At 62.5% G+C, this 55,391-nt stretch carries 58 protein-coding genes and 1 riboswitch (2 of these 59 cut by a window edge); of the genes, 16 read left to right on the plus strand and 42 right to left on the minus strand.

Annotated features, from left to right (window positions below; translation table 11 throughout):
• From dapD to ACFSM5_RS14870, 10 genes are all read right to left on the minus strand, one after another.
• A protein-coding gene (gene dapD, locus ACFSM5_RS14825) for a 2,3,4,5-tetrahydropyridine-2,6-dicarboxylate N-succinyltransferase (protein WP_379877221.1) crosses the window boundary here: on the minus strand, positions 1-554 show its 5' portion. 289 nt of this gene lie to the left of the window's left edge; 554 of the gene's 843 nt are visible here — the first part of the coding sequence; the start codon lies at positions 552-554; the stop codon falls past the left edge of the window.
• Positions 555-577: 23 nt separating this feature from the next.
• On the minus strand, positions 578-1,489 hold the full coding sequence (argB, locus tag ACFSM5_RS14830; protein WP_379877222.1) for an acetylglutamate kinase: 912 nt from the start codon (positions 1,487-1,489) through the stop codon (positions 578-580).
• Between the two features lie 95 nt (positions 1,490-1,584).
• Positions 1,585-2,508 carry a dienelactone hydrolase family protein gene (locus ACFSM5_RS14835; RefSeq protein ID WP_379877223.1) on the minus strand — a complete coding sequence of 308 codons (924 nt, stop codon included), beginning with the start codon at positions 2,506-2,508 and terminating at the stop codon, positions 1,585-1,587.
• Between the two features lie 92 nt (positions 2,509-2,600).
• Positions 2,601-3,344, minus strand: a complete 744-nt coding sequence (locus tag ACFSM5_RS14840; RefSeq protein WP_379877224.1) for a substrate-binding periplasmic protein — start codon at positions 3,342-3,344, stop codon at positions 2,601-2,603.
• Between the two features lie 4 nt (positions 3,345-3,348).
• Positions 3,349-4,011, minus strand: coding sequence for a ribosome biogenesis GTP-binding protein YihA/YsxC (yihA, locus tag ACFSM5_RS14845; protein WP_379877225.1), 663 nt, complete (start codon positions 4,009-4,011; stop codon positions 3,349-3,351).
• A 10-nt stretch (positions 4,012-4,021) separates the two neighbouring features.
• Positions 4,022-5,713 carry a membrane protein insertase YidC gene (yidC, locus tag ACFSM5_RS14850; protein WP_379877226.1) on the minus strand — a complete coding sequence of 564 codons (1,692 nt, stop codon included), beginning with the start codon at positions 5,711-5,713 and terminating at the stop codon, positions 4,022-4,024.
• 84 nt (positions 5,714-5,797) lie between these two features.
• A complete protein-coding gene (gene yidD, locus ACFSM5_RS14855; protein ID WP_379877227.1) occupies positions 5,798-6,058 on the minus strand; it encodes a membrane protein insertion efficiency factor YidD in 261 nt (86 codons plus the stop codon).
• Positions 6,055-6,462 carry a ribonuclease P protein component gene (gene rnpA, locus ACFSM5_RS14860; protein WP_379877229.1) on the minus strand — a complete coding sequence of 136 codons (408 nt, stop codon included), beginning with the start codon at positions 6,460-6,462 and terminating at the stop codon, positions 6,055-6,057. Before rnpA ends, yidD begins: the two co-directional genes overlap by 4 nt.
• A gap of 33 nt (positions 6,463-6,495) precedes the next feature.
• The gene (gene rpmH, locus ACFSM5_RS14865; RefSeq protein WP_379877230.1) at positions 6,496-6,630 is read right to left on the minus strand and encodes a 50S ribosomal protein L34; all 135 of its coding nucleotides are present in this window, start codon (positions 6,628-6,630) and stop codon (positions 6,496-6,498) included.
• Positions 6,631-6,758: 128 nt separating this feature from the next.
• On the minus strand, positions 6,759-7,805 hold the full coding sequence (locus tag ACFSM5_RS14870) for a GlxA family transcriptional regulator (RefSeq protein WP_379877231.1): 1,047 nt from the start codon (positions 7,803-7,805) through the stop codon (positions 6,759-6,761).
• 81 nt (positions 7,806-7,886) lie between these two features.
• Between ACFSM5_RS14870 and ACFSM5_RS14875 the strand changes: the two genes are divergently transcribed.
• A complete protein-coding gene (locus ACFSM5_RS14875; protein WP_379877232.1) occupies positions 7,887-8,936 on the plus strand; it encodes a class I SAM-dependent methyltransferase in 1,050 nt (349 codons plus the stop codon).
• 169 nt (positions 8,937-9,105) lie between these two features.
• On the opposite strand, the gene ACFSM5_RS14880 is transcribed toward ACFSM5_RS14875, so the two are convergent.
• The 6 genes from ACFSM5_RS14880 to ACFSM5_RS14905 all read right to left on the minus strand — a co-directional run bounded on the left by ACFSM5_RS14880 (position 9,106) and on the right by ACFSM5_RS14905 (position 16,550).
• Positions 9,106-12,579, minus strand: a complete 3,474-nt coding sequence (locus ACFSM5_RS14880) for an indolepyruvate ferredoxin oxidoreductase family protein (protein ID WP_379877233.1) — start codon at positions 12,577-12,579, stop codon at positions 9,106-9,108.
• A gap of 269 nt (positions 12,580-12,848) precedes the next feature.
• Positions 12,849-14,237, minus strand: coding sequence for an NAD(P)-binding domain-containing protein (locus ACFSM5_RS14885; protein ID WP_379877234.1), 1,389 nt, complete (start codon positions 14,235-14,237; stop codon positions 12,849-12,851).
• 59 nt (positions 14,238-14,296) lie between these two features.
• Positions 14,297-14,614: an ArsR/SmtB family transcription factor gene (locus ACFSM5_RS14890; RefSeq protein ID WP_379877235.1), complete on the minus strand. Its 318-nt coding sequence runs from the start codon at positions 14,612-14,614 to the stop codon at positions 14,297-14,299.
• Between the two features lie 52 nt (positions 14,615-14,666).
• Positions 14,667-15,704, minus strand: coding sequence for an ACR3 family arsenite efflux transporter (gene arsB, locus ACFSM5_RS14895; protein ID WP_379877236.1), 1,038 nt, complete (start codon positions 15,702-15,704; stop codon positions 14,667-14,669).
• Positions 15,697-16,200 carry an arsenate reductase ArsC gene (locus ACFSM5_RS14900; RefSeq protein ID WP_379877237.1) on the minus strand — a complete coding sequence of 168 codons (504 nt, stop codon included), beginning with the start codon at positions 16,198-16,200 and terminating at the stop codon, positions 15,697-15,699. The genes arsB and ACFSM5_RS14900 overlap by 8 nt, the downstream gene beginning before the upstream one ends.
• Entirely contained in the window at positions 16,197-16,550 is a 354-nt protein-coding gene (locus ACFSM5_RS14905) for an ArsR/SmtB family transcription factor (RefSeq protein ID WP_379877238.1), read from the minus strand. Before ACFSM5_RS14905 ends, ACFSM5_RS14900 begins: the two co-directional genes overlap by 4 nt.
• A gap of 216 nt (positions 16,551-16,766) precedes the next feature.
• On the opposite strand from ACFSM5_RS14905, the gene ACFSM5_RS14910 reads away from it, so the two are divergent.
• From ACFSM5_RS14910 to ACFSM5_RS14950, 9 genes are all read left to right on the plus strand, one after another.
• Entirely contained in the window at positions 16,767-17,708 is a 942-nt protein-coding gene (locus tag ACFSM5_RS14910; protein WP_379877239.1) for a TAXI family TRAP transporter solute-binding subunit, read from the plus strand.
• 79 nt (positions 17,709-17,787) lie between these two features.
• Positions 17,788-19,884, plus strand: a complete 2,097-nt coding sequence (locus ACFSM5_RS14915; RefSeq protein ID WP_379877242.1) for a TRAP transporter permease — start codon at positions 17,788-17,790, stop codon at positions 19,882-19,884.
• Entirely contained in the window at positions 19,857-20,231 is a 375-nt protein-coding gene (locus tag ACFSM5_RS14920; protein WP_379877243.1) for a DUF1850 domain-containing protein, read from the plus strand. Before ACFSM5_RS14915 ends, ACFSM5_RS14920 begins: the two co-directional genes overlap by 28 nt.
• Positions 20,232-20,310: 79 nt before the next feature.
• The gene (locus ACFSM5_RS14925) at positions 20,311-22,089 is read left to right on the plus strand and encodes a M3 family oligoendopeptidase (RefSeq protein ID WP_379877244.1); all 1,779 of its coding nucleotides are present in this window, start codon (positions 20,311-20,313) and stop codon (positions 22,087-22,089) included.
• Positions 22,086-23,420 carry an ABC1 kinase family protein gene (locus ACFSM5_RS14930; RefSeq protein ID WP_379877245.1) on the plus strand — a complete coding sequence of 445 codons (1,335 nt, stop codon included), beginning with the start codon at positions 22,086-22,088 and terminating at the stop codon, positions 23,418-23,420. Before ACFSM5_RS14925 ends, ACFSM5_RS14930 begins: the two co-directional genes overlap by 4 nt.
• Complete coding sequence (locus tag ACFSM5_RS14935) at positions 23,417-23,707, plus strand: hypothetical protein (RefSeq protein ID WP_379877246.1); 291 nt, start codon at positions 23,417-23,419, stop codon at positions 23,705-23,707. Before ACFSM5_RS14930 ends, ACFSM5_RS14935 begins: the two co-directional genes overlap by 4 nt.
• Positions 23,708-23,891: 184 nt before the next feature.
• Positions 23,892-26,426, plus strand: coding sequence for a penicillin-binding protein 1A (locus ACFSM5_RS14940; protein WP_379877247.1), 2,535 nt, complete (start codon positions 23,892-23,894; stop codon positions 26,424-26,426).
• A gap of 97 nt (positions 26,427-26,523) precedes the next feature.
• Positions 26,524-27,643 (plus strand): peptide chain release factor 2 gene (gene prfB, locus ACFSM5_RS14945; protein ID WP_379877248.1). Its coding sequence is split into 2 segments (ribosomal slippage): positions 26,524-26,592 and positions 26,594-27,643, totalling 1,119 coding nucleotides; the frame shifts between segments, so codons are not numbered across the junction.
• A gap of 256 nt (positions 27,644-27,899) precedes the next feature.
• Entirely contained in the window at positions 27,900-28,355 is a 456-nt protein-coding gene (locus ACFSM5_RS14950) for a phytanoyl-CoA dioxygenase family protein (protein ID WP_379877249.1), read from the plus strand.
• 90 nt (positions 28,356-28,445) lie between these two features.
• Here the strand turns inward: ACFSM5_RS14950 and ACFSM5_RS14955 are convergent, their stop codons facing one another.
• The 19 genes from ACFSM5_RS14955 to ACFSM5_RS15045 all read right to left on the minus strand — a co-directional run bounded on the left by ACFSM5_RS14955 (position 28,446) and on the right by ACFSM5_RS15045 (position 44,679).
• On the minus strand, positions 28,446-28,904 hold the full coding sequence (locus ACFSM5_RS14955) for a hypothetical protein (protein ID WP_379877250.1): 459 nt from the start codon (positions 28,902-28,904) through the stop codon (positions 28,446-28,448).
• 325 nt (positions 28,905-29,229) lie between these two features.
• On the minus strand, positions 29,230-29,889 hold the full coding sequence (locus tag ACFSM5_RS14960; RefSeq protein WP_379877251.1) for a hypothetical protein: 660 nt from the start codon (positions 29,887-29,889) through the stop codon (positions 29,230-29,232).
• Between the two features lie 5 nt (positions 29,890-29,894).
• A complete protein-coding gene (locus ACFSM5_RS14965) occupies positions 29,895-30,242 on the minus strand; it encodes an ArsC family reductase (RefSeq protein WP_379877252.1) in 348 nt (115 codons plus the stop codon).
• Positions 30,243-30,317: 75 nt separating this feature from the next.
• Entirely contained in the window at positions 30,318-30,527 is a 210-nt protein-coding gene (locus ACFSM5_RS14970) for a cold-shock protein (protein ID WP_379877253.1), read from the minus strand.
• Between the two features lie 190 nt (positions 30,528-30,717).
• Entirely contained in the window at positions 30,718-31,230 is a 513-nt protein-coding gene (locus ACFSM5_RS14975) for an OsmC family protein (RefSeq protein WP_379877254.1), read from the minus strand.
• Positions 31,231-31,289: 59 nt separating this feature from the next.
• A complete protein-coding gene (locus ACFSM5_RS14980; protein WP_379877256.1) occupies positions 31,290-32,063 on the minus strand; it encodes an ABC transporter ATP-binding protein in 774 nt (257 codons plus the stop codon).
• Positions 32,064-32,066: 3 nt separating this feature from the next.
• A complete protein-coding gene (locus ACFSM5_RS14985; RefSeq protein WP_379877257.1) occupies positions 32,067-32,882 on the minus strand; it encodes an ABC transporter permease in 816 nt (271 codons plus the stop codon).
• Positions 32,879-33,865 (minus strand): aliphatic sulfonate ABC transporter substrate-binding protein, encoded by a 987-nt coding sequence (locus tag ACFSM5_RS14990; RefSeq protein WP_379877258.1) that lies wholly within the window; start codon positions 33,863-33,865, stop codon positions 32,879-32,881. The genes ACFSM5_RS14985 and ACFSM5_RS14990 overlap by 4 nt, the downstream gene beginning before the upstream one ends.
• Before the next feature lie 140 nt (positions 33,866-34,005).
• Positions 34,006-34,680: an energy-coupling factor transporter transmembrane component T family protein gene (locus ACFSM5_RS14995; RefSeq protein ID WP_379877259.1), complete on the minus strand. Its 675-nt coding sequence runs from the start codon at positions 34,678-34,680 to the stop codon at positions 34,006-34,008.
• Positions 34,670-35,878: an ATP-binding cassette domain-containing protein gene (locus ACFSM5_RS15000; RefSeq protein WP_379877260.1), complete on the minus strand. Its 1,209-nt coding sequence runs from the start codon at positions 35,876-35,878 to the stop codon at positions 34,670-34,672. The genes ACFSM5_RS14995 and ACFSM5_RS15000 overlap by 11 nt, the downstream gene beginning before the upstream one ends.
• Entirely contained in the window at positions 35,871-36,443 is a 573-nt protein-coding gene (locus tag ACFSM5_RS15005; RefSeq protein ID WP_379877261.1) for an ECF transporter S component, read from the minus strand. The genes ACFSM5_RS15000 and ACFSM5_RS15005 overlap by 8 nt, the downstream gene beginning before the upstream one ends.
• Positions 36,444-36,505: 62 nt before the next feature.
• Entirely contained in the window at positions 36,506-37,126 is a 621-nt protein-coding gene (locus ACFSM5_RS15010) for a YkoF family thiamine/hydroxymethylpyrimidine-binding protein (protein ID WP_379877262.1), read from the minus strand.
• A riboswitch (TPP riboswitch) is annotated at positions 37,118-37,218 on the minus strand. It overlaps the preceding gene by 9 nt.
• A 168-nt stretch (positions 37,219-37,386) precedes the next feature.
• Positions 37,387-37,929 carry an MOSC domain-containing protein gene (locus tag ACFSM5_RS15015; protein ID WP_379877263.1) on the minus strand — a complete coding sequence of 181 codons (543 nt, stop codon included), beginning with the start codon at positions 37,927-37,929 and terminating at the stop codon, positions 37,387-37,389.
• Between the two features lie 31 nt (positions 37,930-37,960).
• Entirely contained in the window at positions 37,961-38,632 is a 672-nt protein-coding gene (locus ACFSM5_RS15020) for an endonuclease/exonuclease/phosphatase family protein (protein ID WP_379877264.1), read from the minus strand.
• A gap of 2 nt (positions 38,633-38,634) precedes the next feature.
• Entirely contained in the window at positions 38,635-40,794 is a 2,160-nt protein-coding gene (locus ACFSM5_RS15025) for a VTT domain-containing protein (protein WP_379877265.1), read from the minus strand.
• A 79-nt stretch (positions 40,795-40,873) separates the two neighbouring features.
• On the minus strand, positions 40,874-41,770 hold the full coding sequence (locus tag ACFSM5_RS15030; protein WP_379877267.1) for a LysR family transcriptional regulator: 897 nt from the start codon (positions 41,768-41,770) through the stop codon (positions 40,874-40,876).
• Positions 41,767-42,363, minus strand: coding sequence for an NUDIX domain-containing protein (locus tag ACFSM5_RS15035; protein ID WP_379877269.1), 597 nt, complete (start codon positions 42,361-42,363; stop codon positions 41,767-41,769). The genes ACFSM5_RS15030 and ACFSM5_RS15035 overlap by 4 nt, the downstream gene beginning before the upstream one ends.
• Positions 42,360-42,749 (minus strand): hypothetical protein, encoded by a 390-nt coding sequence (locus ACFSM5_RS15040; RefSeq protein ID WP_379877270.1) that lies wholly within the window; start codon positions 42,747-42,749, stop codon positions 42,360-42,362. Before ACFSM5_RS15040 ends, ACFSM5_RS15035 begins: the two co-directional genes overlap by 4 nt.
• A gap of 121 nt (positions 42,750-42,870) precedes the next feature.
• On the minus strand, positions 42,871-44,679 hold the full coding sequence (locus ACFSM5_RS15045; protein WP_379877271.1) for an AsmA family protein: 1,809 nt from the start codon (positions 44,677-44,679) through the stop codon (positions 42,871-42,873).
• A gap of 84 nt (positions 44,680-44,763) precedes the next feature.
• Between ACFSM5_RS15045 and ACFSM5_RS15050 the strand changes: the two genes are divergently transcribed.
• Positions 44,764-45,066, plus strand: a complete 303-nt coding sequence (locus ACFSM5_RS15050; protein ID WP_379877272.1) for a hypothetical protein — start codon at positions 44,764-44,766, stop codon at positions 45,064-45,066.
• 3 nt (positions 45,067-45,069) lie between these two features.
• On the opposite strand, the gene ACFSM5_RS15055 is transcribed toward ACFSM5_RS15050, so the two are convergent.
• Entirely contained in the window at positions 45,070-46,122 is a 1,053-nt protein-coding gene (locus ACFSM5_RS15055; protein WP_379877273.1) for a lipid A deacylase LpxR family protein, read from the minus strand.
• Positions 46,123-46,244: 122 nt separating this feature from the next.
• Here ACFSM5_RS15055 and ACFSM5_RS15060 point away from each other — a divergent pair, with 122 nt between their 5' ends.
• Positions 46,245-48,227: an AsmA family protein gene (locus ACFSM5_RS15060; RefSeq protein ID WP_379877274.1), complete on the plus strand. Its 1,983-nt coding sequence runs from the start codon at positions 46,245-46,247 to the stop codon at positions 48,225-48,227.
• Between the two features lie 178 nt (positions 48,228-48,405).
• Here ACFSM5_RS15060 and ACFSM5_RS15065 read toward each other — a convergent pair whose 3' ends face one another.
• From ACFSM5_RS15065 to ACFSM5_RS15075, 3 genes are all read right to left on the minus strand, one after another.
• A complete protein-coding gene (locus ACFSM5_RS15065; protein ID WP_379877276.1) occupies positions 48,406-49,254 on the minus strand; it encodes an SDR family oxidoreductase in 849 nt (282 codons plus the stop codon).
• A gap of 114 nt (positions 49,255-49,368) precedes the next feature.
• A complete protein-coding gene (locus tag ACFSM5_RS15070) occupies positions 49,369-49,674 on the minus strand; it encodes a hypothetical protein (protein ID WP_379877279.1) in 306 nt (101 codons plus the stop codon).
• Positions 49,675-49,746: 72 nt separating this feature from the next.
• On the minus strand, positions 49,747-49,917 hold the full coding sequence (locus ACFSM5_RS15075; RefSeq protein ID WP_379877280.1) for a DUF3309 family protein: 171 nt from the start codon (positions 49,915-49,917) through the stop codon (positions 49,747-49,749).
• A gap of 157 nt (positions 49,918-50,074) precedes the next feature.
• On the opposite strand from ACFSM5_RS15075, the gene ACFSM5_RS15080 reads away from it, so the two are divergent.
• Positions 50,075-50,200, plus strand: coding sequence for a hypothetical protein (locus ACFSM5_RS15080; protein ID WP_379877281.1), 126 nt, complete (start codon positions 50,075-50,077; stop codon positions 50,198-50,200).
• Between the two features lie 13 nt (positions 50,201-50,213).
• Positions 50,214-50,567 carry a DUF2934 domain-containing protein gene (locus tag ACFSM5_RS15085; RefSeq protein ID WP_379877282.1) on the plus strand — a complete coding sequence of 118 codons (354 nt, stop codon included), beginning with the start codon at positions 50,214-50,216 and terminating at the stop codon, positions 50,565-50,567.
• On the opposite strand, the gene ACFSM5_RS15090 is transcribed toward ACFSM5_RS15085, so the two are convergent.
• A complete protein-coding gene (locus ACFSM5_RS15090; RefSeq protein WP_379877283.1) occupies positions 50,564-51,946 on the minus strand; it encodes an aminotransferase-like domain-containing protein in 1,383 nt (460 codons plus the stop codon). The two genes, ACFSM5_RS15085 and ACFSM5_RS15090, sit on opposite strands and share 4 nt — an antisense overlap.
• Positions 51,947-52,055: 109 nt before the next feature.
• Here ACFSM5_RS15090 and ACFSM5_RS15095 point away from each other — a divergent pair, with 109 nt between their 5' ends.
• On the plus strand, positions 52,056-52,916 hold the full coding sequence (locus ACFSM5_RS15095; RefSeq protein ID WP_379877284.1) for a DMT family transporter: 861 nt from the start codon (positions 52,056-52,058) through the stop codon (positions 52,914-52,916).
• A 138-nt stretch (positions 52,917-53,054) separates the two neighbouring features.
• Positions 53,055-53,831, plus strand: a complete 777-nt coding sequence (locus ACFSM5_RS15100; RefSeq protein WP_379877285.1) for a substrate-binding periplasmic protein — start codon at positions 53,055-53,057, stop codon at positions 53,829-53,831.
• A 58-nt stretch (positions 53,832-53,889) separates the two neighbouring features.
• On the opposite strand, the gene ACFSM5_RS15105 is transcribed toward ACFSM5_RS15100, so the two are convergent.
• Both ACFSM5_RS15105 and ACFSM5_RS15110 read right to left on the minus strand, forming a co-directional pair.
• Positions 53,890-54,834, minus strand: a complete 945-nt coding sequence (locus ACFSM5_RS15105) for a UDP-glucuronic acid decarboxylase family protein (RefSeq protein WP_379877286.1) — start codon at positions 54,832-54,834, stop codon at positions 53,890-53,892.
• 98 nt (positions 54,835-54,932) lie between these two features.
• Positions 54,933-55,391, minus strand: partial view of a hypothetical protein gene (locus ACFSM5_RS15110; RefSeq protein WP_379877287.1) — the 3' portion only. 3 nt of this gene lie beyond the right edge of the window; 459 of the gene's 462 nt are visible here — the last part of the coding sequence; its start codon lies off the right edge, out of view — the gene reads right to left on this strand; it ends in the stop codon at positions 54,933-54,935.

The raw sequence follows: 55,391 nt of genomic DNA on the forward strand, positions 1-55,391 counted from the left end.
ACATTGTCCTCGATGATCACGGGACCAGCCTGGAGGGGCTCCAGCACGCCGCCGATGCCGACACCGCCCGACAGATGGACGTTCTTGCCGATCTGGGCGCAGGAGGCGACGGTCACCCAGGTATCGACCATCGTGCCGCTATCGACATAGGCGCCGAGGTTGATGAAGGACGGCATCAGGATGACACCCGGCGCGACATAGGCGCTGCGGCGCACGATGCTGCCCGGCACGGCGCGGAAACCGGCCGCGCGGAAATCGTCATCGCCCCAGCCCTGGAACTTCGACGGCACCTTGTCCCACCAGGACGACCCGCCGGGGCCGCCGGGGATCTGGGTCATGTCGTTGAGGCGGAAGGACAGCAGCACCGCCTTCTTCAGCCACTGGTGAACAACCCAGGAACCGCCTTCCTTGGAGGCGACGCGGGCAGCACCACTGTCGAGGGCGTCGAGGGCGGCATCGACCGCCACGCGAACTTCACCGACGGTCGAATGGGTAACATCGTTGCGGGCGTCCCAGACGCCGTCGATGATGGCTTGAGCTTGATCGAGATTCATGGATTGGAAGCCCTTCAGTGCGCTTACGACGCGCGGCGGACGAGCGTACCCGCGCCACCCGAGGTGAAAAGTTCGAGCAGCAGCGCATGCGGCACGCGCCCGTCGAGGATGACCGAGGCCTCGACCCCCTGCATGACAGCGGACATGCAGGTTTCGATCTTCGGGATCATGCCGCCCTGGATGGTGCCATCGGCGATCAGGCGGCGGGCCTGTTCGATGGTCAGATCCGGCAGCAGGTTCTTTTCCTTGTCCAGCACGCCCTTGACATCGGTCAGCAGCAGCAGACGGGTCGCACCCAGGGCACCGGCGATGGCACCGGCGGCGGTATCGGCATTGATATTGAAAGTCTCGCAGTCCTTACCCTGACCGATAGGGGCGATGACCGGAATAATGTCCGAACGTGCGAAGACCGACAGCACATGGGCATTCACATGCTCGGGCTCGCCGACAAAACCGAGGTCGATGACCTTTTCGATATTGCTGTCGGGATCGACCTTGGTGCGGGTCAGGCGGCGGGCGGTGATGAGGTTGCCATCCTTGCCCGACAGGCCGATGGCGGTGCCACCCGCGCGGTTGATCGAACCAACGATCTGCTTGTTGATCGACCCGGCCAGAACCATTTCGGCAATCTCGACCGTCGCGGCGTCGGTGACGCGCAGACCGTCGACGAAACTCGACTGGATCTTCAGGCGTTCCAGCATCTTGCCGATCTGCGGCCCGCCACCATGGACGACCACCGGATTGATGCCAATCTGCTTCAGAAGCACGACATCGCGGGCGAAGATATCGCCCAGCGCATCGTCGCCCATGGCATGGCCGCCGTATTTGATCACGAAGGTTTTACCGGCGAAGCGACGCATGAACGGCAGGGCATCGGAAAGAATGCCAGCCTTGGTCGGCCAATCGACAGCGGAGGTGTCGGGAAAAGTGCTCATCGGCGGGTCGGTTCCCTAGGAAAAACGACGGTGAAGGAACGACAGAAGTTAAACGGGCCGCATACTGAGGCAAGGCTTCCTGTCACGCAAACAGCTTATTGCATTGCGGGCATTAAAAACGTCGCGACCGCACTGCCGACCCGCGTGATGGCAGCGTCCAGCGCCTGCCGATTACCCCCGACAGTGCCGCCCCGCCCCATGCAGGATCGCAGATAGCCATCGATGCCATCGGCCGGTATCGCCGCGCCCGTATCCATCATGCGCCCTGCCACCACCGGCTCAAGCTCGATTTCCAGGCGACAGTCGCGGGCGCTTTGCAGAATCGACAGACGACGCGGCGCCTGGGGCAGGTCGAAACCATGAAACGCGCCAGGAAACACCTCCATCGCCACCGGCGCACCCTTGGACCGGAACCAGTCGGCATAGGGCACACACGCCGCAGCAGGAGTGAGATCGTCAGCCCCCGCCAGCAGCATCAGGATCGGCGCCGGACTGACCGAAGTCGCCTTATAGGGGATCGAGCAGGAGGTATAGAAGGCGATATGGAGCGCAAACATCAGATCCTGATGTGGCAACACCGCCCGCCTGAAAGGGTCGAGCGCACTGTAAAGCGCCACCTGCCCACCTTTGGAGAACCCCATGATGCCGATTCGTTTGGCATCGATCCCGGGATGCGTCGCCAGCAGGGCCAAGGCCGACAGCGCATCGGCGGTGGAGGCCGCCAGCGACAGGCGGCTCTGATCCGCCCCGGTCGCGCCTAAGCCGCGCGGACCAAAACTGTCGATCACGAAGGTCGCGACCCCAAGGGCGCGTAGCCGCTCCGCCCAGGTCTCCTCCCGCCCGGCCATCATGCCGCCGCTGCCATGCGCCAGCACCATGGCCGGATAGACGCCGGTCGGTCCCGGCAGCGTCAACGTTCCGCGGATGGGCGACACAGGCGCCTGACCGGCCAGCAACGCGCTTGGGCCGGAGGGCGTGAGGGAGAGAAACTCCAATGCACCCGTCGCCCCATCGCTCAAGTCCGCTCTTGGCGAAGCGCGCATCGGTCCGGTGAGGGCAAATAGGAAAAAGACGACGCAACAGGCGCGGACCAGGACTTGCCCTGTCCAGTTCACGGCGCGACGGCCTCGCGCTCGATAGCGGCAACAGCCCCCTTGGCGGCCAGGCGCTCCAGCGCTTCATCGATCCGCTCGACCAGGGGCTTCCCCTTGGAGCCCCAGAGGATGAAGTGGGGATGAATACGTGATGGGATCGGCGTCTGCACGACAGCCGGTAACCCCGGCGCCCTGGTCCGCCGCCAGGCCGCAATCAGCGGCGCATTCGCGACGACAAGTTGGGTCGTCCCGTCATTCAGTGCCCGCAGGCAATCCGACATGGTTTGCGGCTGGGACAGGACGACATCCCCGGCGAGCTGAGCCAGGACCAACCTCTCGGGCAAGGCGAACCCTCGGGGGACGCAGACGATATCGCCATAGAGCGTCGACAGATCACTGACCAGGGAGATCGGCCGGTCGGCAAGCGCCCAATAGGCCTCCACAACGGTGAAGAAGGGGCGCGAAAAGGTGAAACGGCCTTCCCGCTCGGGCGTACGGATATAGGGGAAGATGCCATGAACGTCCCCACGGTCGGCCATGATTTCGGCCCGCGCCCAGGGGACGTAATGGATCTCGATGGGGATGCCTGCCTCGCGCTCAATCTGGCGGACCAGCTTGATGGCAAGGCCGCCATCGGCCCGCATGCTATCGACCCAGGGGGTATAATCTTCGCCGGTGGCAAGGCGCAGGGGTTCCTGCCCGACGGCGCTCGTCGCGATCAGGGTGCCAAAAACCGCAAGCAAGGCACCGACGCTCCGCATCGATTTATCCGAGGCTTGCCAACAGATGGAGCGAGGCTCTGAGGTCTTCGATGCCCTGGCCCGTTTCGGAACTTGTCACCATCACCTCCGGATGAGATGCCGGACGTTTGGCCAATTTCGCCTTCGTCTCTTCCCACACGCGGGTGAGAGCACCGGGCTTCACCTTATCAGCCTTCGTCAGGACTACCTGATACGATACAGCACGATGATCGAAAATCGTTAATTCTTCGAGATCATTCTCTTTAAGCCCGTGGCGCGAGTCGATCAGGACCAGCACCCGGCGCAGCGTCACGCGGCCGCTGAGGTACTGATCCATCACCCGCTTCCAGCGCGCGATCTCGGTCTTGGGCACCGCCGCATAGCCGTAACCCGGCATATCGACCAGCAGCAGCGTTTTATTCAGCTCGAAGAAATTGAGCTGCTGGGTGCGACCGGGGGTGTTCGAGGTGCGGGCCAGCGTATTGCGGCCGGTCAGGGCATTCACAAGGCTGGATTTGCCGACGTTCGAGCGCCCGGCGAAGGCAACTTCGGGCAGCGAGAAGGGCGGCAGCCGGTCGATGGTCGGCACCGCCGCGACGAAGTCGCACGGACCCGCGAAGAGCTTGCGCCCTTCTTCCCTGGCCGCTGCCCATTCGGCAGCGTTTAGACCTTCGCGCCCCTCGCTCATCGGACCCTGCTTACGCGACGCCCTGGCGCTTCATGATCACCCACTGCTGGGCAATCGAAAGCAGGTTGTTCCACGACCAGTAGATCACCAGACCGGCCGGGAAGCTGGCCAGCATGAAGGTGAAGACGACCGGCATGATCATGAACATCTTGGCCTGGATCGGATCCGTCGGCTGCGGGTTCAGGCGCTGCTGCAGGAACATCGTCACGCCCATGATCAGCGGCCAGGCGCCGAGCATCAGGAAGGCGGGCGGGTTCCAGGGGATCAGGCCAAAGAGGTTGGCGATGGTGGTGGGATCGGGCGCGGTCAGATCGTGGATCCAGCCGAAGAAGGGCTGGTGGCGCATTTCGATCGTGACGAACAGCACCTTATAGAGCGAGAAGAAGACCGGGATCTGCAGCAGGATCGGCAGGCAGCCCGAGACAGGATTGACCTTCTCGCGCTTGTAGAGGCCCATCAGCTCCTGGTTCATCTTTTCACGGTTGTCGCCGTATTTTTCCTTCAGCTCCTGCATCTTCGGCGTGAGCTTCTTCATCTTGCTCATCATCACGTAGGAGCGATTGGCGAGCGGGAAGAAGATAGCCTTGATGATGACGGTCAGCAGCAGGATGACGACGCCGAAGTTACCGACGAGGCCATGCAGCAGGTTCATCAGGGCGAAGATCGGCTTGGTCAGGAACCAGAAATATCCCCAATCGACCGCCTTATCGAAGTCGGTGATCTTCAGCTCGTCCTGATAGCGCTGCAGAAGCTTCACTTCCTTGGCGCCGGCGAAGATGCGATGCGCACTTTCGACAGATCCGCCAGGCGCCAGCGCGCGGGCCGATCCAAGGTAATCGACCTGCCATTTATCGCCATTGGAAAGCGTATGCCGGAAAGTCGTCTTTACCTGTTCGCTTTGATCGGGAGCAAGAGCGACCAGCCAGTATTTGTCCGTAATGCCAAGCCAACCACCGGTCGTCGTGTCGGTCTTGGTCGCCTCTTCCTTCAGCTTGGAATATTTATATTCCTGCAGCGTGCCGTTCAGCACCCCGATCAGACCCTCGTGAAGGATGAAGAAATCCTGGGTGTGCGGCGTGCCTGTGCGCGAGATGAAAGCATAGGGATAAAGCGTCACTGTCGCCGAGCCGGTGTTCTCCACCCGTTGCGACACGGTGATCATGAAATCCTTGTCGACCGAATATTGGCGCAGGAACTTCAGGCCCTGACCATTATCCCACGACAGGGTCACCGGCTGTTCCGGGGTCAGCTTGTCGCGATCTGCGGTCCAGCGGGTCGCGTTGCCCGGCAGCTGATCGGCGGGAAGACCCTCGGCCGACCAGCCGGTTTCAGCGAAATAGGCGTCAGACATACCCACCGGCTGCAGCAGCGACACGGGCGCGCTGTCGGCGTGGGTCGTTTCCTTGTAGGTCGACAGGATGATGTCGTCGAGGCGGCCGCCGACCAGATTGATCGAGCCCTTCATGCGCGGGTTCTCGATGGTGACGCGCGGGCTATCGGCGATCAGCTCGGGCCGCGACTTCATCGTGAGCGGAGCCGCTGCCGGAGCACCCGGGATCACGCCGCCGGGAGCAGGCGTCGTTGCGCTTGTCTGGGCCGGGGTGGTCACCGGCGCCTTGGGCGACGGGAACAGGAATTGGAACCCGAACAGGATGGCCACCGAAATCACAATGGCCAAGATCAGATTACGCTGCTGCTCCATGCGGAAAACCGCCTTTCGACATCTTTTAAAACAGACAAGACAGATAAGACCGCACCCGTCAGGGACAAGAGCGGCCGGAAGGTTCTAGCGGCGGACACGCGTCGCCCGCAACCTCCGTTGTGTTGCAGGCGGCACCGGATCATATCCATGACCACCCCAGGGGTGGCATCGACACAGTCGCCGCACCGTCAGCCAGCTACCGCGACCTGCGCCGTGTTTCTCCAGCGCCTCCATGGCATAGGCCGAACAGGAGGGCTCGAAACGGCAGGCCGGCGGCAGGATCGGCGACAGGAAAAGCTGATAGCCGCGCACAACCCCACGTAAGAGGCGCGCCGCGAGCTTCATTCCACCAAGCCCTTATCGTTCCAGGCCTTAAGCCGCTTCATCGCCGCTTGAAGATCCGTCAGCAGATCCGGCCAGGGGCGCTCCAGCGTGGCTTCCCGGGCGATGAGCACGTAATCGTGCCCCTCCAGCCCGTGTTTGCCGACCAGCCGCCACGCCGCTTCTCGCAAGCGACGGCGGGCCCGGTTGCGGGCAACCGAATTGCCGACCTTCTTGGAGGCGGTAAAGCCCAGGCGTGCAGGGCCCGTAGCTTCGCGCCGCTCGTACACCTGAAGAACCAATCCCGGCACCGCAAACTTGCGACGCGCATCGGCGACACGCAAAAACTCCGAACGCCGCTGCAACACCGCTAGACGCGGAGTCGGCAACGGCTCGGAGTTTTGCAAAAGCTCTACAGGCTTATCCATCGCGGCACCCATGGATCGGGCGCCGGTCGGGAACTAGGCCGACAGACGCTTGCGGCCCTTGGCGCGACGGGCGCTCAGGACGTTACGACCGCCAACAGTGGCCATCCGCGCGCGGAAGCCATGGCGACGCTTGCGAACGATCTTGCTCGGCTGAAAAGTGCGCTTCACGACAGAATACTCCGAACCTTAAATGCAGACCGGCCCACAGACGGAACGACCCGCGACATAATCCAAGACGCGGGCTTATACGCGGCGTAGGGGATTGAGTCAATGGGCCGGAGTCACTGTTTCAAGACTCATTGTTCCTGGGCTTTCAGGATCACGGCCGGAATATTGAACTTCCGTCTATAGGCTCCAGGAGGCATGCCCGTCAAACGCCCAAAGAGCCTGCGGAAGGAGGCAAGGTCCTCATAGCCCACCTGGGCCGCGATGGTGTCGACCGGCAGATCGCCGGTTTCCAGCATCTGCTTGGCCTCCTCAATCCTCAGCGCCTGAAGATAGGCCAGCGGCGAATAACCCGTGGCCGCCCGGAAACGCCGGTCGAACGTCCGCTGGCTGAGGCCCGAGGCCGCCACGATCTCAGCCAGGATATCCTTGCGCTCATACCCCAGGGCCGCCTTCTCCTGCGCCTGCACGATCACCGCATCGCCGTGGCGGACGTTGGCGACCATCGAGGCATAGGGCAGTTGGCCGTCCCGGTGCCATTGATACAGGAAGATCTTCGAGATGCGGATCGCCTCGGCAACGCTGCCGTGCCGGGCAATCAGATAAAGCGCCATATCCTGCCAGGAAGAGGCGCCACCGGCACAGGTGATTGAATGGCCGGGGCCGCTCTGCACCATCAGTTTTTCCGGCTGCACATCGACACTCGGGAATTCTTCGCGCAGCAGCGGCGCATAGAGCCAGTGCGTAGTTGCGGCCCTATTCTCCAGCAGCCCCGCCTCCGCCAGCACCAGAGCGCCCCCGCAGGAGGCATAGAGCTGCGCGCCACCCCGATACATCTCGACGATCCAGTCGATCATCCGCCGGTCCAGCGCCCGGACATCGTCCGGCGTTTCGACCAGCACATTCGGCACGATCACGATATCGGCCTGCCCCATCTCCTCCACCGTCAGCTGCGGCAGGATCGACACCCCGGTCACCAGCCGGATCGGATCCAGGGTGGCCGCGACCAGCTGTGGCTTGAAAAGTGTGCCGCCCGTCAGCGGTTCGCTCGCCTGCCATTGGACGCCCGCCGCCCACAGCGTGTCGAAGATGCCGTAGATCACCGACGGATCGCATTCGGCGAAGACCGCGATGGCAACGCGCAGGGGTGCGCCGGGGTTTGGCTCATTCGGCTTCATTGCGTCCGATCTGCCTCTCTTGTCGGCCCGAGGCTGGCGCTAGTTTCCACGCCGCATTCACCTTTTATAAAGGAATTACCCGTGGATCTCGATACCAACAAGCTACAGGCGCTGCTCGGCCTGATGGTCACCGAACTGGGTGCGGCCCATAACGCCGCCCTCACCATCATCGGCGATGAACTGGGACTTTATCGCGCAATGGCCGAGGCTGGCCCGCTGGATTCGACAGCCCTCGCCAATGTTACCGGCACGAATGAGCGCTATATCCGCGAATGGCTGAGCGCCCAGGCCGCCTCCGGCTTCATCAGCTATAATCCGGCGACTCAGCTTTTCAGCCTGTCACCCGAACAGACGCTGGCGCTGGCGGTCGATGACAGCCCGGTCAATGTGGTGGGGGCCTTCGTCAATGTCGCCGCGACCTATTCCGAACGCGAACAGCTGACCCAGGCCTTCAAGACCGGCGGCGGCGTCGCTTGGAAGGATCGCTGCTCTTGCCTGTTCTGCGGCACGGACCGATTCTTCCGCACCGGCTATCGCGCCAATCTGGTGGCCGAATGGCTCCCACAGCTCGACGGCGTGGTCGCCAAGCTCGAAAAGGGCGCCAAGGTGGTGGATGTCGGTTGCGGCTTCGGCTCCTCCACCCTGATCATGGCGCAGGCCTTCCCGAAGTCCGACTTCCTGGGTGTCGATTTCCACGGCCCCTCCATCGACCATGCCCGCCAGCATGGCGCCGCGCAGGACAATCTGCGGTTCGAGGTGGGACGTGCCCAGGACTTCCACGCGGGCGATGCAGATCTGGTCGCCTTCTTCGACGCGCTGCATGACATGGGCGACCCCGTGGGCGCCGCCCGCCACGCGCTGGAATGCCTCAAGCCCGACGGCACACTGATGCTGGTCGAACCGATGGCGGGCGATACCCTGGCCGAGAATATGAACCCTGTCGGTCGCATCTATTACGCCGCCTCGACCACCCTCTGCGTCCCTGCCGCCCTCAGCCAGGATGGCGGCGAGGCTCTGGGCGCCCAGGCGGGCTATTTCAGGCTGGAGGAAGTGCTGCGGGAAGCGGGCTTCACCCGCATCCGTCGCGCCGCCGCCTCGCCCTTCAATATGGTGATCGAGGCGAGGAAGTAGTTTGGAGTTACGTCATCCCGGCCCCCGAGCCGGGATCCGGCCGCCCTTGGGTTCGACTCCACACGGCGGACTACGGCAACTACCTTCGGCCGGATCCCGGATCAAGTCCGGGATGACAAGGTTTTTCAACCCAACTAAAAAGGCCGGGGATCGCTCCCCGGCCTTTTTCCTATTCCGCCGCGTTGGCGACCATCGCTGGCGCTGGCGAGCGTAGGACCTGCAGCAGCGCCGCCTCCTTGGCCTTGGCGGCCACGAGGTGGCGTTCCTTCACATGTCCGTAGCCGCGGATCTCTTCGGGGATCGAGGCCAGGGCCACCGCCGTCTCCAGGCTTTCCGGCGACAGGCGCTGGAGCAGTTCATCGACCAGAGTACGGTAGTCGGCGATCAGCTGGCGTTCCATCTTGCGCTCGGCCGTATAGCCGAAGATGTCGAAGGCACCGCCGCGCAGGCCCTTCATCTTGGCCAGCAGCTTGAAGGCCGAGCGCATCCAGGGGCCATATTCCCGCTTCTTCAGATGGCCGTCGGCATCCTTTTTTGCCAGCAGCGGCGGGGCGAGGTTGTAGCTGACCTTATAGTCACCCTCGAACATGCCTTCGATCTGCTTGGCGAAACTGCCGTCGGTATGCAGGCGCGCGACCTCATACTCATCCTTGTAGGCCATCAGCTTGAAGGCGTAGCGCGCCACGGCGGCCGTCAGGCTCTCGGTGCCGGTTTTGGCCATTTCCTCGGCGCGGACACGCTCAACCAAGGCCCGGTAACCCTGGGCGTAGGCCGCATCCTGATAGTCGGTCAGGAAGCCGACGCGGCGGGTAATCGCCTCGTCCAGTGTTTCCGACAGCATCATGGCTTCGGGCAGGGCCTGGGCCTTGGGTTTGGCGGCGGCTTCCACCGCACCCAGGTCGACGGCCGCTCGGCGGCCCCAGAGCAGGGCCTGCTTGTTGAAATCGACCGCGACGCCGTTGAGTTCGATGGCACGCTCCAGAGCCTCCAGACCGACCGGCAGCAGGCCCTTCTGCGCGGCATAGCCCAGCATGAAGGGATTGGCGGCGATGCTATCGCCCATCAGGGCTGTCGCAAGACGGGTCGCGTCGAAGGCATCGACGAACTGCTCGCCAGCAGCTTCCACGATGGAATTCATCAGCGACTTGGAGGGGAAGCGGATGTCGGGCTTCTTGGTGAATTCCGACGTCATGGTCTCGTGGGTGTTGACCAGCACTGCCGTCTCGCCCTGCTTCACCTTGGCAAGACTGTCGAAGGTGCCGGTGGTCAGGCTGTCAGTACCCAGCACCAGCTGCGCCTCACCGGCCGGAATACGGACCGTATGGATCGCTTCCGGGCTGGTGGCGATACGGATATGGCTATAGACAGCGCCGCCCTTCTGGGCGAGGCCGGTCATATCCAGCACTGCGCAGCCCTTATCCTCCAGATGCGCGGCCATGCCCAGCAGCGCGCCGATGGTGACGACCCCGGTGCCGCCGACACCGGTGACCAGGATCGAATAGACGGGCGAGGGGGCTGCCGCCACCGGGGCCGGAAGCTCCGCCCAGTCGCCCGCACCTGCCGCCTTTGGCTTCTTCAGCTTGCCGCCCTTCACGGTGACGAAGGAGGGGCAGAAACCTTTGACGCAGGAGAAATCCTTGTTGCAGGTCGACTGATCGATGGCGCGCTTGCGACCATATTCCGTTTCGACCGGCACGATGGAGACACAGTTCGACTGCACGCCGCAATCGCCGCAGCCTTCGCAGACCGACGGGTTGATGACGGTGCGGATCGCCGGATCGACCATGCTGCCGCGCTTGCGGCGGCGGCGCTTCTCGGTGGCGCAGGTCTGATCATAGATAATGATCGTCGTGCCTTCGATCTCGCGCATTTCCTTCTGCACCGCATCCATCTCGTCGCGATGGCGCACGGTGACACCGGGGGCGAACTTCACGTCAGCGGGATATTTTTGCGGCTCGTCGGAGACGACGATAATCTTCTTCACCCCCTCGCCTTCCAGCTGGCGGGTGATGGCGGGGACGGTGGGGCCACCTTCGGCAGGCTGACCGCCGGTCATGGCGACCGCGTCGTTATAGAGGATCTTGTAGGTGATATTGACGCCCGCAGCGATGGACGCGCGGATCGCCAGCAGACCCGAATGCTGATAGGTGCCGTCGCCGAGGTTGCTGAAGATATGTTTGGTATCGGTGAATTTCGACTGGCCGATCCAGGGCGTACCCTCGCCCCCCATCTGGGTGAAGGTATCGGTGCGGCGGTCCATCCAGGTCACCATATAGTGGCAACCGATACCGCCAACCGCGCGGCTGCCTTCCGGCACCTTGGTCGAGGTATTGTGCGGGCAACCCGAGCAGAAGGTCGGCACACGCGCCAGCTCGACCTTCAGGCCGCCCAGCTGCTTTTCCTTGGTCTCCAGGAAGGCGAGGCGCTGGTCGATGGCCTCGCTCTTATAAAAGCGCTCCAGGCGCTGGGCGATGATGCGGGCGATGCGGGCCGGGGTCAGCTCGTTCGGAGACGGCAGGATCCACTGGCGGTTCTCGTCGAACTTGCCGATGACGCGCGGGCGCACATCCTCGCGCCAGTTATACAGCTGCTCTTTAAGCTGATTTTCGATGACCGCGCGCTTTTCCTCCACGACCAAGATCTCTTCCAGGCCTTCGGCGAAATGGCGGGCGCCTTCGCGCTCCAGCGGCCAGGACATGCCGACCTTATAGAGGCGCAGACCGATGTCGGCCGCCAGCTTGTCGTCGATGCCGAGATCTTCGAGCGCCTGGCGCACATCAAGGTAGGATTTGCCGGTGGTGATGATGCCGAAGCGCGGCTTCGGGCTGTCGATCACGATCTTGTCGAGCTTATTGACCCGGGCAAAGGCCAGCGCGGCATAGAGCTTGTACTTATGCAGGCGGTATTCCTGATCGAGCGGCTTGTCCGGCCAGCGGATATGCACGCCGTCGGGCGGAAACTCGAAATCGGTCGGGATGATCGGAATAGCCCGCATCGGATCGACATAGACCGAGGCGGAGCTATCGACCGTTTCAGCAATCGTCTTCATGCCGATCCAGGCGCCCGAGAAGCGGCTCATCGCCCAGCCAAGCAGGCCGTAATCCAGGATTTCCTGCACGCCCGACGGGTTCAGGACGGGGATGCTCGCGTCCATGAAGGCATATTCGGACTGATGCGGCAGGGTCGAGGACTTGCAGGTGTGATCGTCACCGGCCAGAACCAGCACGCCGCCGTGCTTCGAGGTCCCGGCGGCATTGGCATGTTTGAAGACGTCGCCCGAGCGGTCGACGCCCGGCCCCTTGCCGTACCACATCGAATAGACGCCATCGACCTTGGCATCGGGGAAGAGATTGACCTGCTGGCTGCCCCAGACGGCCGTCGCCGCCAGATCCTCGTTCAGGCCCGACTGGAAATGGACGTTCGACTGCTGAAGATATTTCTTCGCCGCCCACAGCTCCTTATCGAGACCACCCAGGGGCGAGCCACGATAGCCCGAGATGAAGCCCCCGGTATTGAGCCCCGCCGCCTCGTCGCGCTGCTTCTGCACCAGCGGCAGACGGACCAGCGCCTGAATACCGGTCAGGAAAATGCGACCGGAATCGACGGTATATTTGTCGTTTAGGCTGACAGCGGCGAGACCCATGACGGTCGCTCCTTCCGAGATACGTTTCCTCGACCCTTTGACTGCTGGAGGCTGGCGGTTTTCCGCTCTGATACCCTTACGCCCAGCTAGGTCGTTTTATTGCTTTCTTCTGAAACCTTATGCGCGCTCCCTACACTCGGCAATGCGCGGAATCGTGGGTTTCATAAAAGGAAACGAAGCATCTGATGAAGCGTTGCTGACCGCGTTACAAAAACGACTTGCTTAACAGCGGCGAAATTTTATTGCGCGCCTTTCGACGATCTGTCGGCTCACGAGCATCCACAGCCATTGCCGGTGGCGATTTTCTCCTTCAGGTCATCCAGGCAGCAGGCTTCCACCGGGGCCGACTTTGGAGCCGGACCGCCGCAGCAACCGGAGGATGCCGCCTCGCCAACTACGATGGGCTTGGTCGAGCAGACGCCGGTTTCCGGCAGCACCAACCGCACATCGTCCGCCGACACCAGATCCCCGGCGATGGCCGCGACCACCGAGCGGACCTGCTCATAGCCGGTTAGCAGCAGGAAGGTCGGGGCCCGGCCATAGGACTTGATGCCAACGGTGTAGAAGCCGGTTTCCGGATGGGCGAGTTCGCGATGGCCATGGGGCGGGACCGAGCCGCAGGAATGAAGGTTCGGGTCGATCAGCGGCCCAAGGGCCTTGGAGCTTTCCAACCACGGATCGAGATCGAGGCGCAGTTCACGGGTGAGCGACAGATCGGGACGCTGGCCGGTGGTCACCACGATCCGGTCGATGGGACCGAGAGTCACCGTACCTCGGTCGGTATCGCCCCGGACCAGCAGACGACCGTCTTGCGCGGTGATCGCTTCGACGGCGAATCCGGCGGTCAGGGCTATCGAGCCACTTTCGACTTTAGACCGCAGACCGTCCCCAAGTTCACCACGGGCCGCCAGCTTGTCCGACTTGCCACCACCATAGACTCGAGTCAGGTTCCGGCTGCGGGTCGCCCATAGCATCTTGGTCCCCGGCGCCTTCTCCGACAGCCGGTCGAGATCGAGCAGCACATTGGCCGCCGAATGTCCCGCCCCCACAACTAGCACCGTCTTTCCGGCGTAGGTCTCGCGATCCCGGCCCAACACGTCGGGGATGCCAAACGCTATCCAGTCGCGATAGGTCTCTTCCCCCTCTGCCGGGGTGCCATCGGCCCCAAGCGGGTTTGGGCTGCTCCAGGTGCCGGAGGCGTCGATGACTGCACGGGCGAGATCTCGCCGCAACCCGTCTTTGGTCCGCACCGACAACACGAACGGGCGATCCTCTCGGCCACGGGTGACCACCTTGTCCATATGCTGGCGAGAGATCGCCGTCACCTTGACGCCGGTCTCGATCACCTGGGCCAGGGCCGGGAGCTTCGCCAACGGCTTCAGGTAGCGCTCGATCAGTTCGGCCCCGGTCGGCATGGTCTCCGGTTCGGGCATGAACCAGCCGGTCGGCTCCAACATGCCCTTGGCGACCTCATCGACATTATACTTCCACGGCGAGAACAGCCGGACATGCCCCCAGTCGCGGATATGGCTGCCAACGGCGTCGCCCGCCTCATAGACACGCACCGGCAAACCTCGGGCAATCAGATGGGCGGCGGCAGCCAGTCCCACGGGACCGGCCCCGATCACGGCGACGGGAAGGATGTTTGTCTGGCTCATTTTCGGCTCCTTCACTTATTCCAGAATCTTGGAAATATTAGATCAAAAAAAGGGGCGACCTAAGCCGCCGCCTCATCGGTTCCACAGCAGGCTTCCTCGATGCAGCATTCATCAACCAGGAAGCCGACCAGGGCATTCATGGCGGGATACTGTGCCCGGCAGATCAGAGTGGTTGCCTGCCGTTCCTGGGTTACCAGACCGGTCGCAATCAGCCGCTGGAGGTGATGGCTGAGGGTCGAAGCAGCGATGCCGATCCGGTCCTGGAGCTTCCCCACCGGCAGACCGTCATGACCAGCCCGAACCAGGGTGCGATAAATGGAAAGCCGGGTCACATTGCCCAGGGCTTCCATCTGCTTGGCTGCAATTTCGATTTCCATGGAAATAACCTGATCCCGGATCAGCAGAGAGTCAAGTGGTGTATTTCCATGATCATCGAAATAGCCTCTGCCCTCGCAAGGCAACCTGCACCAACAGGATCAGCACCGGCACCTCGACCAGCGGCCCGATGACGGCGGCAAAAGCGACCGGCGAGGCCAGACCGAAGGCAGAGATTGCCACGGCTATCGCCAGTTCGAAGTTGTTGCCCGCCGCCGTAAAGGCGATGGCCGTGGTCCGGGGATAGTCCCTGGCGATCAGCTTGCCGAGCAGGAAGCTCACCCCGAACTGGATCAGGAAATAGAGCGTCAATGGGATGGCGATCCGAATGGCATCGACCGGCAGTCGCAGCACGTCCCCGCCTTTGAGGCTGAACATCGCAAGGATGGTGAACAGCAGGGCCGCCAGGGTGATCGGGCCGATGCGAGGCAGGAAGGCCCGTTCGTACCAATCCATCCCCCTCGCGGCGACCAACCATTTGCGCGTCAGGAAACCCGCCAGGAACGGGATGCCGAGATAAATCAACACCGCCTCGGCAATCGTCCAGACACTCACATCGATGACGCTGCTTTCCAACCCGAAGAGCGGCGGCAGGACGGTCAGGAAGATCCAGGCATAGACGCTGAAAAACAGGATTTGGAAGATCGAGTTAAAGGCGACCAATCCCGCGACATAGGTGCCGTCACCTCGCGCAAGCTGGTTCCAGACTAGGACCATGGCGATGCAGCGGGCCAGCCCGATCAGGATTAGACCCGTCATATAGTCAGGATGATCGTGCAGGAAGATCACCGCCAGGACGAACATCAACACCGGACCGATCAACCAGTTCTGCACCAGCGACAGAATTAGCACCCGCTTGTCCTTGAAGACGGTCGGGAGTTCCTCGTATCGGACCTTCGCCAGCGGGGGATACATCATCAGCACCAAGCCAATGGCGATGGGGATGTTCGTCGATCCGACCGAAGCGGCATGGAGCATCCCCGGCAGCCCCTCGAAGAGACTGCCGAGGGCGACACCCAGGGCCATGGCGACGAAGATCCAGAGGGTCAGATAGCGGTCGAGGAAGGAAAGCCGAGAAGCAGTCTCAGGCATCGATCCGACCGCCGATATCATCGACCTTCTTCTTGAGGGCCAGCTTGTCGAGCGAGGCAAACGGCAACGCCGTGAACAGCGAGATCCGGCTCTTCATCTGCTTGAAGGCGGTGACGAAGGCGGTCTCCTTCTCGATGTCCGTGCCTTCGACCTCGGCGGGATCGGGAATGCCCCAATGGGCCGACATCGGCTGACCCGGCCAGATCGGGCAGACCTCGCCTGCCGCGTTGTCGCAGACGGTGAAAACGAAATCCATCACCGGGGCACCGGCAACCGCGAACTCATCCCAATTCTTCGACCGCATGCCATCGGTTGGATAGCCGGAGGCGGCCAGCACCTTGAGGGCCATCGGGTTCACCGCCCCCTTGGGCATGCTGCCTGCCGAGAAGGAATTGAAGCGACCAGCCCCGTCATGGCGAAGGATGCTCTCGGCCAGGATCGAGCGGGCGGAATTGCCGGTGCAAAGGAACAGCACATTGAACGGACGGTCGGTCATGACGTGGCTCCGGGTGCGGGGCAGCAGGGTGCAAGGTCGGCGATGACAGGCGCACAGAGTTCGGGCCGCCCGCCGCAGCAGTCTTTGAGGAGGAAGACGGTCAGGGCCTGGATCTGCGAAAGATCGGCCCGATAGATGATCGACCTGCCCTGCCGGTCCGACTGCACCAACCCGGCATCGGCCAGCAGCTTCAGGTGCGCCGACATGGTGTTCTGCGGCACTTCAAGCTGACGGGCGATCTCCCCGGCAGGCAGCCCCTCCGGCTCATGCCTGACAAGCAGCCGAAAGGTGGCAAGACGGGTGTCCTGGGCGAGAGCCGAGAGAGCATCGATGGCGATATGTATATCCATAAATCTGGATATACAGAATTAACTTAACCAATATCAAGCCGCATTGCGAGACGACCACAATTTAACATCGGTCCGTTGATCGCAGACTAGGCAGTCTCGCTGACCTGATCGGGTTGTCGGGGGCTTAAATGCCTGCTTATAATAATCCCGGGAGACAAAGGACGGGGCGATGTACCCCGTTCGTCTGAAACGTTCATATAGGGGGAAGACATGCCCATGAAGACGCTGCTCGTTGGCACCGCTTTGGCCGTTGCTGCCATCGCTCCGGCCCAGGCCCAGACTTTCGTCAATGTTCTGACCGGCGGCACCTCGGGGGTCTATTACCCCCTGGGCAATGCGCTCGCGACCATCTATGCCAAGGCTATCCCGAACGCTAAGACCGGCGTGCAGGCCACCAAGGCCTCCGTCGAAAACCTCAACCTGCTCCAGCAGGGCAAGGGCGAGATCGGCTTTTCCCTGGGTGACGCCGTCAGCCAGGCCTGGAAGGGCGACGCCGAAGCAGGCTTTGCCCAGCCGCTGAAGAAGCTGCGCGGCATTGCCGGTATCTATCCGAACTACATCCAGATCGTCGCCTCGGCCTCCAGCGGCATCAAGACGGTCGACGATCTCAAGGGCAAGCGCATCTCGGTCGGCGCCCCGAAGTCGGGGACCGAACTGAATGCCCGCGCCGTGCTGGCCGCTGCCGGTCTGTCCTATAAGGACTTCAGCAAGGTCGAATATCTCGCGTTCGGTGAATCGGTCGACCTCATGAAGAACCGCCAGCTCGACCTGACCCTGCAGTCGGCAGGCCTGGGCGTTTCCTCGATCCGCGACCTTGCCTCCTCCATCGACATCACGGTTGTGGCCGTTTCGCCGGAAACCGTGAAGAAGGTGAATGATCCGGCCTATGTCTCGATGCCGATCCCCAAAGGCACCTACAAGGGCCAGGATGCGGACGTCCCGACCGTCGCCATCAACAACTACCTCATCACCCATGAGGGTGTGTCGGACGACGTCGCCTATGCGATGACCAAGTCGCTGTTCGAGAATCTCGACGTGATGACGGCCTCGCATGCTGCCGCCAAGGACATCAAGTTCGAAAAGGCGCTCGACGGCATGCCGGTGCCGCTGCATCCCGGCGCCGAGAAGTACTACCGCGAAAAAGGCCTGATTAAATAAGGGCCGCACAGGTCTTATGAACGAGGGGCGGCCAACTGAGCCGCCCCTTTTTATCAGTCTTCCGTTTTCGAGTAGCCGCATGTCCGAAGCAACCGCCGACAAGTCGCCACCGCAGCAGGTCTTCGTCGATCCCGAGAATCCCGCCGCTCATCTGACCCTGCCCGGCCTCAGCGGCAAGGTCATCTGGCTGATCGCCCTGATCTTCTGCGGCTGGCAGATCTATACCGCTGCCTATAGTCCGGTGCCGACCATCGTCGTGCGGTCCATGCATGTGGGTTTCCTGCTGCTGATGGTCTTTGCGCTCTTCCGCTGGAAAGGCGGACATGACGGCCCCCGCACCGCGCCCCCTTGGTACGATTGGGTCCTGGGCGGTGGGGCGCTGATCCTTGCGCTCTACCATTGGTATTTCGAGGCCGAACTGATCCAGCGGGCGGGTGATCCCAGCAATACCGATCTGGTGGTCGGCATCGTCACCATTGCCCTGCTGTTTGAGGCAGCCCGCCGCGTCATGGGCTGGGCGCTGCCGGTGATGTGCATCGTCTTCATCCCCTATGCCCTCTGGGGACGCTATCTGCCCGAGCCCTTTACCCATCGCGGCTTCGATATTTTCCAGATCGTCGACCAGATCGCGTTTGGCACCGAAGGCATCTACGGCACCCCGACCTTCGTGTCGGCTACCTATATCTTCCTGTTCATCCTCTTCGGCTCGTTCCTGGAAAAGGCCGGGATGATCGGGCTGTTCAATGATGTGGCGCTGGGCCTAGTCGGCGGCGCGCGGGGTGGTCCGGCCAAGGTGGCCGTCATCTCCTCGGGCCTGATGGGCACCATCAATGGTTCGGGCGTCGCCAACGTGCTGACCACCGGCCAATTCACCATTCCGCTGATGATGCGCTTTGGCTATTCGGGTCGCTTTGCCGGTGCCGTCGAGGCCACGGCTGCCATGGGCGGGCAGATCATGCCGCCGGTCATGGGCGCGGTCGCCTTCATCATGGCCGAAACCATCGGCGTGCCCTATACGGAGATCGCGAAAGCCGCGATCATTCCTGCCCTGCTCTATTATGCCTCCGCGATGTGGATGGTGCATCTGGAAGCGGGCAAACACGGGCTGGTCGGCCTACCGAAGAACCAGCTGCCGAGCCCGCTGAAGGCGATCCGCACGCACTGGCATCTGGCGCTACCACTGGCCGCCCTGGTCTTCATGCTGTTCGACGGTTTCACCCCCCTCTTCGCTGGTACCGTTGGTCTGGGCCTGACCGCGATCCTGATCATGGGCAGCGCTGCCGCCGGTAAGATCCCGGTCACCGTCGCGCGCTATGGCTTCTGGATCATCCTGGGCGTCATCTTCGCCGGGTTGGTGGGGACGAAAACCGTTCAGCTTGTCACCGGGCTTGCGATCCTCATCGGCCTGCTGATCGTCGGCCTGTTCTTCATTGTCGGTGGCAAGGCGACCCTGCGCCTGATCCTGGACGGCATGGTCGATGGCGCCAAAAGCGCGCTCGGCGTCGGCGTGGCCTGCGCCCTCGTCGGCATTCTGATCGGCGCCATGACCCTGACCGGCCTCGCGTCCGAACTGGCGCGCATCATCCTGGATCTGGCCGAAGGACGCCTGTGGCTCGCCCTGGTGCTGACCATGATCGTCTGCCTGATCCTCGGCACAGGTCTGCCGACCATCCCGAACTACATCATCACCGCCGCCATGGCCGCGCCGGTGCTGCTGCAGATGGGCGTGCCGCTGATCGTCAGCCACATGTTCACCTTCTACTTCGGCATCATGGCCGACCTGACCCCGCCGGTGGCGCTGGCGGCGCTGGCGGCCTCTTCCATCTCCAAGGCGGGCCATATTGAGATCGGCTTTACCGCCACCCGCATCGGTATCGCGGGCTACGTGGTGCCTTTCATGGCGGTCTATTCGCCTGAACTGATGCTGCAGGGCGACAATGTCACGATCCTGTCCGTGTCCTACATCCTGTTCAAGGCGCTGCTGGGTATCGGCTTCTGGGGTGGGGCTGCGACCGGTTACCTCTTCGGACCACTGAACTGGCCGGAGCGGATCGTCGCCGTCGCTATCGCCATCCTGCTGGTCTCCGCCGCCTCGATCACTGACGAGATCGGTATCGCGGCCGGTGCCGTCTTTATCGGGTATCACCTGTGGCGGCAGCGGCAAACCTCTGTCTGATGTTGGGACTGGCGGCGGCGCCCGAGGTGATCGGGTCCGCCGCCACCCTTTCCTGGACCCATTCCATCGAAAAGACGCTCTGGACCGAACATTGGCTGGCGACGCCTGACGGGCTTGTGCTCGATGCCGCCAGTGTTCAAGGATCGGGCGCGGGCATGGAGCCGCCCGACGGATCCATTCTGAAAGACGGCGCCTGGCATTGGCGCCCCACTGTACCGCCACAATCCGAACTCACGCTCGGCAATGCCGGAGTCACAGCACCCTGGCGTCTGTGTCCCGATGGAGGCAGCTGCCGCGACCTCGTGGCACCGGCGGGCGAGCCGATCAAGCTCTTCCCCTGTCCCTGACGGCCCCCTATATCGATAGGGTAACCCGCCTCAAGTAGGCCAAAGGCCGGTAGGCGAACGTAAAGAGGGATCAGTACGAATGACGACTGAAGCGAAGTTGGGTGATCTTCCCGTTTGGGACCTCTCGGACCTCTATGCATCCCCCGACGATCCTTCCGTCAAAGCCGATTTCGATACCTCCGCCAAAGACGCCGACGCTTTCGCCCTGAAATATCAGGGCAAGCTCGCCAGCCTGTCCGGCGCCGACCTTGGCGGGGCCATCGCGGCTTACGAGACGATTGACGAGGTTCTGTCGCGCCTCGGCTCCTTCGCCCAGCTCGTCTATGCCCGCAACATGGCGGATGTGGAGGCGACCCGCTTCTATCAGTCGACCCAGGAACGCATCACCGAGATCGCGACCAAGCTGCTGTTCTTCGGGCTGGAGCTGAACCGCCTGGAGGATGACGTCCTCGCCAAGCAGCTTGCAGATCCGGCCGCCGCCAAATACCGCTCCTGGATCGAGGCCAGCCGCGCCATGCGCCCGCATCAGCTGCCCGACGAGCAGGAACAGCTGCTGCTGGAAAAGCAGGTGGCGGGCCGGTCGGCCTGGGTGCGCCTGTTCGATGAGACGATGGCCGACCTGCGGGTCGAGTATCGCGGCGATAAATTGACGGTTGCCGAGACGCTGAACCTGCTGGTCGACCGCGACCGGGGTATCCGCAAGGAAGCAGCACAGTCGTTTGGCAAGGCGTTGGGCGACGAGATGCGCACCTTCAGCCTGATCACCAACACCCTGGCCAAGGACAAGGAGATCGAGGATCGCTGGCGTAAGTTCGCCCGCCCGATCTCAGGCCGCAACCTCGGCAATCGGGTCGAAGATGAAGTGGTGGCCGCCCTGGTCGCCGCCGTGCGCGACAGCTATGCCAGCCTGTCGCACCGCTATTACAAGCTGAAAGCCAAGTGGCTCGACCTGCCGGTCCTGGATTACTGGGACCGCAACGCGCCCCTGCCCTGGTCCAGCGACAAGAGCGTCCCCTGGCCCGATGCCCGCAGTATCGTGCTGGATGCCTTTGGCGGCTTTTCGCCCAAGCTTGCCGATATCGGCAAGCAGTTCTTCGATCAGCCCTGGATCGATGCGGGCCTGCGCCCCGGCAAGTCGCCGGGCGCCTTCGCCCATCCCACGGTGCCGAGCGCGCACCCCTATCTGCTGGTGAACTACCAGGGCAAGGTGCGCGACGTGATGACCCTGGCGCATGAGCTGGGCCATGGTGTGCATCAGGTGCTGGCGGGCAAGGCCCAGGGCCATCTGCTGGCCGACACGCCGCTGACCTTGGCGGAAACCGCGTCGGTCTTTGGCGAGATGCTGACCTTCCAGGCGCTGCTGAAGGCCGAGAGCGATCCCACCCGCCGCCGCGCCCTGCTGGCGGGCAAGGTCGAGGATATGCTGAACACGGTCGTCCGCCAGATCGCCATGCATAGCTTCGAGGAACTGGTCCATGACCGCCGCCGCCAGGGCGAACTGAGCCCGGACGATCTGGGCGATATCTGGCTGGCAACCCAGACCGCCAGCCTCGGGCCGGCTCTTCGCTTCGACGAGCATTACAAGAACTACTGGGCCTATATCCCGCACTTCATCCATTCGCCCTTCTATGTCTACGCCTACGCCTTCGGCGACTGCCTCGTGAACTCGCTCTACGCCGTCTATCAGGGGGCCGAGCAGGGCTTTGCCGAACGGTATCTCGCCTTGCTGTCGGCGGGCGGCTCCAAGCGGTACGACGAACTGCTGAAGCCCTTTGGCCTGGATGCGCGCGATCCGAACTTCTGGAAGCAGGGCCTGACCGTCCTCTCCTCCTTCATCGATCAGCTGGAAGCCGAATGAGCGACGACAGCCTCACCGGCCGGGTCAGGCGCTATGCCCAGGTCGGCACGACCATGGCCGGGCTTGGCGTCCGGCTGGCGGGGGAGAAATACCTCGGGATCGAGATCGACCGCGCCAAACATGCGGCCGATCTCAAGGTGGCACTCGGCGGGCTGAAAGGCCCGCTGATGAAGGTCGCCCAGCTGCTGGCGACCATTCCAGATGCGATTCCGAAGGAATACGCCAAGGAACTCCAGCAGCTGCAATCGAACGCCCCGGCCATGGGCGGACCCTTCATGAAGCGCCGGATCGCAGGCGAGCTTGGCCCCGGCTGGCGCAGCAAATTCGCCGATTTCGAGGAGACGGCAGCCGCCGCTGCCTCGCTAGGACAGGTTCATAGAGCAACGCTGCCCGACGGTCGGGCGGTGGCCGTGAAACTGCAATATCCCGACATGGCCTCGGCGGTCGAGGCGGACCTGAAGCAGCTGAAGCTGATCTTCAACATCCACGCCGCCCGCGACAATGCCATCAAGACCGACGAGATCTATGCCGAGATCGGGGAGCGCCTGCGCGAAGAACTCGACTACGAGCACGAACGCAAACAGATGGACCTCTATCGGTTGATGCTCGCCGACGAGCCCGCCGTGCGGGTGCCGGAGGCGATCCCGGAACTGTCGACCAAGCGCCTGCTGACCATGACCTGGCTCGACGGGCGTTCGCTGATGACCTTAAGCGATGCACCGCTGGAAGTGCGCAATCAGGCCGCCATCGACCTGTTCCGTGCCTGGTATGTGCCCTTCTATTTCTACGGCACCATCCATGGCGACCCGCACCCCGGCAATTATCAGTATCGCGAGGGCGGCGGGCTCAATCTGCTGGATTTCGGCTGCGTGCGTATCTTCACCCCTTCCTTCGTGCAAGGGGTGGTCGATCTCTATCACGCGCTGGATCGGGGGGATCGCGAGCTTGCGGTTTCGGCCTATGAACGCTGGGGCTTCCAGAATCTCTCCGCCGATCTGATCGATGTGCTGAACAATTGGGCGAGCTTCCTCTACGGACCGCTGCTGGAGGATCGCACCCGCCTGATCGACGATGCACGCGGCGGATCCTACGGTCGCGAAGTGGCCGAGAAGGTGCATGAGGAGCTGCGGCGCTTAGGCGGCGTGAAGCCGCCGCGCGAATTTGTCTTCATGGACCGTGCCGCCATCGGCCTTGGCTCCGTCTTTACCCACCTCAAGGCGGAGGTGAACTGGTATCGTCTGTTCCAGGACATCGCCGGGACTTTCGATGCTGAAGCTCTGGCGCAGCGTCAGAAATCGGCCCTTGAGAAGGTGGGATTGACCACGCCATGACCTACCCGTCGAAAATCGTGTTGCAGGTGCCGGTTTCGGATGACAGCCGCCTGCGGGTTTTCATTGAGGAATGCCTGAAGGACAAGGTGGCGCTGATCGCGGTCGTGGGCGATGGCTGCGAGGAGATCGAAGATCTGATCGACGATATCCTGGTCGGCGACGGCTCCGACGCCACCCGCTTCATCGTCACCACCTCCTACCCCGACCGTTCGGTCGATGAAGCCGTCGAGTTCGTGCGCCACTGGAAGATGGTCCGCACAGATGAGCCGGACGTGGTGAAGCTTTAAAGCGTCTAACCTAAATAAACTCGTCACCTCCGATTTGACACGAGGATGACGAGTGTTGACGGTGCATTGAAGATCTGCAGGCAAGCCGCCTTGCGGAGGGGACTTTCCACAAGTAGTCTCGGGCCGCGAAAATTAAGGCGGTTTCTGCCATACTCTTGCCGCCAGTTGCTTGGAATATGCCCCGATGAAATGGATTTACCGCGCCTTTACGGCTTTGATTGTGCTGGCTATCGTCGGCGTGGCCGCTATTGGGGCGGGCGTTAAGTATTTCTCGGAAGATCTCCCGGATCATTCCACGCTGGCATCCTACGCACCGCCGCTGGTGACGCGTGTCCATGCGGGCGACGGGCGGCTGATGGCCGAATTCGCGACCGAACGCCGTATCTTCGTGCCGATTGCCTCGATCCCGCCGCGGGTTCAGCAGGCTTTCATCGCTGCTGAAGACCAGTATTTCTACAAGCATCCCGGCGTCGATTTCATCGGTCTGGTGCGCGCGACCCTGCAGAACGTTCAGAATCTCGCCGAGGATCGCCGCCTGATCGGCGCCTCGACCATTACCCAGCAGGTGACCCGTAACTTCCTGCTGACGAACGAGCGCAGCTTTACCCGTAAGGCCAAGGAAATCCTGCTGGCGATGAAGATCGAGCAGGCGATGTCCAAGGACAAGATCCTGGAGCTTTACCTGAACGAAATCTATCTCGGCACCATCGGTGGCTCGGGCGCCTATGGCGTGGCGGCGGCGGCATTGACCTATTTCAACAAACCGCTCGATGAGTTGACCGTATCGGAAGCAGCTTATCTTGCGGGTCTGCCGAAGGCTCCATCGAACTATCATCCGGTGACCAAGCGTGCCGAAGCCATCATCCGCCGCGATTATGTCATCGGGCGCATGCAGGAAGACGGCTATATCACCCCGGACGAAGCCAAGATGGCGCGGGCCGAGGAACTGACCGTCCGTCGCCGCACTGGCGAGGAAACCGTCCGTGCCGATTATTTCACCGAAGAAGTGCGCCGCGAACTGCTGGCCCGCTTTGGTGAGGAGACCGTCTATAAGGGCGGGCTGTCCGTCCGTGCCTCGCTGAACCCCAAGCTGCAGGCGATTGCCGACAAGGCTTTCCGCGCCGGTCTGATCCGCTATGACCGCAAGCATGGCTATCGCGGTCCGCTGGAAAAGGTCGCGGTCAAGGATATCGCTGCCAAGATCAAGGTCGCGCCGCCGGGTGGTTCTGACGGCTGGCTGTTGGCCGGCGTCACCAAGGTCGACGACAAACAGGCCGAGATCCTGGTGTCGAACGGCGTCAGCGGCAAGATCCCGATGGCCGAACTCACCTGGGCGCGTCAGGTTCTGGAAGAGCAGCGTTTCGGTGCGCCGCCCAAGAAGCCTGCCGATGTGCTGGCGCCGGGCGATATCATCCTGGTCGAGGCTGTCGCGAAGACGGCGGACGGCAAGGGCAGCTATCCGGAGGGGACCTTCGGTTTGCGCCAGATCCCCAATGTCGGCGGCGGCATGGTGGCGCTGGATCCGAACACCGGCCGGGTGCTGGCGATGATCGGCGGCTTCAGCTTCCAGCAGAGCCAGTTCAACCGCGCGGTCCAGGCCAAGCGTCAGCCGGGGTCCAGCTTCAAGCCCTTCGTCTATATGGCGGGGCTGGAGAATGGCTATACGCCTGCGACGATCATTCTGGACGCGCCCTATGTCGTCGACGATGGCTCGGGCACCAAATGGCGTCCGGACAACATCACCGAGAAGTTCTACGGCCCGCAGCCCATGCGCGTCGGCATCGAACAGTCGCGTAATCTGATGACCATCCGTCTGGCGGTCGACGTCGGCATGGATAAGGTGTCGGAGATGGCCAAGCGCTTCGGCGTGGTGGACAATCTGCCCCCCTATCCCTCGATGGCGCTGGGTGCGGGTGAAACGACCGCGCTGAAAATGGCGGCGGGTTATGCCCAGATCGTCAATGGCGGCAAGCGCCTGACCCCGACCGTCATCGACCGCGTCCAGGACAAGACGGGCGTCACGGTCTTCAAACACGACGTGCGCCCCTGCGACGGCTGCACGGCGGAAACCTACAAGGGCGGCCCGATGCCGCGTGTTCCCGACACGCGCGAACAGATAATCGACAGCGGCGTTGCCTATCAGATGCTGCATATCCTGGAAGGCGTGGTGGAGCGCGGCACCGCGACCTCGCTGCTCAGCCTCAAGCGTCCGCTGGCGGGCAAGACCGGTACTACCAACGATTATACCGATGCCTGGTTCGTCGGCATGACGCCGGACCTGGTGATCGCGACCTATATCGGCTTCGACCAGCCCCGCACGCTCGGCAAGAACGAGACGGGCGGCGGCAATGTCGTGCCGATCTTCAAGGAAATGGTCGGCGACGCCATGGAAGGTACCCCGGCGACCCCGTTCCGCATGCCGCCGGGCATCCGTCTGGTGCGGGTGAACCGCGATACCGGCAAGCTGGCGACGGCCGACGACCGCCGCTCGATCTTCGAAGCCTTCCGCCCCGGCACCGAACCCAGTGCCGAAGAGCCCGAGGACGAATATCCGATGGAATATGGTGGCATCGCCTCCGGCCCCGTGACCTCAGGCGAGGATGCCGGGCCGATCCTAACCCCGGCACCGGCCCCCGGTGCGCCTGCGGCACCGCCGCCATCGGTTCCGACCCGCGCATTCGGCACTGGCGCAGGCGGGGCCGCTTCGGGTATCTACTAGCGCCGTTTAGTCTGAAAGAGACGAAACGGTTTTCTGCCCGTGGCGGGCCGCTCAAGCGCCGCGCGGGCTTAATTTTCCGCTACGACCAGGAGCCGACATGCGCGCCGAAATCGAAGCGAGCGTCAATGCCATCCAGCAGTCACTCGGACTGCTAAGGAGGTCTCTTTGACTGGGATGTCTCCGTCGCTCGCCTGAATGAACTGACCGAAGCCTCCAACGACCCGACCCTGTGGGACGATGCGCAGCGTGCGCAGAAGCTCATGAAGGAAAAGACCGGTCTGGAGCGCGCGATCAACGGTTTCAAGGAAATCGAAGCCCAGCTGACTGATAATGTCGAGCTGCTGGAGATGGCAGAGGCCGAAGGCGACGCGACCATGGTTGCCGATGCCGAGAATGCCCTGCTGGCCTTGAATGTCGAGGTTCAGAAGCGTCAGCTTGAAAGCATGCTGTCGGGCGAAGCCGACGCCAATGACTGCTATCTCGAAGTCCACCCCGGCGCGGGCGGGACCGAGGCGCAGGATTGGGCGTCGATGCTGCTGCGGATGTATACCCGCTGGGCCGAGCGTCGTGGCTTCAAGGTCGAGCTGCTTGAAGAGAGCGCGGGCGAAGAAGCGGGCCTTAAGTCTGCGACGATCCAGATCAGCGGCCTCAATGCCTATGGCTGGGCAAAGACCGAAAGCGGCGTGCATCGCCTGGTGCGCATCTCGCCCTTCGACAGCAACGCGCGTCGTCAGACTAGCTTTGCCTCGGCCTGGGTCTATCCGGTGGTCGATGACAATATCGAGATCGAGGTCCTGGAAAAGGATCTGCGTATCGATACCTTCCGCGCCTCGGGTGCCGGTGGTCAGCACGTCAATAAGACGGAAAGCGCGATCCGCATCACCCATATCCCGACCGGGATCGTGGTGGCCTGCCAGAGCGACCGCTCGCAGCATCGCAACCGCGCGACCGCCATGCAGATGCTCAAAGCCCGCATGTACGAGCGCGAGCTGAAGATGCGCGAAGAAGCTGCCGATGCCGCCAATTCGGTGAAGACCGAAATCGGCTGGGGCCATCAGATCCGCTCCTATGTCCTGCACCCCTATCAGATGGTGAAGGACCTGCGCACGGACGTCGAAACCGGCAATACCGCCGCCGTTCTGGACGGCGACATCGACCCCTTTCTGGAAGCGGCCCTCGCCGCCCGGGTCGGTGTCGGCGACAAGCGCAAGGACTAATGAGAAGCCGGGGGAAACCCCGGCTTTTTTATTACCGGATATCGAATGAACCTCAATTTCGAGAGCGATGGCGCGCAGCTCTATCCTGCGGTGCTCGATCGGGTTGCGTCGGATCAATTGCTGGCGTCGCTGGGAGGCGGGCCTATTCGGGCGGGGAAGCGGCTTGCCGGTAATCCGCAACTCGCCCAAGCGTTGGATCCTTCCGGGGCTATCGGGGGCCCTTGCTGTCCATCATCTTGAAGGCGACGCGCGGCCGGTGCGGGCAGTTTTGTTCGATAAGTCGGCGGCGTCCAACTGGGCGCTCGGATGGCATCAGGATCGCACCATCGTCGTGAAAGAGCGGCGCGAGGTCGATGGTTTTGGCCCTTGGTCCGTGAAAAGCGGACTTCAGCATGTGGAGCCACCCTTTGCGATCATCGCGTCCATGGTGACGCTGCGTATCCATCTTGATCCTGTCGGGCCGGATAATGCCCCTCTGCTGATCGTGCCGGGATCGCACCGACTGGGCCGTATTCCGCAGATTGAGATCGAGGGGCTACCAGGGCGGCTCGGCAGCGCCAGCTGTTTAGCTGCGGTTGGTGATGTCTGGGCTTACGCGACGCCCGTCGTGCACGCCTCTGATGCCGCTAGAATACCGGCCAATCGACGGGTTCTGCAGGTCGACTATAGTGCCGCCAGACTACCGGGCGGGATAGAATGGTTGGGGATCTAGGCCGTGCCTTGTCCGGCCATAAAACTCCTGATTCCGCGATAACATCAGGGAAACGGCTCTCTTTCAGGCTTTAAGCCCTCTCCCCACTTCTTACTCGCCCACCGCATGCAGGGTGATCACGCCCGCCGCATCATCGCGCTTGAAGGTCAGCACCCGCTTGTCGCGCTTCATGGTGACCGTGGGGTTGGTCTTGCTCTCCTGTACCACCTGATAATACCACTCGGTAACACCATACCAGCGCGGAAAGACGTTGCTGGCAAAGCCCTGGCCCGTCTCGGTATCGGGCTGACGCTCGTCCGGCGGGATGGGGAAGCTGTAGGTTGCCTCCTCGACCACAGCCTTGGTGCCGATGATCTCCAGCTTCGCCTTGCCGTCGGCGCTCTGCCCTGAATGCAGGGGGCGACCATCCGGAGTCTTGCCCTCGGTCAGGGTGATCTTGTCCCCCAGCCCGAATTGCAACAGCTGCTCCTGGGACAGCTTCAGCGGCGCGGCGGAGGCGGAATGGGCCAGGAGGGCGGCGATCAGAAGGGCAGCAGCTGAATAGGACAAAAGGGCTCTCCGCGTGGCTGGGATCAAAACAGCATCAGGGGAGAGTATGGCATCCATCGGCAAAGCTTGCGTATTTACAATGCCGTCATGCCGGGGACAGGAAGCCGATGTTTCCCTCTAAATTCCGTCATCCCGGACTTGATCCGGGATCTCGTGTAGGCGGACTCTATCGGCAATTCTCTACGCGGTTCGGCCACCCTAGATCCCGGATCAAGTCCGGGATGACGAGGTTTTGGGTGGGGATGGGTTATATAGCTCGGTTTGTTGGTCCGCGATCTATCCGAGCCGAGGGCAGAGGATTTGGCGACTAAGGCCCTCCACCGGATCAGTGCCGCGTGTCGATCTGATCTTTATTCAAGGAAGCATGCGCTAGCGGCTGGCGCGTCGCCCGAATGGCTTGATCGTAAGCTTCCCAGCTCTCAAACAGTTTGTACCAATCGGGTTCGTTATCAGTCATGTCACAGAGGGAGCCCGGCATATTTCGGCGTGTATCATCGATAAACTCGCCACCCCAATGTCCGCCCCAAAGCTCGTGGCCTTCCGCAAAATATCTCACTGTGACTTGGAAGCTGAGGCCTTCGGAATCACAGGCGGTGACGATGCTGCCTGCAACCATCTCTTCTTCCCGCAACGGCTGGTCGTTGCGATGGAATGAAAAATAGACGATGTCGGGGGTCCAAAGGTCGTTATAGTCGATCTTGAAACCAAGTTTTCCTGCGTCCCAGTCTTCCATGAACTGGCTGGCTGGTGAAGCCGACAGCGGTGGCAGCCATAGTTTATCGATGATAACCCAGCGTCGGTCATCGACCGGTGCGCGCGCTAAATCGACGATTCCCGCAAAGCGGTGACCCTCGGGTGTACATGCTGTCACCTCAAGGCCAGGACGCAAATCCTCTTCCGCTATAGGCTGCTGAAAGTTTCGATAGTCGAGCCAAATGCGCCGGTAAAATTCCTGATCGCAGAAATTGACGATAAAATCGGACATGAGGCTTATTTAACCGCCCCCTCATAGACATCCGGCTTGAAGCCCACGAGGCGCTTGTCGCCCAGGTCCAGCACGGGGCGTTTGATCATCGAGGGGGTGGCGACCATCAGTTTGATCGCCTTGGCCTGATCGAGGTTCTGTTTGTCGGCATCGGGAAGGGCGCGGAAGGTGGTGCCGGCGCGGTTCAGCAGAACTTCCCAGCCGTGTTCCTGGCACCAGGCCTCCAGCCGCGCGGCATCGATGCCGACAGCCTTATAGTCATGGAAGTCATAGGCGACGCCTTTGCCTTCAAGCCAGGTGCGGGCCTTCTTGATCGTGTCGCAGTTCTTGATGCCGTACATCGTGATCGTCATCGGATTTCCTCCAAAAGAAACGGGCCGGAAGATTGCTCTTCCGGCCCGTATTCCTAGCAGATGCTGGCGTCTAAATTAGACGGCCTGCAGCTGACCAGCGGAGTACTTGCCGCTGCGCTTGTCCTGCTCGAGCTCGTAGGAGAGCTTCTGGCCTTCGACGATCGAGCCGAGGCCCGAACGCTCGACAGCGGAGATGTGCACGAACACATCGTTGCTGCCGTCAGCCGGCTGGATGAAGCCATAGCCCTTCTGGGCGTTGAACCACTTAACGGTACCGGTAGCCATAGTCGTAACCTTTCAGACATAGTCACCACGCTGGGAGTATTCGCCAGCGAGATCGGAATTTCGGTTGGGGTCGAGAGCAGGTCCGGGGCTTGATCCAAAATCGAGCGGGAAGAGCAGCAGCCGAACCTTAAACGAATTCGATAACCGTCAATCGCATGGATTTCATTGGAAAGCAAGCGTCCGTCGTCGTTCAACTCCCCCGGTTAGCCTCTGCCGACAGGTCGGGCCGCCGGTTAAGAGTCTGGAACACAACGCAATAGCGTTCCGTTAGTTTCAGCAAAGTTGCGATTTTGTCGTCCGGCTCGTCGGTATCGAGCCGGAAGCTGAGGCGGATAGCGCGGAAGCCCACGGGAGCCTCGCGATCCACCCCCAGGGTCCCCCGGAAATCGAGGTCGCCTTCCGCATGGACGGTGCCGCTTTTCAGTTGAAAATCAATGGCGGTAGCCACTGCTTTCAAGGTCACGCCCGCGCAGGCCACAAGGGCATCGAGCAGCATGTCGCCGGAGCAGGCCTGGAGGCCGCTGCCGCCAGTTGCAGGGTGCAATCCGGCTTCGATCAACGCACGGCCCGTTTCTACCCGGCAGGCGACGCCATCAGCGTCCAATGTGCCGTGTGACTTAAGTGTGACCAGGGCGCTGTCGGGCGTTTCGCGGTACTTCTCTTTCAGCGGGGCTTGCAGCGCCCGGAGGCTGTCGGCGTCCAAAATTCTCGGTCCTTTCATAAGCCCGCGCGGCGTTTGAGCGGCCCGCCACGGGCAGAGTCTTAGATAGCGGCGGCGGGATGATCTTCCTCGCCCACCCGATGGCGGCTGCCCGCCAGCGACAGGTTGCCCAGCAGGCGGCGGCGCCAGTCGACGAAGCGCTGGCTCTCACGATCCCTGGGGCGGGGTAGATTGGGCTGCACGATGCTCTGGATATGGCCGGGGCGGCCGGTCATGACCACCACCCGGTCGGCCAGATAAAGAGCTTCGTCGATATCATGGGTGACCAGAACCAGGGTCGGCCGGTCGATCTCCCACAGCTCCAGCAGATGATCCTGCAGATCGGCGCGGGTCAGGGCATCCAGGGCGGAGAACGGCTCGTCCAGCAGCAGCACCTCGGGCTTGGCGACCAGGGCGCGGGCCAGCGCCGCGCGCTGGGCCATGCCGCCCGACAGCTCGCGCGGCCAGGCGCCCGCAAAGCCCGACAGACCCACCCGCTCCAGGGCAGCCTTCACCAGGGCCTGACGTTTGGCTTTCTCGATATCCTGAATACCGAAGCCGATATTCTCGGCAATCGATAGCCAGGGCATCAGGCGCGGCTCCTGGAACGCCACCCCGATCTTGGAATGGGGCGCGCGGATCTCCTCGCCATCCAGCAGCACGCGGCCGCCGGTGGCAGGATCGAGACCGGCGATGGCCCGCAGCACCGTGCTCTTGCCGCAGCCGGAACCGCCCAGGATCGCGACGATCTCGCCGGGTTCGATGGTCAGGGCAAAGCGGCTGACGGCCAGCGTGCCGCCAGGATAGGTCTTGGTGAGGTTGTCGAGAACCAGCATTGCCTAGCCCTCCTTCCGGTAGACGTCCTGCCAGCGCAGCAGGCGGCGGGAAAGGGCGGCGAGCAGACCGTCGGTGATCTTACCCAGCACCGCGAAGGTCAGGATGGCGGCGACGATGATCGTAGGCTTGCCCATCATCTGCCCGTCGGTCAAAAGGAAGCCCAGACCTTCGCTGGCCCCCATGAATTCGGCAGCCACCACGAACATCCAGCCAAGCCCCAGGCCGGAGCGCAGGGAAACCAGATAGGCGGGCAAGGCGGCAGGTAGCAGCACCCGCACGACCAACTGCGGCCCCGTCAGGCGGAAGGCGCGGCCGACCTCCACCAGCTTGCGGTCGGTATCCTGAATGGCGGCGGACAGGCCCAGGTAGATCGGGAAGAAGACGCCGACGGCGATCAGGATCACCTTCGACGTCTCGAAGATCCCGAACCACAGGATGAAGAGCGGCACCCAGGCGATGGAGGGGATGGCGCGCAGGGCCTGCAGCGACGGGTCGAGCAGACGGCGGGCCAGCGGGGAATAGCCGGTGAAGGCCCCCAGCAACGTTCCGGCCAAGACACCGAACCCGAACCCAAGGCCAACGCGCACCAGGGTCGCAAGAATATGGATCTGAAGATCGCCAAGGGCGATCAGGCGCCAGATCTCGGCAGCGATGCGGGAAGGCGGCGGAACAAGGCGGCCTTCGGCAAATCCGCTGGCGACCGCCAGTTCCCAAAGTGCGCCGAGGGCGACGGGCAGCAAAAAGCCGAGCCCGACCACCGGCAGGCGCCGGGTGGTCGGGGTGACGGTTGCAGAGCTTCTTTGGGCGATATCGCTCACTGAACGGCCGCAAGCTTGGAGGAGAAGCGCGGGTCGAGCAGGCTGTCGACGGCGGCCTTCACATCGACCTTGCCTTCGATGACGCCTGCTTCCTTCAGGGCTTCACCGGCGGCGAGGATCGAGGCGCGCGGCTTGTCGCCAACGGTCGGGTCCTTCAGATCGGTGCGGGTCAGCTGCTTGGCGGCCACTTCCGGCGTCAGCTTGGCGGCATTGGCCACCAGATCGCGCAGGGCGTCGGGATTGGCGATCGACCAGCGGCGGGCTTCCTCATAGGCGGCGATGACGGTATCGACCAGCGGGCCATTGTCGTTGGCAAAAGCCTCGCGAACATTCAGCAGGCCGTAGGTATTGGCGTCGGCATTGCGATAGAAGAGCTTGGCACCCTTTTCGACTTCGGCGCTGGCCATGATCGGATCCAGGCCCGACCAGGCATCGACGTCGCCCTTTTCGAGCGCAGTGCGACCATCGGCATGCTGCAGCAGGACCAGCTTCACGTCGCGCTCGGTCAGCTTGGCGCCGGCCAAGGCGCGGATCAGGAAGATATGCGGATCGGTGCCACGGGTGACGGCGACGCGCTTACCCTTCAGGTCCTCGACCGTCTTGATCGGGCTGTCGGCATTGGTCACCAGCGCGGTCCATTCCGGCTTGGAATAGATATACACGCCCTTGATGGGGTTCCCGTTGATCTTACCCAGCAGGGCTGCTGCTCCGGCGGTGGAGCCGAAATCCAGCGAGCCTGCGTTCAGGAATTCCAGCGCCTTGTTCGACCCGGCCGACAGCACCCAGCGCACGGCGATTCCGTCCGCTTTCAGCTTTTCCTCCAGGATGCCTTTTTCCTTCAGCACCAGGGAAACCGGGCTGTAATAGGCGTAATCCAGGCGGATTTCCTTGGGCTTGTCGGCGGCGAAGGCGGCAGAGCAGCACATCGCCATCGCGCCAACGGCCAGCAGGCGGATCGGGCGGAGGGAGGCGAGAAGCGACATGGAACTCTCCTGAGCAATCAATGGCTATTTCACAGTTGATTGGCGTTATGAAATTTCTTTCTCGCGCCAAAGTGAGAAATTTTAAAGATCGATTCGCTGCGGGAGTCAACGCATAAAACATAAATTACAGAGATATTTGTTTATAATAAACGGGCAAAAATTGTAATTAGTGGAATTATCCCGACGGCAAGTGTCAGGCTATCAGCGAGGCGCCACCTTTGCTCGACGAGCCAGGAACGCGGTGTGTTGTCGAGACCTCGCGCCGCCATGGCCACCGACAGGCGGGCGGACTTGCGGATGGTCAAGGCCAGCAGACCCAGCAGAACGGCACCTTCACGGGCAAAGAACCCCATGCCTCCGCGCAGCCGTAGGGCCAGACGGAGCGAGCGCATATCCTCGGTCAGGCCGGGTAGCAGTTGATAGACTGCGCTGACGGCGAACCCTACCCGGGGCGAGAGACCCCAGTCGATGAGGCAGCGCACCAGCTTGGAAGGCGGGGTCGCACGCACGAACAGGAAGGAGGTCAGGCCGAAAACCAGGGTGCGCAGAAAGGGCGTAACACCGCTGTAGAGATCGCCGCCCACAGCCTCATTGCCGAACAAGGCATGGGTCCAGAGGAACCCAACCCCGAACAGCGCGAAGGGCACCAGAGTTTTCAGAAGTTTCCAGGGAGTGACCCGCTCCAGGACCAGCGCGGCACCGACCAGGGTTCCCAGCAGGATCGCCTGTCCCTGCCAGGACGCGACCCAGGTGGCGCCGACCAGCCAAAGCAGGGCGAGGGCAAGCTTGGCCCCGGCGTGACGCTTAGCCAGCATGGGCTGTTTCCCCTAGATCGACGGACCGGTGCGCGCAACGGGCAATCAGTTCGGCGTCATGGCTGATCAGCAGGACGGCGCGACCATCGGCGGCAACGCCAGCTATATCCGCCAGCAACCCGGCAAAACCGTCGGCATCGAGGCCGTTGGAGGGTTCATCAAGGATGGTCAACGGCCGACGGGCGGCAAAGACTCCAGCCAAGGCCAGCCGCCGTTTCTGCCCATGGGATAGGCGCAGGGGATGGCGGTCTCTGGCTTCGGCCAATCCTAGATCGCCCAGATCGACGCCGGGTGCCTGTTCGGCAACGGTGGCGGCGGTCAGACCTAGTTCGGGATTCTGGAACAGCATGGCCGTTCTCTTGGCATTGGCGGTGGCGAGGCGGCGCGCGAGGGTGGTTTTGCCGCAGCCGTTCGCTCCGGTCAGGGCCACGACCTCGCCCGCATGGAGCTTTAGTGGCCCGTCTTCGGCCAGCAATGCACCGGATCGTGCCGGTAGAGCAGACGAATGGCCGGGCAGACGAATGCCCAGGGCGCCCAGATCGCGGGCGAAAACATCGGCAGCCGGACCGTCTAGCGCCAGCCTGCCCGATCGATCCAGGACCAGCACGCGGTCGACCAGACCTCGCCAGGGATCGATGCGATGGTCGGTCGCGATCCAGCCGCCGTCATGTCTGGCCAAGGTCGCGAAGAAAGCGGCGGTGGAGTCTTCGTCCAGATCGGTAATCGCCTCGTCCAGCAGCAGGGGACCGCCCAGATGCCGGTGGGCGGTCAGGGCGGCGGCGAGGGCGACCCGCTGCCGCTCCCCGCCCGACAGCCGATGACACTCTCGGTCGGCAGGCAGGCGCGCGAGCGCCAATCCTTCAGATGCTGCCTGCTGCAGGAGATCGCGGGGCAGGGCACGGTTTTCGAGGGCGAAGACGATATCCTCGGCCACGGTCGCCGCGACCAGCTGGGTTTCCGGGTCCTGGAAAACCAGCGCTGCGGGTGCGGTGGGGCGGGAGAGCGCGCCAGAGATCTCCCCCGGTACGGCCTCCGGCACCAGCCCGGCCAAGGCGGCCAGCAGGGTGGATTTTCCCGACCCCGATGGTCCCAGCAGCAGGATGCGTTCTTCTGGGTTGATGGCGAGGGAGAGATCGCGCAGCAGGGGATGACCCTCCAGCGCGATCCCGACCCCCTCAAGGCTGAAACCTTTAGGCACGGTGGGCGATGGCCAGACCGTCCAGCACGCCGGTGCGGTTCAGCTTATTGCCGATCCAATGACCGAGGAAGGAGCCCAGCACGACACAGCTCGTCACCCGGATCGCGAACATGGCGATCAGCAGACCGGTATCGATCTTGCCGTAATCGAAGCGGACCCAGGTATAGACAAAGCTGAAGACGGCGGCAGCGATGCCCGACAGGATCAGGATCACCAGGTCATAACGCTTCCAGCGGGTGGCGAGGAACGGCAGTTCCAGCCCTGCGCCCTGAATGACGCCGGTCATGATCAGGATCAGGCCGCCGGGATTGCCGGTCAGCACCTCGGCCACGGCGGCCAGGGTTTCACCGGCAAAGGCGGCAAAGGGCTTGCGGATGATATAGGCCGCGACGATGCCGCCCACCATCCAGAAGCCCATCAGCGCATCCATGGCCAGCGGGCCGACGGCCGCCTGGGCCACCAGCCAGACCTGCACCCAGCCGAGGTAGAAGACGCCGAAAGCCAATCCAAGCGCGCAGACGGTCACGATATCGCGCTGCGTCCAGCGACGGTTGAGGTCACTCATAGTGATATTCCTTTGAAGAGGGATACGCCCGCCGACCCCGCGTCAGCGGGTGGGTACGGAGATCAGGCGGCGCGCTTCTTCGACGGGCTGTTGGCCGACAGGGTTGCTGTCAGCACCACATGGCCGCCGGGATGGGCAAAGCCGATGAACGTCTGCTCGATCACAGCCATCACGTCGGCGGCGTCCCCGTCCAGGCGGGTGCAGAAATTCTTCGCCGTCACATTGACGGTCGAGGCCTTCAGGAAGGCGATGCAGGCATAGATATCCGCCATATGATCGCCGCCACCCAAGGGGTAGAGGCTGATCTGGCAGGCAGTATCAATGCCGCTTTTTTCCGGTTTGCGTAGGCGTTCCAGCGCTGCCCTGGTCAGATTTTCCGGCGTCGCGTCGGTGGGGCGCGGCGGCAGAAGATCGGTGCGGCAGATGGGGTCGTCGGGTTCGCCCGGACAGCCGCGCGAGAAGGTCACCTGCATCACCACATGCTCGCCCGAGCGGGATGCTGCGGTGAAACATTCTTCAAGCGCGGGAAACAGCTCCTCCGGCGGCCCGACCAACAGGGTCGAGAGGTCGTCGGTCTGGCGCCGAAGCTTGGTGTATTTATCGAGATCCTTGATGGCGTCGAGGATCACGCCGACAAAACCGTCGGCCATGGGATAGAGGGAAAACTGACACCCGATGAACATGAGGTCGCTCGCTCCGCTGGCATTACCCAGATCAGCTAGAAGGGTCGGACACCATGTCCTCTCAGCCCTCGCGGGCCCCCCTGCAACGGGAGTCGTTAGAGCACGGACGGGCGGGGGTGTAAAGGGGCGAGCGCCGCCTCCCATTGTCATCCCGGCCCCCGAGCCGGGATCCGGCCATGCAGTGGGTCAGGCTCCAACGGTGTCGCCAGGCAAGAGCTTTCGGCCGGATCCCGGATCAAGTCCGGGATGACAGGTTATGCTTAAACCCGATCCATTTTCCGGTGCGGCAACGGCGGAAGCTCCACCCGGATCGCGTCGCCGGGCAGGATCTCGCCGCCCGCCAGCACGATGCCCATGATCCCGGCCTTACGGATAAGTCCGCCATCGGCATCTCGATCCAGGGTGGCCTTCATCAGGCCGGGCTGGAACCTGTCGAGCTGGATGCAGGGATTGCGCAGGCCCGTCACTTCGACAATAGCGTCGCGGCCGAGGTGCAGCTTTGCGCCGACCGGCAGGCTCAGCAGGTCGAGGCCGCGCGTGGTGACGTTCTCGCCCAGATCGCCGGGGCCGACCTTGAAGCCCTTGGCCGCCAGCTCGTCGAACAGTTCTGCATGCATCAGATGGACCTGCCGCAGGTTCAGCTGACTGGGATCGACCGCCACGCGGGAGCGATGTTTGACCGTGACACCCGCATGGGCATCGCCCTCGACACCCAGGCCTGCGAGCAGGCGGATGCTCAGCTGGTTCTTCTTGCTGAACTTGTGCCCTCGGCTCTGGCTGACGGCGATCACGGTGGTGCTCATGCCTTTTGAGTAGGCTGCAGCGCGGGGCGGGTCAAGCTTGGGCGATATCGGCAATCACCGGCAGATGGTCGGAGGCCTGCCGGGCTGCCGGATCGACCCAGCTTTTCAGGATCGTAACCTGCCGGTCCACATGCACCCGATCCAGGCGCAGCAGCGGGCGCCAGGCCGGGAAAGTTCGATGTCCCGTCCCCGAAGGCAGAAGATCCGCGAGACGGCGTCGCACCGATCCATCCCAATCGTTGAAGTCACCCAGCAGGATTGTCGGCTGCTGCGATCCGGACAGAAGGGCGCGCAAAGTGTCGATCTGCCGATTACGCTCCCCCCGGCCAAGACCCAGGTGGGTCGCAATAACCCGGAGGGTGCCAAGCGGGGTCTGCACCTGGGCGTCGATGGCACAACGGGGTTCGCGGCGGCCGACCGACAGGTCGTGCAGCTGGATCTCGCGCATCGGCCAGCGGCTGATCAGCACATGGCCGTAATGCCCGTCGGGGGCGGCGATGGTACGGGCTTCGGCGGCATGGTCGCCCAAGCCCTGCTTCAGGGCTGTGAGCGGTGCTTCCTCCGCCCGGCGACCGCGTGAATCCACCTCCTGCAAGGCGATGATATCGGGCTCGTGACCCCGGATCAGGTCGATGATGCGGGAGAGGTCATAGCGCCGGTCGGGGCCGATACCGGCATGGATATTCCAGCTGAAGATCCGCACCGTCAGTCCACCTTGCTCCCCAGGCGGGTCATCAGTTTCTGCAACAGGATGGACAGGGCGAAGGAAGCGCCAAGGACGCCAATCAGGATCGCTGCCCCGCCCAGGCTGGGGTTCTGGATCATGCTGCGCATCTGCCCGCCGAAACCGGACATCAGCAGCAGGCCCGGCGACATGCCCAGCAAGGTGCCGAGCACGTAATCCAGCGGACGGACCCGCAAGGCCCCGGCCACCAGATTGACGATGGTGAAAGGCGCAACCGGCATCAGGCGTAGAGTTGTGACAGTCAAGATTCCTTGGCGGGCGAGGGTGCGGTTGATGCGGTTGAGGCGCGGGCCAACGAAGCGGCGCAGGGCGCGCTTACCCAGCCAGCGACCGATGAAATATGTCGCGAGCGCGCTCAGCATCGCACCGGACGTGGCATAGAGCAGCCCCGGCCAGCCGCCGAAGACGGCGGCGGTACAGGCGATCAGCACCACCAGCGGGAAAGCGACCAGGCCACCGATAATGAAGATCGCCACCACGGCGACGGCTTCCCACGGGCCGCTGAGGCCGCGCAGATTGCGCTCCAGCAGGGCGGGGTTGGCCAGTTCGGCCAATGGCGTGAAGGCCCAGACGGCAGCCAGCAGGCCCACCAGCAGCAGGAAACCGGCGATGGAGGTCGCCTGCCCCCAGCGAAAACCACGCTTCGGGGTTATCGAATTGGGCAGGTAATAGAAGGGGTCGAGCGGATGTTTTGGATCCGCCATCGCCTCCACGGCTTCCGAGGCGGCCAACTCTTCCTCGCTGGGATCTTCCACCAGCCGCAGCTTGCAGTTTTCCGCGCATAGGCGATTGATGGCCTGGATCAGCGAGCGGGTTTTGCTAATCGTCTCCGCGACCTTGGCAACCGTGGTTCCGCAATGTTCGGCCAGCAGGCGGTAGCGGATACGAGCGATGCCGCGTGCCGCCTCATCGTCCCCGCTGGCGTCGATGATCAGATCGCATTCGCTGTCGGTGGCCATGGAACGCGCACAGAGGTTGGCCGACCCGATGCGCAGATAGCGGTCGTCGACGATCATCACCTTTGCGTGGATCTTGATATTGTCCCGCTCGCCTTCCTCGGGCCGAGTCTGGGGCGCAAGCACACTGACACGTCCGGCGACACCAGCATCCTGCAGGATCTTCATGAATCGACGACGGCCACCACTCATGGCCGAGCGTTCGAAGAATCCCTGATAGGAATGGGGGCAGACGATCACCGCTTCCAATGCCGGGCGCTGCCGCAGGGTTTCAGCCAGCACTTCAGCGAATTCCAGGCAAGTGACATATTGGCTTTCGAGATAGATGTAGCGCTCTGCCGTCGCTGCCATGGCGCGGAACAGGTCCGCGACTTCGCGCACCAGCTTCTCGTCATTGACGTTGGGTTCGGTGCGGGCGATCCCGACCGGCACATTCTGGAAGTCGGCAACGATACCGGCAGGCCAGGGGCTTTCGCAGGCAGGTGTCGAGGGCAGCACTTCCCCCGCCGCATGCAACCAACGTCGGCGCACCAGGGCGGTCATGGCGTCGGCGATAGGGCCATCGACCATCAGCTGCACGTCATGGAAAGGCGGATACGGCTTGCCGTCAGGATCGACCCGGTGCGGATTATCTTTGAGGTGGTCCGGGGTGTCCCAGCGCCGGATGGTCAGGTCGAGCCCGCCGGAGAAAGCCAAGGCCTCATCGATTATCACGATCTTCTGATGGTGCGAGGAACCCAGGGGAACGCTGTCATCCAGGCAGAGATCCACCTGCTTGGGCATTCGCCAGCGCAGGGCGACGGCGGGCATGAACTCGCGCTCGTTGGCGAAAAAGACCGAATAGTCCCACAGCAGGATTTTGACGCTCAACTGGGGGCGGCGGTGCACCAATTCGGCGATGAAAGGGCCAAGCTCCAGCGGCAGATCGTCGTCGACCGTCCCCTCCGGCCCGACCAGTGGCGTACGGCTGTCCACGTCCCAGCCGACGATGTAGATCGTCTGGCGGGCGGCGAGCATGGCTTTGCGCAGAACCGCGAAATAGGGGCCCGCGTCAATAAGCACGGTGGCGCGCCGGGCGGTCTCTACCCGCCAGACGGTTTCACCCGGAATCAGGATGCCGGGGGTTTCTTCAATCGCCGCCTGTCGTTCGCGGGTATTGAGCATGCTTGAGGCGCCTTCGTGCGGTGAACTCCTGATGAGTCAACCCCGCAGCAGACGAAAAGTGCCGTCAGCACCTTAGACTTTACCGAGTCTCACCGCTTAAATGTGCTGTTTCGGCCTTGAATAAGGTGCCCAGAGCGTCGGCGATGGCCCGCACCCGTGGCCGGTCGCGACGGTTATGGGGCAGCAGCAGATAGACGTCTTCGCCAAGCTCGGTCGGCGGCGGCATCAGGCGGGAAAGCTTGACGTCACCATCGCCGATGAAACAGGGCAACAGCGCCGCGCCCTGGTCTGCCCGTGCTGCTTCCAGACGCAGAGGTACCTCCCCCAACCATAGAGCTGGTGGCTGACTGGCAGTGACCCGTTCCAGCCATTTCGCCTGCCCCGACGTGCCGTCAGACCGAACGCCGATGATCTCCGGCGCGGCGTCCCCCCGAGTTTCGAGATAGCGGTGGCTGGCGTAGAGCGAGAAGGAAATCCGGCCGATCCGCCGCACGGTATAATCGCCCTTTTCCGGCGGCTTGCGCATGCGCAGGGCAATATCAGTTTCGTCCTTGGCGATATCGAGCTGACTGCGGGTATTGATGATATCGATACGGGCAGTGGGCGCGGCAGCCCGCAGAATAGCCATATGCCGGGCAAGGAACAGGGCCACCGAGGTGGTGGCGGTGATACGGATGTCATCCTGGCGCCGCAGGGTACGATCCTTGGCAAACAGCGCCAGATCGCGGGCGCTGCTGTCCATGGAGCGGGCGAGAGCCGCTATCTCGCTGCCAAACTCCGTCAGGACCAGCCGGTTGGGCAAGCGGTCGAAGAGACGGGCGCCCAACGCCTCCTCCAGAGCCACCAGATGCCGTACGACCGTGGCTTCGCTGACATGCAGGGAGGCGGCGGCGGCAGAAACACTGCCGCCGCGCACCAGACCCAGAAAGATCTGCAGGTCGTTCCAGTCGAGTTTTGGCCAGTCGGGGCCGTTCATGCCGCGTCCAGCAGCTTGTGAAGGGCGGCGTGATAGAGCAGCAGGATCGTCTTGCCGTCCGCAATCTCGCCGCTGGCAATCATCGCCATTGCCTGCTCGAAGGGGACTTCCAGCACGTCGATATCCTCGCCCTCAGAGGCATCGCCGCCGCCATCGGACACTTTGGCGGCCTGATCAAACTCCGCGACAAAAAAATGCAGCCGTTCGGTCACTGATCCGGGGCTCATATAGGCGTTGAAGATCGGCTGCACAGCGGCGATCCGATAGCCGGTTTCTTCCTCCACCTCGCGTTTGATGCAGTCAGCCGGAGCATCGGCATCCAGCAGTCCCGCAGGGGATTCCAGCAGCATGCCAGTCGGATGCTGGTTGAAGAGAATCGGCATGCGGAACTGCCGGGTCAGGATCACCGTCCGTCGGGCGCGGTTATAGAGCAGGATGGTCGCGCCATTGCCCCGGTCATAGACTTCACGGCTTAAGGACTGCCATTCGCCGTCCCGGCGTTGATAGTCGAAATCGACCCGGCGCAGCAGATACCAGTTCCTGGATAAGACCTCGACCGCGCGGATGCGCAGGTTCGCCAGCGTGGGGATCATCGGGCGGCTTCCTGGGTGGAAATATCTGGGACATCATCGATATGGCTGAAGATCCTGATGCCGTGGTGGCGGGCGAGTCGCAGCATCTCCTCCGCCCCAACTGACGGGCCGCCGAAACGCAGCACAGCATCGCACCGCTCGATCAGGCGCACGGCATAGGGGTGGAAGATCTCGTCGAAGATTGCATCGCCAACCTTGGTCGATCCTGCCGCTTCAACGATGGGCGGGCAGATGATTTCGCCGCTCAAGGGGATATGGCCCCGGCGGAACAGCACAACGCTCGCTTCGGCCTGGGCGCGGACATTGGCAGCCAGCAGTTTCGGGTCGTCACCGGTGCCGGTGCGGTAGGGACCGGCGATCAGGATCAGCAGGGGGCGTTCAGACATGGGGGGGCCTCGCTCGTCGAAAGATGGCACCACCCTATGCCTGTGCCGTCAAGGGCGCAGGGGTCCGAATTTGCAGATCACGCTTTCAAATATGGATACCTAGAGCCGTTGAAACCCTGGTTTATCGGCAGGCCTTTTTATCCGCGAGCTCCTTCACGTAAGGCGACTCCACGGGCTTGGCCGCGGGCAGGGGCGCATCCTTGCCGGGGCCGACGCCGGGGTCGGCAATGGCGCCGGAAATATGGAGGGGAATATCGAGCGCTAGGGTGCCGCTCGCCTCGCGATCCGATTTGACGCGGATATCGACGGTGCGATTGGGGAGGTCGATGGTGCCGCCGCCGTTGAAGGCGGCTTCCCCCGTCCGCAGGCGCAGCGGTGCCAGGGTCGCAACTCCCTTACGCAAGGAGGCGGTGCTATAGAAGCAACCGACGCCCACCTGACCACTACCCTCGCGCAGGAACCCCCGGATGTCGGTCGAGAGTTTCTCGACCATCGCCCGCGCCGCCCTGCCGCCGGTCATGGCGAAGACGGCGCTGCCGTCGCTGTCGCGCAGGCCGGTGGTCCAGGTCCGGCCCTCCATCGCCAGATCGGCGCGGATATCGATCTTGCCGGTCAGAAGATTTTCGTCGTTGCCAAGGCGTTGGGCCAGGGTCGCAGCCTCGACGCCTTCCGCCGCGGCGGTCAATTCCAGCCGTCCACCGCGCCCGACGCTGGCCAGGGTGCCGGAGGCGAGGATGGTGCCATTGCCAAAGCCGAAGCTGAGCCTTTTAACGGCAATCGAGCCGGGAGCCAGGTGGGTTTCCAGACTCAGTTTTTCCGCCTGCCACCCTTTGTAGCGGGCGGTTCCCGCATCCAGTCGCAGGGCCAGCCGGGTGTCGATTTCGCTGGCCATGGTTAGCGCAGGATCGGACTTTCCGCCTTGCAGACCCTTTGTCAGCCGGTCGAAATCCATCCGGTCGGTGCCAAGGTCGACCGTAATCTCGTCCGGTTCACCGCGGGGATGTTCGGTCAGCGCGGCATTTCCTTTGAGGATGCTATCTGCCAAGCGTCCGTTTGCGTCATTGAGAGTCCAGCGGTCCCCGGTACGGGCGAAAATCCCATCGATCTCGAAACGCTCGGCAATCTTGATGTCGCTGCCGAACACGCGCAGCAGGTCGCTGAAACTATTGGCCCGGCCGGTGAGGCGGCCGCGCACCCCTTCGAAGTCCAGGGGCTCCATCATACTGCCCTGGAAATCGACAACAGCGGTGCGGCTGGCCAGCGACAGATTGGTGCCGAATGGCAGGCTGGCATCGCGCAGCACTTCAAAAGAGGCGGTTTCGCCGACGAGGTTTATCGGATTGCCGTTGTAACTTCCGTCTGCGGCCAACAGGACCGGCTGACTCTCCCCGGCCGACCGGATAGTGGCAGATGAAAGTCCGATAGCGATGGTCTTGCCCGAACCAGTGCGATAGCGGATGTCGCCCTTATCCAGAACGGCCTTTAGAAGGGTCGGAAACTCCCGGCGGTTCTTCGGCACAATACCGCCCGACCCGCCACCGGATCCGAACTCCCAGTTGCCTCGGCCATCCTTGTCCCGCTCCAGCAGGATATGGAGGCCTGCCACATTAAGGGTGCGGTACCGCAACTCACCCTTCAACAGCGGCCAAAGCGCGACATCGCCACTGGCGCTGGCGATCCGGATCATCTCGGGTTCTGAGCCAAAAGCCGCGTTGGCGAGGGTCAGGTCCTTGATCTCGACCCGGGTCGGGTTGCCCCAATCAATCGTCAAAGCACCAATGCGCAAGGGCCGCTCAAGAGAGTCGCTCGCCCGCGCCTCGATCACCGGCTTCCAATCTATGTTCACGACTGTGACCCCGGCGGCGATGGCCGCTAGGCTCAGACAGGTGAGCGTGATGAGCGAAACCTTGGCCAGCCGGTTAAGGCGCATGAAGCATTCCCGACCTCTAAAGGACTAAGAGAGCCATGAAACCAGAGGATTGGGGCGGAACTCGGATGAGATTCTGGCGTTTGCGTGGCAGTGCTTATTGCCGAAGGTGCCGCCATGACCTCGCCGACCTTGCCTCAGCCTCCCAGCATTCAAGATCTGCATGCGTTCGCCTGGCCTGAAATGTTGGTTCTCTGGGGCAATGGAACGGTGGAATTGATCGATCTGGAGCGGGTGATCGAAGGGCGGCCAGGCCTCGCGTCCCTACGCGAACCACAGATCATGCAGTCGGCTCGCCCGACCCTGGGGCATACCGGGATCGAATTCACCGGCGGTCTCAGGATCGACGCAAGCGATCTGGCAGGGGGCGTCGCCCGCCGCCAGCGCTAAGGTTTAGAACCGGAACGAAACGCTAAGGGCGCCGAACTGGTCGGGGTTCTCCTGACCGTCGAATTCCCGCGTGCGGTAGATGTAGGTATAGGCGATGCGCGTATCGCGCCAGACGACTGCGATACCAGCCTGGGCATCCAGGACAAAATGTTTCTTGTCGACGCTGGGGCTGTCGGTCCAGGTGTTGCCGTCCAGGAACATGTTGCGGGCGATAGCCCGCCCGTCAAACCCGGCGAAGAGGTACCAACCGAAATCATCCACGGTCTCGAAATAGCCTGCTCCTGGAAGAGACGGCTGAATACGGGGCGGACCATAGTCATCGGGCAGATTATAGCCAAAGCGCAGGGTGCCGCCGCCATTGGCATAGGTGAAGACATTGCCCAGGGCACCGCCGAAATGGGGCGTTGCATCAATCGACATCCCCCATATATCGCCGGTAGCAAAGGCCCGCAGTGACCGCTGATAGGTGAGCTGGATCGCGGGTTCATTGTTCAATTGGGAACCCCAGCCCTGCGGATGGTTCGAGCCGGTGACCTTATGGACAGCCTTCTGGGTCTCGCCTGCCAAGGCAGCCGGACCAACGACGCCGAGGCTCAACTGAAGCTGATCGAGCTGCCGGCCGGTCTCGGCGATAATCCCGACAGACCCATAGAGCCAACCGGCATAGGGCCGGTCATCGGCATCGGGCACGATGCGGGTGATATCTTTGGGCGTATACATATTCTGGCCCAGGGCATATTCGATCCGGGCCGCGCTCTGATCGGGAAACAGGAATTTCGATCCGCCCTGGATCCAACTGGGAACCTGATCCGGGCTCGATAGCCAGGACAGTTGCACACCGTTGGTGTAGTGACGATCAAAGTTGTTGAAGAGGTCATTCTCGACGGTGAGGCTGAGCGTCCCACTTTCCTTTTTTGGCTCAGGAGCACTCTTGGGCGGCACGGTGGCAGGAGTCTGTGCGGTCTCTTGAGCGTGTGACAAATTTGGGGCCAGTAGAAATCCGGTCATAGCAAGCAGCCAGAGAGCGCTTTGCGCCCGGCCTTCCGTCGATTTCATTCCGGTCAATCCTTCCAAAACTGCGTGCTCTCTGCCGAATTCGCCTCAAGGATATGTCTTTTCTTTGACACTAACAGGATCGTGTCCAGGAACCACCCTTGGGCAATCGGCGTTTCTTATTCATGAAACGCTTATTCCTCTGGATCGTTGCTTCGATAGCGGTTTTGGGCGCGGCGGTGGTTGCGTTCCTCCTGCTGTTCGATTGGAACTGGGTGCGTCAGCCACTGGCGAACCTGCTGTCGGATCGCGCCCACCGGGAATTGGCGATCGGCGGCAATTTCCAAGGACAATGGTCGATGCGACCGCGCCTCGTGGCCGAGGGTATCCGGCTTGCCAATACCGACTGGGGGGCGGAGGAAGATATGATCGCCGCTGACCGGGTGGAGGTGGTGGTCGATCTCTGGAAACTGCTTGAAGGGCGGTTGGAGCTGCCGGAAGTCACGCTGATCAATCCAAAGGTCGCCCTGGAGCGCCGCAAGGACGGCAGCGCCAACTGGACCTTCGGCGTTGAAGAGGCCGCCAAGGTGATCGCTCCGGAAGATCGCACGGAAATGCCGGTGATCGGCCGCCTGACGATCAAGGGCGGCCAGATTCTCTATAAGGACGAGCCTCTTAACCTCCAGCTGGACGGCAAGATTGCCTCGATCGAAGGGGACGGTGGCGACGGCGATCAGCCGATTCATCTGGAGGGCAATGGCCGTCTCCAGGGGCGGCCCTTCACCTTGAAACTCGACGGCGGATCGCTACTGAGCCTGCGTGAGTCAGAGGCGCCGTACCCGATCAAGGGCAATATCGCCTTCGGCGCTACTTCGGCGCAGATTGACGGCCAATTGGGGGATCCGATCCGCTTCGAGGGGGTCGATCTGCGTTTGCGCCTTAAGGGGCCTGACCTGGCGCAGTTGGCGCCGCTGCTGCGCGCCCCGCTGCCCGCCACCCCACCCTATGAGCTTTCCGGCCGACTGGGACGCGAGGGCGACATCTGGCGCATCCGCGATACCGCCGGTCGCATCGGCAAGAGCGATATCGCTGGAACGATCCTGGTCGATGTAGGCCGCCCGCGCCTCTATATCGAGGCAGATCTGACCTCCAAGAAACTCGATTATCGCGACGTCGGATCGCTGATCGGTATCCCACCGGAACCCGAACCCCCCGCAAAGCCCGCGCCGCAGCCGCGCGCCGCAGTCGATCCCAATGCTCCGCCTGCCCCGCCGCCCGCGCCTCGCCGAATTCTGCCGGACGCCCCGCTGCAGGTGGATCTGGTGCGGGCGACGGATGCCAAGGTCAAATTCCGGGGCGAGGATGTGGTGGCCCCGAATGCGCCGCTCGGCGCAACGGAACTGGATCTCGATCTGAAGGACGGCGTGCTGAAGCTGGCGCCGCTCAAGGTCGAAGTGGCAGGCGGTAACGCCAATGCCAATATCACCATCGATGCCCGCACCCGGACCGTGAAGACGAACTACGACATCCGCCTCTCAAAGTTCGAGTTGAAGCGCTTCCTGGATGATGCAGGGCTCAAGGATGCGGGGAGTGGCCGGATCGACGGCCGCATCCAGCTGACAGGCACCGGGGACACCGTGCGTGAAAGCCTGGGCTCGGCCAATGGCGACATCCGCATCTCCATGGGCAAGGGCCATATCTCGACCCTGGCGATGGAGTTGATTGGCCTGGATGCAATGGAAGCTGTTGGCTTCCTGATCGGCGGCGACAAGAAGGCCGAAATCCGCTGCTTCCTGACCGATATGCGCGTGGAGAACGGGATCGCGACGCCGCGTATCGCCCTGCTCGATACGTCTGATACCAACGTCACCATCGATGGGCCGATCAGCCTGAAAGATGAAACGCTCAAACTGCGCGTCATGGGTAATCCCAAGGATCCCAGCCTGTTGAGTGCCCGCAGTCCGATCACGATTGGCGGCTATCTCTCGCAGCCATCTATCGGGATCGATGCAGCCGCTCTGGCAGCTCGGGGCGCCGGTGCGGTTGCGCTGGGGGTGCTGCTTACGCCGCTCGCCTCGATCCTCGCCTTCATTGAACCGGGGCTGGAGCAGGACAGCGACTGCAATGCCCTGCTGAAAGCCAATCCGAAGGTTCAGACGCGGGGGTAGGTTTGCCACCCAAAAACATTGTCATCCCGGCCCCCGAGCCGGGATCCGGCCATAGCGATGGCCTGCCTCAAGCGGTGCATGGCAACAAACAACGGCCGGATCCCGGATCAAGTCCGGGATGACGAGGGTTATTGTTTGCTCGAAGCGACCCCGGATGACGAGGTCAACTTCATGAGGCTCAGGAATTCACAATTGTTCCGCCATTGGGGTGCACTACCTGCCCGGTCATATAGGCGGCGTCCGCGCTGGCGAGGAACACATGGCAGCTGGCGACTTCCCAGGGTTGGCCGGGCCGCTGCATCGGTGCACTCGACCCATGTTCCGATACCCGGTCGGCATCGAAGGAGGCTGGGATCAGCGGGGTCCAGATTGGCCCCGGAGCCACGGCATTGACGCGGATGCCTCGCTCCACGAGTGCTAATGCCAGGGAGCGGGTGAAGGCGACGATGGCTCCACGAGTGGCGGCATAGTCGATCAACGTCGGGCTGCCCTTGTAGGCCGTGACCGAGGTCGTATTGACGATGGCGCCACCCCGGGGCAGATGGGGCAGGGCGCGCCGGGTCATGTGGAAATAGCCAAAGACATTGGTGCTGAAGGTGCGCTCCAGCTGCTCCGGGCTGATATCCAGCGGATCTTCGGCAACATGCTGTTCGGCTGCGTTATTGACCAGAATATCCAAGCGGCCCAGTTCGGTCACCGCCTGCTCGACGGCCATGCGGCAGAAATCATCCTGGCCGATATCGCCTGCCATGCGGAAGGCGCGTTGCCCCTCCTGCTGAACCAGCCTGACCGTTTCGGCCGCATCCTCATGTTCATTGAGGTAGAGGATCGCGATATCCGCCCCTTCACGGGCCATGCCGACTGCCACCGCGCGTCCGATCCCGCTGTCGCCGCCGGTGATCAGGGCGACCTTGCCTTTCAGACGTCCGACGCCGGGGAAGCGGGGTTCGAACTCCGGTCGGGGATCCATCTCGGCTTCGATGCCCGGTTGGCTGATCTGGGCCTGGGGCGGCAGCGTCTGGGTCATAATCTTCTCCTTGGCGCGCGGGCACCCAAGGGGAACACGGGGCGACTGTCCTGGTTCCGGCAAAAAAAGCCGCCGTCCGGGGGGACGACGGCCTTGGGAGGACTATCGAAGCGGTCAGTGATGCTCGCTCGAACGCGGGCTGTGCTTGCCGGGACCGGCGGCTTTATCGGACGGCTGGAGTGCGCCCAATTCGTCCAGAGCTGCCTGGACCTTCACCAGCTCCTCGGCGGTACGGCCGGTCGATTCGCCGCTCATCGCCTCTTCGCTGGCGACCATCAGCTCGCGCAGATCATATTCCCACTGCGCCAGCAGCTTGATTTTCTGATCACGGGTCAGCGCTGCGGCCAGGGCGATATCCCCCGGTTTGGAGAAGTGTTTGCTGACATCCGTAAGCACATTGTCGAATTCTTCAGCGTTCATGGCAGTTCTCCTTAGATCACAGGATCCGTGGCTCCGATAACTAAACGCATGGGGATCGGGAAAAGATCCGGATCAGATGCGGCCGGCGGGCAGATAACCCAAGAGCAGCAGAATGATCAGGATCAGCAGAATCAGACCGATGCCGCCGACCGGGCGATAGCCCCAGCTCCGGCTGTGCGGCCAGGCGGGAAGCGCCCCCAGCAGCATCAGGATAAGGATCACGATCAGTATGGTGCTGAGCATCTTCGGCTCCTTTTTTGACGTCTCTTCCCGGACATAACTTAACCCGGGCCATTTGGTTCCAGAGCTTGGCGGTTTCTTGCTCTGAGGGAACCGAGACGCATTCCCACCGTTAAAGGAACGAGGGCGCGACTGACCGTTCCAACGGAAGGAGGCCACCATGACCGAACTCAACAAGACCGAAGCGCGGCAGGGGGTGACCCTGCACCACATGCGCTATGTGCTGGGAATTTCACTGGCGCTGGTCATCGTGCTGATGGCCGGGCTCTACGTTTACTTCGCTTGATAGGAGACGGCAGATGCAGGACCGGGAACAGCGGGTTAGCCATTGGGCCTATCGTATTTGGTTGGCCGAGGGCCAGCCGGAAGGCAGGTCGGATGTTCACCATCGTCTCGCCGAGGCGATGATCGATATGCAGGACGCGGATCAGGCGGCGGCGGCAGCACCCAAGGCCAGGGCCGCACCGCGCAAGAAATCGGTCAAGCCCGCCAGCAAAAAGGCGAATGCCCAGGTCGACGCGATGCTCGCCATCGAAGATCCCAAACAATCGCCGGGCAAGCCGGGCCACAAGGTGCGGGCGGCAAAGAACCCGACGTCCCGCAAGGATACGCTACGGCCGTCGCCCGAACCGCACGGCAAAGCCGTGCATTAATCCGCCATCGCCCGCGCCAGCGCCTCGAAAATCCGGGGGCTGGCGCTTTGGGCGGCATTGAATCGCAGATACCGACCGGCACTCTGGGAAATGCTGAAGACATTCCCGGGTGCCAGCACGATGTCCTCCGTCAGAATCTTGCGGGATAGGTCGGCGCTGTCGATGCCATCAGGCAGGCAGGCCCAAAGGAACATGCCGCCGCGTGGCTCCGTCCAGAGGCTGCAACCTATGGCCTCCAGGCGCCGCGCGGTTTCCGACCGTGCACCCGCCAAACGGGTTTTCAGTCCTTCCACATGGCGCCGATAACTGCCGTCCGTCAGCAACTGATGGACAAGCCGCGCCGACAGATCGGCATTTCCAAAAGACGTTGCCAGCTTCAGGTCGGTCAGCCCCTCGACCCACTCGGGCTTGGCCGCGATATAGCCGCAGCGGACCGACGCTGAGAGCGTCTTCGAAAAACTCCCCAGATAGACCACGCGCTCCAGCCCGTCGAGGGCTGCGAGGCGGACGGTGCCCTCGCCCGCGAAGTCACCGAAGATGTCATCCTCCAGAATCAGAAAATCCTGCTCTTCGGCGAGTTTCAGCAGCCGGAAAGCCTGGGCGGGGGCAAGGCTGGCGCCGGTGGGATTCTGTAGGCTGGCGTTGGTCAGATAGAGCTTTGGGCGATGCCGGGCAGCCAGTTGTTCCATCACGGCCAGATCCGGGCCGTCGGGCGTCTGCGGAACGCCATGGGCCTGGACGCGGTGGGCTTGTAGGACGGACAGGAAATTGAAGTAACAGGGATCGTCGATCAGCACCGTGTCACCGGGTGCCAGCAGGAAGCGGCAGACAAGATCGATGGCCTGGCTGCCGCTTTCGGTCAGCAGGATCTGCGAAGGTGGGGCCGCGATCCCGCGCTCCCCCAGCCGTCGCTCCAACTGCTGGCGCAGGGGCGGGAATCCGAGAGGCGTGCCATAATCGACAAGTCCTGCGCCAGCGCCACGCGCGGCCGTCCGCAGCGCCTTGCGGATACTATCGACCGGCAACCAGCTTTCCGGCAGCCAGCCACAGCCGGGGCGTTGGTCGCCATCTCCCTCCAAGGCCTGACGCATGATCCAAAGCGGATCGATGGCGCGGTCAATCCGCCGCCCGACCTCTGTCAGGGCGAACGGCGCCGTCCGCCCGGTGACATAAAATCCCGATCCGGGACGCGCCTGGATAGCACCATCCCCTGCCAAACGGTCGTAGGCCTCGACCACTGTGGATTTGGAGACGCCCTGGCTGGCTGCCAACTGGCGGATCGACGGCAGTTTGGCGCCCGAGGCCAATTCCCGTGCGGCGATCCGGCGGGTGATCGATGCCATAACCTGTTCGACAAGGCGTGGGGCGCTTTCTGCCATCCGTATCGTCCTCTGGACCGGTACAGTTTTGCAAAATTGTACTGCTCTGTCCCTGGCGGCGCTAGCGCTATTCCCGCATGCTCTCCTGACGTTTGAAAAGGAGCGGGTCATGAAGCGCGGGAATGTGGGTTGGATCAGCGGCTTTCTGGGGGTGCTGATCTTCAGCGGATCGTTGCCCGCCACGCGGGTGGCTGTCGCCGTCTTCGATCCCATCGCGCTGACCGCCCTGCGGGCGACTATTGCCGGATTGCTGGCTCTGCCGTTGCTGCTGATTACCCGGCAGCCCATGCCCTCTAAAGGCGATATCGCATCACTCGTGACGGTAGCGCTGGGGGTCGTGGTTGGGTTTCCGCTTCTGACCGCCCTGGCACTTCAATATGTGACGTCCGCCCATGCGATCCTTTTTGTCGGTCTGCTGCCGATTGCGACGGCGCTGTTTGGTGTTTTGCGGGCCGGGGATAAGCCGCGCCCGATCTTCTGGCTGTTTGCGGTGCTTGGCAGCGGGTGCGTCGTTTCCTACGCGCTTTTCCAGATCAAGGGCGAAGGCAATCTGATCGGCGATGGGTTGATGCTGGCGGCGATTGTCGTCTGCGGTTTTGGCTATGCCGAGGGCGCGCGCCTGTCGCGGCATCTGGGGGGCTGGCAGGTAATTTCCTGGGCGCTGGTCGTTTCTCTGCCCGTCATGGTCGTATTGAGCGTGTCTTATTGGCCGGACTGGAGCCGCGTCGATACCCCGGCCTACATCTCGCTCGCCTATGTCTCGCTCTTCTCGATGCTGATCGGTTTTTTCTTCTGGTACCACGGCCTGGCGCGAGGCGGGGTTGCCCAAATCGGGCAGCTACAGTTGCTGCAACCGTTCTTCGGTCTCGCCCTGGCTGCTGGGTTGCTGGGCGAGGCGGTGGGCTGGCCGCTCGTGGCTGTTACTCTGGCAGTTGTTGGCTGCGTTGCGATGTCTAAGAAATACTCATAACTGAATGCGATTAATTATAATATTACATCATGTTTGTAAAAATAATAATCCGTTAATTATTTGGACTTTAACGTCGTTCATCCGGTAGCGCTTTGGGGAGGGGCAAGGCCGGACAATTGAACGATGGGGGAAGGTATGATGTCTCGTTTTTCCGTCGCGGTCCTGCTGGCCGCGGCGGCGGTCAGTGGTACGGCGCTGGCCAAGGAAAAAGTCCGGCTGCTCGCTGATTCCGAATATCCGCCCTATGTCGCCGGTAGCGGAGCGGCCACCAAGGGCATGTATGTCGATATCCTGAAAGCGGCGGCTGATCGCATGACCGACTATGAGGTCGAGATCGATGGTGTGCCCTGGAAGCGGGGGCTCAAGGATATCGAGGATGGTACGGCGCTTGGCATCGTGCCGCCCTATAAGCGCCCCGACTCGCGCCCCTGGATGCAGCCCTATTCCGAGGTCCTGTTCGAAGAGCAGATCGTGGTCTACTGCCATTCCGACGCGGCGGCCAAGGTCGCAGGCGCGGCCTTCCCCGCGGGCTATAAAGGCCTCTCCTTCGGCAATAACGCCGGGTTCCAGGCGAGCCCCGACCTGCTGGCCATGAGCCAGAAGGGGGAGGTGAAGATCGAAGAGGCCCAGACAACGGAAGCCAATCTGCGCAAGCTAGTGGCAGGCCGGATCGACTGTTACTCCAACGACAAGGTGGGCATCGACAGTGTGCTCGCCAGCATTCCGGCGGGCCAACGAAGCAAGCAGCCGGTGGAAACGGCCGTGGTGCAGAAAGAGGCCGCGTTCGTGGGCTATTCCAGCGGATTCCAAGCTCCCTACAAGGCCGATTTTATCGCCAAACTGGATGCGGCGCTGAAAGCCATCAAGGCCGACGGGACGCTGGACGCCATCGTCAAGCGCTATACGGGAATGTAAAAATGCAAAAGGGCCGCTGGAAACAGCGGCCCTTTTCTTTTCCCGAAGATCCTGTCGCTTAAGCGACGAACTTGCGGAAGTAGGCGATGGTCTGCTTCAGACCTTCTTCCAGATTGACCTTCGGTTCCCAACCCATGGTCTTCTTGGCCAGGGTGATGTCGGGCTTGCGGCGGGTCGGATCATCCTGCGGTAGCGGCATATAGATGATCTTGGACTTCGAACCGGTCAGCTCGATGACCTTTTCGGCCAGTTCCTTGACGGTCATTTCGGTCGGATTGCCGATATTGACCGGGCCGGTGACGCTGTCGTCGGTTGCCATCAGACGGATGAAGCCTTCGATCAGATCCGACTGGAAGCAGAAGCTGCGGGTCTGGCTGCCATCGCCATAGAGGGTGATGTCCTTGCCTTCAAGCGCCTGGATGATGAAGTTCGACACCACGCGCCCGTCGTTCGGGTGCATGCGCGGGCCGTAGGTATTGAAGATGCGCGCGACTTTGATGCGCAGCTTGTGCTGGCGCCAATAGTCGAAATACAGCGTCTCGGCGGCGCGCTTGCCTTCGTCGTAGCAGGCGCGGGGGCCGATGGGATTGACGTTGCCGCGATAGCTTTCGACCTGCGGATGGACTTCCGGGTCGCCATAGACTTCCGAGGTCGAGGCCAGGAAGATCTTGGCGCGCACGCGCTTGGCCAGGCCCAGCAGATTGATCGCGCCATGGACCGAGGTCTTGGTCGTCTGCACCGGATCGAACTGGTAATGGATCGGCGACGCGGGGCAGGCGAGGTTATAGATCTCGTCAACCTCGACATAGAGCGGGAAGGTCACATCGTGACGCATCACCTCGAAATGCGGGTTCGAGAAGAGATGCGCGATATTGTCCTTGGAGCCCGTGAAGTAGTTGTCGACGCACAGGACGTCGTTGCCTTCATTGAGCAGACGCTCGCACAGGTGCGAGCCGAGAAAACCCGCGCCACCGGTGACTAGAATTCGCTTGCGAGAGAGCATGGGCTTTTCGATCGCTTCTTGTTTGAGGTTGAGGCGTAACTATAAAGACGGCGCGCGGCTCACACGCTACTGAAATTTCTGCAACCTTGCCGTTAACATCAGGCCTTCAAACCGGCAAGCCAGCTCTGGAACGCCGGGGCGGCCAGGTCGGCGCGCATGCGGTCGACCATGCGCAGGACCGGAGCCTTTTCGTTCGGGCCACAGGCGGCGCTGTCGCCGGGCTGATTGCGGGCTTTCCGGCCAGCTTCGTAAGCCGCGGTCACCCAACCCTTCTGGGCGCCCTGGGGCGTCGGAACCTTGGCGTCGATGCCTTTGATCTGACCGTCGAGGTCGCTCCAGCCGATGGCGCAGGCATCGGCGGTTTCCACCACCTGCGCCGCTGCGGCTGCCAGAGCTTCGAGGTCATAGATGTCGTTGAGGGCGACGCCGCCCACTTCGACGATATTGCCGCTCGGCTTGGCAGCCGTGCCAGTGACAGGACCGGCTGATCCGGCGTCCTGGGTCTGACAGGCGGCGAGCGAGAGAGAGGCGAGGAGCACTGCGGTCGTGATTTTGAG

Source organism: Lacibacterium aquatile, from assembly GCF_042683105.1.
Lineage (GTDB): Bacteria > Pseudomonadota > Alphaproteobacteria > Elsterales > Elsteraceae > Lacibacterium > Lacibacterium aquatile.

What these genes read in the sequence shown, in the direction of transcription:
- argB (WP_379877222.1), bottom strand. Translation starts at nt 1,489, where the DNA reads ATGAGCACTTTTCCCGACACCTCCGCTGTCGATTGGCCGACCAAGGCT.
- ACFSM5_RS14840 (WP_379877224.1), bottom strand. Translation starts at nt 3,344, where the DNA reads ATGCGGAGCGTCGGTGCCTTGCTTGCGGTTTTTGGCACCCTGATCGCG.
- yihA (WP_379877225.1), bottom strand. Translation starts at nt 4,011, where the DNA reads ATGAGCGAGGGGCGCGAAGGTCTAAACGCTGCCGAATGGGCAGCGGCC.
- yidC (WP_379877226.1), bottom strand. Translation starts at nt 5,713, where the DNA reads ATGGAGCAGCAGCGTAATCTGATCTTGGCCATTGTGATTTCGGTGGCC.
- yidD (WP_379877227.1), bottom strand. Translation starts at nt 6,058, where the DNA reads ATGAAGCTCGCGGCGCGCCTCTTACGTGGGGTTGTGCGCGGCTATCAG.
- rnpA (WP_379877229.1), bottom strand. Translation starts at nt 6,462, where the DNA reads ATGGATAAGCCTGTAGAGCTTTTGCAAAACTCCGAGCCGTTGCCGACT.
- ACFSM5_RS14870 (WP_379877231.1), bottom strand. Translation starts at nt 7,805, where the DNA reads ATGAAGCCGAATGAGCCAAACCCCGGCGCACCCCTGCGCGTTGCCATC.
- ACFSM5_RS14880 (WP_379877233.1), bottom strand. Translation starts at nt 12,579, where the DNA reads ATGGGTCTCGCCGCTGTCAGCCTAAACGACAAATATACCGTCGATTCC.
- ACFSM5_RS14885 (WP_379877234.1), bottom strand. Translation starts at nt 14,237, where the DNA reads ATGAGCCAGACAAACATCCTTCCCGTCGCCGTGATCGGGGCCGGTCCC.
- ACFSM5_RS14890 (WP_379877235.1), bottom strand. Translation starts at nt 14,614, where the DNA reads ATGGAAATCGAAATTGCAGCCAAGCAGATGGAAGCCCTGGGCAATGTG.
- arsB (WP_379877236.1), bottom strand. Translation starts at nt 15,704, where the DNA reads ATGCCTGAGACTGCTTCTCGGCTTTCCTTCCTCGACCGCTATCTGACC.
- ACFSM5_RS14900 (WP_379877237.1), bottom strand. Translation starts at nt 16,200, where the DNA reads ATGACCGACCGTCCGTTCAATGTGCTGTTCCTTTGCACCGGCAATTCC.
- ACFSM5_RS14905 (WP_379877238.1), bottom strand. Translation starts at nt 16,550, where the DNA reads ATGGATATACATATCGCCATCGATGCTCTCTCGGCTCTCGCCCAGGAC.
- ACFSM5_RS14910 (WP_379877239.1), top strand. Translation starts at nt 16,767, where the DNA reads ATGAAGACGCTGCTCGTTGGCACCGCTTTGGCCGTTGCTGCCATCGCT.
- ACFSM5_RS14915 (WP_379877242.1), top strand. Translation starts at nt 17,788, where the DNA reads ATGTCCGAAGCAACCGCCGACAAGTCGCCACCGCAGCAGGTCTTCGTC.
- ACFSM5_RS14925 (WP_379877244.1), top strand. Translation starts at nt 20,311, where the DNA reads ATGACGACTGAAGCGAAGTTGGGTGATCTTCCCGTTTGGGACCTCTCG.
- ACFSM5_RS14930 (WP_379877245.1), top strand. Translation starts at nt 22,086, where the DNA reads ATGAGCGACGACAGCCTCACCGGCCGGGTCAGGCGCTATGCCCAGGTC.
- ACFSM5_RS14935 (WP_379877246.1), top strand. Translation starts at nt 23,417, where the DNA reads ATGACCTACCCGTCGAAAATCGTGTTGCAGGTGCCGGTTTCGGATGAC.
- ACFSM5_RS14940 (WP_379877247.1), top strand. Translation starts at nt 23,892, where the DNA reads ATGAAATGGATTTACCGCGCCTTTACGGCTTTGATTGTGCTGGCTATC.
- ACFSM5_RS14960 (WP_379877251.1), bottom strand. Translation starts at nt 29,889, where the DNA reads ATGTCCGATTTTATCGTCAATTTCTGCGATCAGGAATTTTACCGGCGC.
- ACFSM5_RS14965 (WP_379877252.1), bottom strand. Translation starts at nt 30,242, where the DNA reads ATGACGATCACGATGTACGGCATCAAGAACTGCGACACGATCAAGAAG.
- ACFSM5_RS14970 (WP_379877253.1), bottom strand. Translation starts at nt 30,527, where the DNA reads ATGGCTACCGGTACCGTTAAGTGGTTCAACGCCCAGAAGGGCTATGGC.
- ACFSM5_RS14980 (WP_379877256.1), bottom strand. Translation starts at nt 32,063, where the DNA reads ATGCTGGTTCTCGACAACCTCACCAAGACCTATCCTGGCGGCACGCTG.
- ACFSM5_RS14990 (WP_379877258.1), bottom strand. Translation starts at nt 33,865, where the DNA reads ATGTCGCTTCTCGCCTCCCTCCGCCCGATCCGCCTGCTGGCCGTTGGC.
- ACFSM5_RS14995 (WP_379877259.1), bottom strand. Translation starts at nt 34,680, where the DNA reads ATGCTGGCTAAGCGTCACGCCGGGGCCAAGCTTGCCCTCGCCCTGCTT.
- ACFSM5_RS15005 (WP_379877261.1), bottom strand. Translation starts at nt 36,443, where the DNA reads ATGAGTGACCTCAACCGTCGCTGGACGCAGCGCGATATCGTGACCGTC.
- ACFSM5_RS15010 (WP_379877262.1), bottom strand. Translation starts at nt 37,126, where the DNA reads ATGTTCATCGGGTGTCAGTTTTCCCTCTATCCCATGGCCGACGGTTTT.
- ACFSM5_RS15015 (WP_379877263.1), bottom strand. Translation starts at nt 37,929, where the DNA reads ATGAGCACCACCGTGATCGCCGTCAGCCAGAGCCGAGGGCACAAGTTC.
- ACFSM5_RS15025 (WP_379877265.1), bottom strand. Translation starts at nt 40,794, where the DNA reads ATGCTCAATACCCGCGAACGACAGGCGGCGATTGAAGAAACCCCCGGC.
- ACFSM5_RS15030 (WP_379877267.1), bottom strand. Translation starts at nt 41,770, where the DNA reads ATGAACGGCCCCGACTGGCCAAAACTCGACTGGAACGACCTGCAGATC.
- ACFSM5_RS15035 (WP_379877269.1), bottom strand. Translation starts at nt 42,363, where the DNA reads ATGATCCCCACGCTGGCGAACCTGCGCATCCGCGCGGTCGAGGTCTTA.
- ACFSM5_RS15040 (WP_379877270.1), bottom strand. Translation starts at nt 42,749, where the DNA reads ATGTCTGAACGCCCCCTGCTGATCCTGATCGCCGGTCCCTACCGCACC.
- ACFSM5_RS15045 (WP_379877271.1), bottom strand. Translation starts at nt 44,679, where the DNA reads ATGCGCCTTAACCGGCTGGCCAAGGTTTCGCTCATCACGCTCACCTGT.
- ACFSM5_RS15055 (WP_379877273.1), bottom strand. Translation starts at nt 46,122, where the DNA reads ATGAAATCGACGGAAGGCCGGGCGCAAAGCGCTCTCTGGCTGCTTGCT.
- ACFSM5_RS15060 (WP_379877274.1), top strand. Translation starts at nt 46,245, where the DNA reads ATGAAACGCTTATTCCTCTGGATCGTTGCTTCGATAGCGGTTTTGGGC.
- ACFSM5_RS15065 (WP_379877276.1), bottom strand. Translation starts at nt 49,254, where the DNA reads ATGACCCAGACGCTGCCGCCCCAGGCCCAGATCAGCCAACCGGGCATC.
- ACFSM5_RS15070 (WP_379877279.1), bottom strand. Translation starts at nt 49,674, where the DNA reads ATGAACGCTGAAGAATTCGACAATGTGCTTACGGATGTCAGCAAACAC.
- ACFSM5_RS15075 (WP_379877280.1), bottom strand. Translation starts at nt 49,917, where the DNA reads ATGCTCAGCACCATACTGATCGTGATCCTTATCCTGATGCTGCTGGGG.
- ACFSM5_RS15080 (WP_379877281.1), top strand. Translation starts at nt 50,075, where the DNA reads ATGACCGAACTCAACAAGACCGAAGCGCGGCAGGGGGTGACCCTGCAC.
- ACFSM5_RS15085 (WP_379877282.1), top strand. Translation starts at nt 50,214, where the DNA reads ATGCAGGACCGGGAACAGCGGGTTAGCCATTGGGCCTATCGTATTTGG.
- ACFSM5_RS15090 (WP_379877283.1), bottom strand. Translation starts at nt 51,946, where the DNA reads ATGGCAGAAAGCGCCCCACGCCTTGTCGAACAGGTTATGGCATCGATC.
- ACFSM5_RS15095 (WP_379877284.1), top strand. Translation starts at nt 52,056, where the DNA reads ATGAAGCGCGGGAATGTGGGTTGGATCAGCGGCTTTCTGGGGGTGCTG.
- ACFSM5_RS15100 (WP_379877285.1), top strand. Translation starts at nt 53,055, where the DNA reads ATGTCTCGTTTTTCCGTCGCGGTCCTGCTGGCCGCGGCGGCGGTCAGT.
- ACFSM5_RS15105 (WP_379877286.1), bottom strand. Translation starts at nt 54,834, where the DNA reads ATGCTCTCTCGCAAGCGAATTCTAGTCACCGGTGGCGCGGGTTTTCTC.